General features: G+C 56.8%; 52 protein-coding genes (2 of these 52 running past the window's edge). 18 read left to right on the forward strand and 34 right to left on the reverse strand.

Features of this window, described 5'->3' with window-relative positions:
- The 4 genes from EK22_RS01575 to EK22_RS01590 form a co-directional block, all read left to right on the forward strand.
- On the forward strand, positions 1-205 hold the final stretch of the coding sequence (locus tag EK22_RS01575; RefSeq protein WP_152564982.1) for a hypothetical protein. Its footprint begins 215 nt before the window's first position; 205 of the gene's 420 nt are visible here — the last part of the coding sequence; its start codon lies off the left edge, out of view; it ends in the stop codon at positions 203-205.
- A gap of 124 nt (positions 206-329) precedes the next feature.
- Entirely contained in the window at positions 330-737 is a 408-nt protein-coding gene (locus EK22_RS22990; RefSeq protein WP_051961605.1) for a hypothetical protein, read from the forward strand.
- Positions 738-889: 152 nt separating this feature from the next.
- Positions 890-1519, forward strand: coding sequence for a hypothetical protein (locus EK22_RS01585; protein ID WP_152564983.1), 630 nt, complete (start codon positions 890-892; stop codon positions 1517-1519).
- A gap of 134 nt (positions 1520-1653) precedes the next feature.
- Positions 1654-2262, forward strand: a complete 609-nt coding sequence (locus EK22_RS01590) for a super-infection exclusion protein B (protein WP_036247382.1) — start codon at positions 1654-1656, stop codon at positions 2260-2262.
- Positions 2263-2570: 308 nt separating this feature from the next.
- Here the strand turns inward: EK22_RS01590 and EK22_RS01595 are convergent, their stop codons facing one another.
- The 12 genes from EK22_RS01595 to EK22_RS01650 form a co-directional block, all read right to left on the reverse strand.
- Positions 2571-2786, reverse strand: a complete 216-nt coding sequence (locus tag EK22_RS01595) for a hypothetical protein (protein ID WP_036247388.1) — start codon at positions 2784-2786, stop codon at positions 2571-2573.
- A gap of 14 nt (positions 2787-2800) precedes the next feature.
- Positions 2801-3256, reverse strand: a complete 456-nt coding sequence (locus EK22_RS01600; protein WP_036247390.1) for a tellurite resistance TerB family protein — start codon at positions 3254-3256, stop codon at positions 2801-2803.
- A 28-nt stretch (positions 3257-3284) separates the two neighbouring features.
- The gene (locus EK22_RS01605) at positions 3285-4484 is read right to left on the reverse strand and encodes a TerD family protein (protein ID WP_036247392.1); all 1200 of its coding nucleotides are present in this window, start codon (positions 4482-4484) and stop codon (positions 3285-3287) included.
- A gap of 25 nt (positions 4485-4509) precedes the next feature.
- Complete coding sequence (locus EK22_RS01610) at positions 4510-5478, reverse strand: HpcH/HpaI aldolase/citrate lyase family protein (RefSeq protein ID WP_036247395.1); 969 nt, start codon at positions 5476-5478, stop codon at positions 4510-4512.
- Complete coding sequence (locus tag EK22_RS01615; RefSeq protein ID WP_036247397.1) at positions 5475-6587, reverse strand: cysteine protease StiP family protein; 1113 nt, start codon at positions 6585-6587, stop codon at positions 5475-5477. Before EK22_RS01615 ends, EK22_RS01610 begins: the two co-directional genes overlap by 4 nt.
- Positions 6580-7335, reverse strand: a complete 756-nt coding sequence (locus EK22_RS01620; RefSeq protein WP_036247400.1) for a hydrolase — start codon at positions 7333-7335, stop codon at positions 6580-6582. The genes EK22_RS01615 and EK22_RS01620 overlap by 8 nt, the downstream gene beginning before the upstream one ends.
- Positions 7307-8608, reverse strand: coding sequence for a phosphoribosyltransferase domain-containing protein (locus EK22_RS01625; RefSeq protein WP_036247403.1), 1302 nt, complete (start codon positions 8606-8608; stop codon positions 7307-7309). Before EK22_RS01625 ends, EK22_RS01620 begins: the two co-directional genes overlap by 29 nt.
- Positions 8609-8699: 91 nt before the next feature.
- Positions 8700-9287, reverse strand: a complete 588-nt coding sequence (locus EK22_RS01630) for a TerD family protein (protein ID WP_020158542.1) — start codon at positions 9285-9287, stop codon at positions 8700-8702.
- A gap of 25 nt (positions 9288-9312) precedes the next feature.
- Positions 9313-10578, reverse strand: coding sequence for a VWA domain-containing protein (locus EK22_RS01635; RefSeq protein WP_036247404.1), 1266 nt, complete (start codon positions 10576-10578; stop codon positions 9313-9315).
- Positions 10579-10596: 18 nt separating this feature from the next.
- Complete coding sequence (locus tag EK22_RS01640; protein ID WP_020158544.1) at positions 10597-11172, reverse strand: TerD family protein; 576 nt, start codon at positions 11170-11172, stop codon at positions 10597-10599.
- A gap of 61 nt (positions 11173-11233) precedes the next feature.
- A complete protein-coding gene (locus EK22_RS01645) occupies positions 11234-11809 on the reverse strand; it encodes a TerD family protein (RefSeq protein ID WP_036247407.1) in 576 nt (191 codons plus the stop codon).
- Between the two features lie 21 nt (positions 11810-11830).
- Positions 11831-12856 carry a DUF475 domain-containing protein gene (locus tag EK22_RS01650; RefSeq protein WP_020158546.1) on the reverse strand — a complete coding sequence of 342 codons (1026 nt, stop codon included), beginning with the start codon at positions 12854-12856 and terminating at the stop codon, positions 11831-11833.
- A gap of 1288 nt (positions 12857-14144) precedes the next feature.
- Between EK22_RS01650 and EK22_RS01660 the strand changes: the two genes are divergently transcribed.
- On the forward strand, positions 14145-15161 hold the full coding sequence (locus tag EK22_RS01660; RefSeq protein WP_036247410.1) for a hypothetical protein: 1017 nt from the start codon (positions 14145-14147) through the stop codon (positions 15159-15161).
- A gap of 218 nt (positions 15162-15379) precedes the next feature.
- Here the strand turns inward: EK22_RS01660 and EK22_RS01665 are convergent, their stop codons facing one another.
- From EK22_RS01665 to EK22_RS25495, 3 genes are all read right to left on the reverse strand, one after another.
- Positions 15380-16468: an alkene reductase gene (locus tag EK22_RS01665; protein WP_036247413.1), complete on the reverse strand. Its 1089-nt coding sequence runs from the start codon at positions 16466-16468 to the stop codon at positions 15380-15382.
- 461 nt (positions 16469-16929) lie between these two features.
- A complete protein-coding gene (locus tag EK22_RS01670; protein ID WP_020158551.1) occupies positions 16930-17400 on the reverse strand; it encodes a hypothetical protein in 471 nt (156 codons plus the stop codon).
- A gap of 208 nt (positions 17401-17608) precedes the next feature.
- Positions 17609-18115: a septal ring lytic transglycosylase RlpA family protein gene (locus EK22_RS25495; protein WP_036247416.1), complete on the reverse strand. Its 507-nt coding sequence runs from the start codon at positions 18113-18115 to the stop codon at positions 17609-17611.
- Positions 18116-18357: 242 nt separating this feature from the next.
- Here EK22_RS25495 and EK22_RS01680 point away from each other — a divergent pair, with 242 nt between their 5' ends.
- Both EK22_RS01680 and EK22_RS01685 read left to right on the forward strand, forming a co-directional pair.
- On the forward strand, positions 18358-19032 hold the full coding sequence (locus EK22_RS01680) for a fructose-6-phosphate aldolase (protein WP_036247419.1): 675 nt from the start codon (positions 18358-18360) through the stop codon (positions 19030-19032).
- A 132-nt stretch (positions 19033-19164) separates the two neighbouring features.
- A complete protein-coding gene (locus EK22_RS01685; protein ID WP_020158554.1) occupies positions 19165-20031 on the forward strand; it encodes an aldo/keto reductase family protein in 867 nt (288 codons plus the stop codon).
- A gap of 66 nt (positions 20032-20097) precedes the next feature.
- Here EK22_RS01685 and EK22_RS01690 read toward each other — a convergent pair whose 3' ends face one another.
- Positions 20098-20385, reverse strand: coding sequence for a Rho-binding antiterminator (locus EK22_RS01690; RefSeq protein WP_036247422.1), 288 nt, complete (start codon positions 20383-20385; stop codon positions 20098-20100).
- Between the two features lie 296 nt (positions 20386-20681).
- Here EK22_RS01690 and EK22_RS01695 point away from each other — a divergent pair, with 296 nt between their 5' ends.
- The 3 genes from EK22_RS01695 to EK22_RS01705 are packed head-to-tail and all read left to right on the forward strand — an operon-like array spanning position 20682 to position 26186.
- Positions 20682-24344, forward strand: coding sequence for an ATP-binding protein (locus tag EK22_RS01695; RefSeq protein ID WP_036247425.1), 3663 nt, complete (start codon positions 20682-20684; stop codon positions 24342-24344).
- The gene (locus EK22_RS01700; protein ID WP_036247427.1) at positions 24337-24963 is read left to right on the forward strand and encodes a condensin complex protein MksE; all 627 of its coding nucleotides are present in this window, start codon (positions 24337-24339) and stop codon (positions 24961-24963) included. The genes EK22_RS01695 and EK22_RS01700 overlap by 8 nt, the downstream gene beginning before the upstream one ends.
- Positions 24960-26186, forward strand: a complete 1227-nt coding sequence (locus tag EK22_RS01705) for a hypothetical protein (RefSeq protein ID WP_036247429.1) — start codon at positions 24960-24962, stop codon at positions 26184-26186. Before EK22_RS01700 ends, EK22_RS01705 begins: the two co-directional genes overlap by 4 nt.
- 263 nt (positions 26187-26449) lie before the next feature.
- Here the strand turns inward: EK22_RS01705 and EK22_RS01710 are convergent, their stop codons facing one another.
- Complete coding sequence (locus tag EK22_RS01710; protein WP_020158560.1) at positions 26450-27349, reverse strand: LysR substrate-binding domain-containing protein; 900 nt, start codon at positions 27347-27349, stop codon at positions 26450-26452.
- Between the two features lie 266 nt (positions 27350-27615).
- On the opposite strand from EK22_RS01710, the gene EK22_RS01715 reads away from it, so the two are divergent.
- On the forward strand, positions 27616-28506 hold the full coding sequence (locus tag EK22_RS01715; protein ID WP_036247624.1) for an EAL domain-containing protein: 891 nt from the start codon (positions 27616-27618) through the stop codon (positions 28504-28506).
- A 103-nt stretch (positions 28507-28609) separates the two neighbouring features.
- Positions 28610-29392 (forward strand): class II glutamine amidotransferase, encoded by a 783-nt coding sequence (locus tag EK22_RS01720; RefSeq protein WP_036247431.1) that lies wholly within the window; start codon positions 28610-28612, stop codon positions 29390-29392.
- A 324-nt stretch (positions 29393-29716) separates the two neighbouring features.
- On the opposite strand, the gene EK22_RS01725 is transcribed toward EK22_RS01720, so the two are convergent.
- Together EK22_RS01725 and EK22_RS01730 are read right to left on the reverse strand one after the other, a co-directional pair.
- Entirely contained in the window at positions 29717-30256 is a 540-nt protein-coding gene (locus tag EK22_RS01725) for a hypothetical protein (protein WP_020158563.1), read from the reverse strand.
- Positions 30257-30494: 238 nt separating this feature from the next.
- On the reverse strand, positions 30495-31973 hold the full coding sequence (locus EK22_RS01730) for an efflux transporter outer membrane subunit (protein ID WP_036247433.1): 1479 nt from the start codon (positions 31971-31973) through the stop codon (positions 30495-30497).
- Between the two features lie 332 nt (positions 31974-32305).
- Here EK22_RS01730 and EK22_RS01735 point away from each other — a divergent pair, with 332 nt between their 5' ends.
- Positions 32306-35005, forward strand: coding sequence for a cation-transporting P-type ATPase (locus EK22_RS01735; RefSeq protein WP_036247435.1), 2700 nt, complete (start codon positions 32306-32308; stop codon positions 35003-35005).
- A gap of 120 nt (positions 35006-35125) precedes the next feature.
- On the opposite strand, the gene EK22_RS01740 is transcribed toward EK22_RS01735, so the two are convergent.
- The 9 genes from EK22_RS01740 to EK22_RS01780 form a co-directional block, all read right to left on the reverse strand.
- Complete coding sequence (locus EK22_RS01740) at positions 35126-35752, reverse strand: transposase (protein ID WP_036247438.1); 627 nt, start codon at positions 35750-35752, stop codon at positions 35126-35128.
- A 2-nt stretch (positions 35753-35754) separates the two neighbouring features.
- A complete protein-coding gene (locus EK22_RS01745; protein ID WP_036247440.1) occupies positions 35755-36846 on the reverse strand; it encodes an efflux RND transporter periplasmic adaptor subunit in 1092 nt (363 codons plus the stop codon).
- Entirely contained in the window at positions 36843-40118 is a 3276-nt protein-coding gene (locus tag EK22_RS01750) for an efflux RND transporter permease subunit (RefSeq protein ID WP_235209202.1), read from the reverse strand. Before EK22_RS01750 ends, EK22_RS01745 begins: the two co-directional genes overlap by 4 nt.
- A 383-nt stretch (positions 40119-40501) precedes the next feature.
- Positions 40502-41275 (reverse strand): symmetrical bis(5'-nucleosyl)-tetraphosphatase, encoded by a 774-nt coding sequence (locus EK22_RS01755; protein ID WP_036247442.1) that lies wholly within the window; start codon positions 41273-41275, stop codon positions 40502-40504.
- A gap of 307 nt (positions 41276-41582) precedes the next feature.
- Complete coding sequence (locus tag EK22_RS01760; RefSeq protein WP_152564985.1) at positions 41583-43271, reverse strand: tetratricopeptide repeat protein; 1689 nt, start codon at positions 43269-43271, stop codon at positions 41583-41585.
- A gap of 194 nt (positions 43272-43465) precedes the next feature.
- A complete protein-coding gene (locus EK22_RS24840; RefSeq protein ID WP_036247443.1) occupies positions 43466-44296 on the reverse strand; it encodes a YsnF/AvaK domain-containing protein in 831 nt (276 codons plus the stop codon).
- A gap of 39 nt (positions 44297-44335) precedes the next feature.
- Positions 44336-44803 carry a YsnF/AvaK domain-containing protein gene (locus tag EK22_RS01770; RefSeq protein WP_020158573.1) on the reverse strand — a complete coding sequence of 156 codons (468 nt, stop codon included), beginning with the start codon at positions 44801-44803 and terminating at the stop codon, positions 44336-44338.
- Positions 44804-45340: 537 nt separating this feature from the next.
- Positions 45341-45790, reverse strand: coding sequence for an SRPBCC domain-containing protein (locus EK22_RS01775; RefSeq protein ID WP_036247445.1), 450 nt, complete (start codon positions 45788-45790; stop codon positions 45341-45343).
- A gap of 125 nt (positions 45791-45915) precedes the next feature.
- Positions 45916-46254 carry a DUF2956 domain-containing protein gene (locus tag EK22_RS01780; protein WP_036247448.1) on the reverse strand — a complete coding sequence of 113 codons (339 nt, stop codon included), beginning with the start codon at positions 46252-46254 and terminating at the stop codon, positions 45916-45918.
- A 346-nt stretch (positions 46255-46600) separates the two neighbouring features.
- Between EK22_RS01780 and EK22_RS01785 the strand changes: the two genes are divergently transcribed.
- A complete protein-coding gene (locus EK22_RS01785) occupies positions 46601-47113 on the forward strand; it encodes a hypothetical protein (protein ID WP_235209203.1) in 513 nt (170 codons plus the stop codon).
- Between the two features lie 229 nt (positions 47114-47342).
- Here the strand turns inward: EK22_RS01785 and EK22_RS01790 are convergent, their stop codons facing one another.
- From EK22_RS01790 to EK22_RS01815, 6 genes are all read right to left on the reverse strand, one after another.
- Complete coding sequence (locus EK22_RS01790) at positions 47343-48356, reverse strand: sulfate/molybdate ABC transporter ATP-binding protein (protein WP_036247454.1); 1014 nt, start codon at positions 48354-48356, stop codon at positions 47343-47345.
- 69 nt (positions 48357-48425) lie between these two features.
- Positions 48426-49289 carry a sulfate ABC transporter permease subunit CysW gene (gene cysW / locus EK22_RS01795; RefSeq protein ID WP_036247457.1) on the reverse strand — a complete coding sequence of 288 codons (864 nt, stop codon included), beginning with the start codon at positions 49287-49289 and terminating at the stop codon, positions 48426-48428.
- 12 nt (positions 49290-49301) lie between these two features.
- Entirely contained in the window at positions 49302-50129 is an 828-nt protein-coding gene (gene cysT / locus EK22_RS01800) for a sulfate ABC transporter permease subunit CysT (RefSeq protein ID WP_036247460.1), read from the reverse strand.
- A 361-nt stretch (positions 50130-50490) separates the two neighbouring features.
- On the reverse strand, positions 50491-51495 hold the full coding sequence (locus EK22_RS01805) for a sulfate ABC transporter substrate-binding protein (RefSeq protein WP_036247463.1): 1005 nt from the start codon (positions 51493-51495) through the stop codon (positions 50491-50493).
- A 192-nt stretch (positions 51496-51687) separates the two neighbouring features.
- Positions 51688-53160, reverse strand: coding sequence for an alginate export family protein (locus tag EK22_RS01810; protein ID WP_036247466.1), 1473 nt, complete (start codon positions 53158-53160; stop codon positions 51688-51690).
- Between the two features lie 101 nt (positions 53161-53261).
- Entirely contained in the window at positions 53262-53441 is a 180-nt protein-coding gene (locus tag EK22_RS01815) for a YezD family protein (RefSeq protein WP_020158582.1), read from the reverse strand.
- A gap of 197 nt (positions 53442-53638) precedes the next feature.
- On the opposite strand from EK22_RS01815, the gene EK22_RS01820 reads away from it, so the two are divergent.
- From EK22_RS01820 to EK22_RS01835, 4 genes are all read left to right on the forward strand, one after another.
- Positions 53639-54292, forward strand: coding sequence for a potassium channel family protein (locus tag EK22_RS01820; RefSeq protein WP_020158583.1), 654 nt, complete (start codon positions 53639-53641; stop codon positions 54290-54292).
- Positions 54293-54296: 4 nt separating this feature from the next.
- A complete protein-coding gene (locus EK22_RS01825) occupies positions 54297-55664 on the forward strand; it encodes a TrkH family potassium uptake protein (protein ID WP_020158584.1) in 1368 nt (455 codons plus the stop codon).
- A gap of 205 nt (positions 55665-55869) precedes the next feature.
- The gene (locus tag EK22_RS01830; RefSeq protein WP_020158585.1) at positions 55870-56307 is read left to right on the forward strand and encodes a MarR family winged helix-turn-helix transcriptional regulator; all 438 of its coding nucleotides are present in this window, start codon (positions 55870-55872) and stop codon (positions 56305-56307) included.
- 5 nt (positions 56308-56312) lie between these two features.
- On the forward strand, positions 56313-57671 hold the 5' portion of the coding sequence (locus EK22_RS01835) for an MMPL family transporter (RefSeq protein WP_036247468.1). The gene runs 1257 nt beyond the window's last position; only the first 1359 of its 2616 coding nucleotides appear in the window; its start codon is at positions 56313-56315; its stop codon lies off the right edge, out of view.

Consider the following 57671-nt stretch of genomic DNA (forward strand, 5'->3'; position numbering starts at 1 on the left):
ATTTAATTCAATAGAGTCTATTTTTCTTGAAGTAAAAGCAGAACTAGAAAGTTTGGGAGAAATTGGTGTATTTGATTATAGTTCTTCAAAGATAAGTAAAATACCTAGCTTGGGTGAAATGGTTGATCATATGGCTAAGAACAATGCTTATCTCTTTGAAGTAATTGATGAGGTTGAACAAAAGATAAGTGAAGTCTTTAAATAACGCAGCTAACGTTCAAATTCACTTGACCTACAAAGCGTCATAACTTTTGCTATCGCAAAACTTCTGCCCTTTTTTTCGTCAAGTGATTTGGGCGTTAAACTCTCCTGAAAGATAGGTTTACACAATGAAAATGGATTATTTAAAAAATATAGAATTAGCACTTTCTCTTGGATTTGAAGAGGTGCTTGATGAGAATGCATACAATGGAATTTATTACATAAAAGACGACAAAATTTGGATTCATGATATAGAAGCATTAAAGGCGAAATTACACTTCAAATCTGACAAAGAACTAAAAGATTTAAATTACGACGTTGATAGTTATTACAAATATGTCAATTACACAAATGAGATGGTTGACCACAAAATAGAATTTATCAAAGCCTCAGTATTGAGTAATGACTCTGTTCTTTCTGGCCGTTATGATTTGTTGCATGACTCAGAAACTCTAAACGCTATGGGTAGACTAGCAGCAGAAGGTTTTAGTGAGGAAATCCTAGCTGACTTTGCACATCAAATGTCAAAGAGCTAGTAATTAAGTACTCGCGTATTGAAAAGCCGGCAAAATCTGCTGAACGAGATACCGTAAGAACTACGCAACACGAGACAATCTCTGGTTCGCGCACAAGACATTGTTCTGAGTCTTGGTTGAAAATGCCGGATTTTTTATAAAAGAGAAACATTTTGAAAACAAAAACATTAACATTGATAGCAATAATTTTAGCAATACCAACATTTGGCGCATCGATATTGATATGGATATTTATTAAATATAAATATGATAAATTTGTTGCTCACAGAGTATTAATGAATGCAGTAGTAATGTCATATGAACATGGAGGTCAAGAAGAAATAAGACATGGAGTTAATGATGCAGCATTAATTATGTTTTTCGACTTGTTTAATGGTTGTTTAATACATGATGGAAAAGGAGGAGATATATCAATACGAGGCGTGGTAAAGCACCCTTTGAAGGATATAATATTAGTGGTGGCCATGACCCAACAAGAAGGAAATAAACTAAAAATAACAGCTGAAGAGTCTGTAGGTGAAACTATAAATGTCCGTGTAGATGAATTTATGAGTACTAAATATACTGTGCCTGATATTTCAAGTATGCCGAGGCAATTAAAACAAATAAAACATGACATAGAAAATAGTATGATTTTAATTGATAAGCTCAAAGAAGAACTTAATAATTGCTCCTCTACAGAATATTTTAAAGCCAGAGATAATTTACATAATGAAATGTCAAAATTAGAGTCGTTAAATCTTGAGTTAGCGAATGCATTATCAGTAGATAATCAAAAATAAACGAGGCTTCTGGAAGTCGTGCTTTGTAAGTCCTGTTTATTGCATGGTCTTGTTAGTTAAATTTAACCTGGCGGGTTTATTCGGCCAGCCGGTTATTTGGGCGTTAGGCGAATGCCATCATAGGAAAGGGGGTAGTGTTGTTAGATGCAAATTGGCTTAATGCCTTAAAGCTTCCTACCAAGGTGATTTCTGGTTTATTTATGGCCAGTATTATTCTGTTACTCCTTGAAGGAACGGAAATACTAGATCTTTCCATTTTTGGCGGTTTAGCTAATCCGATTGTTATTCTAATCTGTGTAGTAAGCGGTGCCCTTTCGTTTACAGCGGCTGTTACCTTCGTAATTGATTTAGTTAGTGCTGGAAGAAAACAAACCTTACTCCAGCAGAGAAGTAGCTTAAGAAAAGCCGAACAAGACGAGGAACAAGAAACAAGGAAGCAGAAGGTTTTAGAAAGGATCGAACATTTATCTAAAGAAGAACTGAGCTTGCTAGCAGGTTGTCTTAGAGAAAATAGCCAATCATTTACCACATGGGTTCATAGTCCTTATGCGGCAACACTTGGCTCAAAAGGTTTAATTTATACTCCCGGTGGAACTCACCACCAAGACTACTATCCATTTGTTGTAAATGACTTCGTATGGCAGCATTTGCTCGAAAATAAAGATGGCATCATCGCTAAAGATGATGAAAATACGAGAATTGAAGAAGAGAAAAAGCGGAATGCTCGTCATCGTAGATATTGAGTCGGTGCTAAAATTCTCGCCTAACAAGGCAAATTCAGCCGACCCATTTCCGCGGTGCTGCGGTTATGGCAAATGCCACAGTCCTCGCCCCGCTACAATGGTCAGCTGATTTGCAGCGTTGAACGACAGCTTTCTGTAATGCAGCCGCCATTTGGCTGAAATTCTTGAATGTCTCTGATTGGCACATAACAACCCTTCATTTTTCAACCTTCAAAAAATGCCAACATCAGTCTGAATTTGATTTCATTGATGGCAAATCAAATCCAGACTTTTACACATGCAATCGTTCGTGGTGTTTTTGGCTTGCGTTACTTTTTCGGCTTCGAGCCGGTCATCGAGATAAACAGCAGCCTTAAGCCTTCGAGAAGCGCTTCTTTTTTGCTGCCGTTGAATAGTTGAAAGACTTGGGTAGCCAGATGATTTTCTTCCTCATTGAGCCTGGCCGCAGGCAGCCGGGGCTGATGTTTGCGCTTTAAATCATAGCGCTTCTCAGCGGCTACCTGCCGGGCAGACCTTTTTTTCATGGCCACTCAGGCGGCTACAGCAATTCAAATTCAACGGGATCGAGTGACAGTTCTTTCGCTATCCTGACGGCCATCCGTTTCTCATAGTCGTCAAAATCGCCATCCGATCCGGCGATGCTGATCACCATTCTCATAATCAGTCGCGCCGCCGCGGCGTTGCTTTCCATTTTTTTCAGCGCTTCGAAGGCCTTGGCTTCCCCGATATCCTTGTCGAACTGCAGCTGGCCGACATAGGTCTGGAAGGCGTTGACAACGTCCATCGTGGTAAAGACCGAAAGCGCGTCATGCGCTTCGATGAATTTGATCATTTTCTGCTTTTCATCGGGACTGATCACACCGTCCGCCATGGCGATCAAAGCGGAGCCGGCCATGGTGGCGTTCAAAAAGTCCTTGTTTTTGAATTTCAGCGCCTCGGTTTTCAGTTCCGAGGCTTTGTTTTTGAGTGAGGTTAAGAAACTTTCAAAGCTCATACTATTTTTCCTTCTGTTAAAAAATGGGTTATTTGGATCCGGGTTTATAATTCAATCCCCAGCCGTAAGCGACATCCATGGGCTGGTGGCCGTTGAAATAGTCGACCAGCTTGGTGATCACCACCTGGTTGTCGATATTCTCCAGCATGGCGATGGCGCACATCATCTGGTCGTTGCGATGGCTGTCCAGCCTGACTTCGATATCGGCCTGCCCGCTGTTTTTTATGGTAATCACGGCATCGGCATGCGACCAGTTCGGGATGCCTTCGTAGATGAAGGCAAACACCAGCACGCGCCGGAACAGGTGCCAGTAATCGCCATTGATGGCAAGGTTTTCGCCGGCTATCGAGGCGCCGCTGCGGTCATCCTGATCCAGCTCGATATACGGCAGCCGGTGAAAATTTCCAAAGCTGTCGCCCAAGGCCTGGATGCCGCCGATCGAGCCGTCCTGAAGCTCGAACAGGCAGCCCAGGTCGAGGTCGATGCCGCCTTTGGCGCGGGAGAAAAATCCGGGGGATTTGACCGGCACGGCATTCCAGTTCAGATTGACGTGGATTTTTCCCAGCTGGCCCTGCGGTTTTTTATCCAGGGAAATAGACTGGCCTTTTTTCTCCAGCGTCACCTTGCTCAGGTTGATCGGCCTGGGCGGCGGCTCGGATGGAACCGGCGGCACGGCCGGCGCGGCACTCTCGCCTTCCCCGACATCGACGCCATAGTGTCTGGCCAAAGGCTCCAGTCCGCCCACAAAGCCCGCGCCTATGGCCCGGAATTTCCAGTTGCCCTGGTGCCGGTACAGTTCCGCGAAGATCAGCGCCGTTTCCGAAAAGGCCGAGGTATCCAACGCGAACGAGATCAGTTCGATGCCGGACAGAAAATCCTTGACCAGCACGGTGATTTTTTTCACGTCCTTGAACGCCAGGCCTTTGAGGTTGCCCTGGAAAATCGTCGAGGTAAAGACGATTTTATGGATCTGCGGTCCCACGCGGTCCAGGTGCAGCGTCAGCTTATGGTTGCCGCAGTCCAGCTCGACGCCCTGATCCAACCGGGAGGGCTGGTTGAAAAACACGAAATCGTTGTCCGAGCTCACCTTTTCCTTGTCGTTCAACAGAAAGGCGCTGGTGTCCAGCGCCAGGTCGGGAGGCATTTGCGCGGGGATAATCATGACATGCAGGTCATGATGCGCCAGGGTGATATTTTGTCCGGAGACGAGGTCTTTGCGCGCGTTCATGGCTAATCCATCGATGTTTTAGAAATCAGGCATAAGAGGAAGTGGGCGACAGGTAGCTGACATCCGTGGCGCTCTGATCCTGCCCATAACAATGATAGCGCTGCAGAATCTGCCGCGCCCAGTTTGAATGGGTGGAGACCTCGCACATGGCATCATGCATCCTGAACACCGCCGGCATATCGCGGTTCAGGATGGACAAGGCCATTTCATGGTCCTGGCGGGACACCGCGTAATGCCTTTCTATCATCGGTATCTGCTCGGGATGAATCGCGGTTTTGCCGACCAGGCCATGGGCCATGTCCAGGCGGATCTCCCGCTCCAGCGTCGCGTTATCGTCCAGGTATTCGTACACGGGTGCCGAGAGCGAAAAGCCCAGCGGCTTGTAGGTCGTTACCAGCTGGGAGATGACGCCGGACAGCGGCGTTTCGTACAGGGTCATGCCCCGGGGACGGCGCAGTCCCAACAGATTCAGCAAATCGTTGCCGCCGATCCGGATCAGGATTATCCGGGCTTTCATGGCATCCTCGGACAGCGACACGGCCAGCTCGCGCATGGCATAGGGGTCGAAAACGTCCGCCGTTTCCAGGGTCGGCATGATCAGGAACCGGGTCCCCCGCAACGCCTCCAGGTACTGGTCGCGGTTGGCCCGGTTAAACTTCGGCAGCACAAAGCCATCGATTTTATCGATGCCCGGCAAATCCAGAATGCGTTTCAGTACCTGCGGATTTCTGGGCCGGATAAACCGGCGTTTACTGGCAATCGAACTGATCAGCGGCAAAAAATTGCCCAGCTGCCGAAGCGACAGCTCGACATCCTTCTCGGCGACCGCATCCTCGGTGCAGATAATCATGGTTCTGATAAACGCAATCTTCTCCGCGTTGGCGATTTTCAGCAGATCGGGATGCATGGCCGGCACGTATAAAGGCGCCCCCAGCGCCCAGCCCGAAGGCTTTTCCGTCAAATGCGGCTGAAAGGACCGTCTTGTTATTGTCATGTCAGTTCCTTAATTAAAGCGACCGACCGATAAGGCAGATCCGGGCAGATCCTGATCGCTATGTTTTTTGTCTCGGCAAGATAAAGCAGGTGTTTGACGGCGGGATCCTCGCGCTTTCTCACCAGCAATAAATCCGCTTCCCGCCTCAGGAGCACCCGGGTCGACTCGCCGATGCCGGGTTTAATCAGATTCTGGTCGGCAATGCCGAAGCTGTCGCGGACCCAGGCCAGAAACTGCCGGGACCGTTCCCGCAGCACCTGTTTGGGCAGCCTCTCGCCGGACAGGCGCAACTCGGGATCGTAATGCGGCGAGGCCGGCTGCGTCATGATGTCGTCGGCAACGCGCATGATCGAGTCGACGAATCCCTTGGAAATATCGGCGTCGGAATAATCCCGGTAGAAATGACAGCCGTGATAGTCCGTCTCGCGCAATTGCTTTTTATCGATCACCGACCGGCTGACCAGTCCCGACACGGTCGCGTTAAGAATGCTGGACGGAATCAGATAGTCTTCCGTCGATGCCGATACCGAGGCGGTGCCGGCCAGATCGGACAGCACATAAAGCTCGGCCGGAATCTCAATCCGGTATTTTTCCTTGAAACGCCGCAGGCTGGTTTCCAGCTGGCTTGAAATAACGCCCTTGCCGGTCCAGCCGTCGATAAACACGATGGACTCCGGGGCATGATGCTCAAGAATATGATGCAGCGCATTTTCGTCAATGCCGATGTCGCGGATGATCGAAATCGAATAATGCTCGGCATCGACATCGAAATACCGCGCGAGCACGCGCTTCAATAACACCCCGACCGGAGTGCCCGCGCGCACCAGGGACACCAGGGTGACGCCGTTGCCGCGCGTCTCGATGATCCGTTTGGCCAGGATCAGCGTGTGTTTGGCGACCCGCGCCTGATTGTCGGCGAGCGCGCGCCGGAACAGGTCCAGATAGTCCCGGGAAGGCCGTTTTTCATGGGTAAGCATCTGCGAATAATGCTTTTTGCCGGCCTGAATCAGGGCTTCCTTGACATGAACCGGCGTGTTTTCGACATGGATCGGCTTGAGCAAAAAGCGCACATCCTTGGACGGATAGCTGCCCGAGAAATAATCAGACATGGTGAAAAAGCCCTCCTAACTGTGATGTTTTGGGAATCATGGCGTAATCACAAAGTGACATGAACGGTATATCGGTTTTGCTGTCGCCCATGCCGATCGTCAATATCGGCCCATGCAGGCGCGCATACCGTTCCTTCAGAAAACTGACCGCGTTGGCCTTCCCTATCACGTCGGGAATGACGGCCAGGTTGTTGCCGTTGAAATGGTAGTAAAGCCGGCCCGACAAAACCGCTTCATGCGGCCTGATCACCGCGTTCAGCAGCTTGTCCAGCGCGTCCTCGTCCGCCGCCGCGTGCTTGACGACGCCATACCAGGTGACGCCGAAATCCTCGATCAATCGCGGCTTCAGCGCCGGCTCGTGGCGCGCATGGCATTGCACCTGCTCCCACAGATCCAGCAGATCGCGGTGATAGGGCGGCAGCACATCGGCCATGCGGCTTTGCCACTCCGGGTCGAGACGGCGGTTTTTGTCCAGGATGACGGCGCCATGGTTCAGCACCGCTTCCTCGGTAAACGGCAGGTCGACCCTGGAAAAGGCGTCGAAATTTCGCGCCGTGACCGGAATCATGCGGCCGCCGCCGGAAAGCCACTGCCACAGCCGTTGCTGCTTGGGCGTGGCGTACGAGATCACCGAGCCGTCCTTGAGATAAGCGCGCGGTTTTAGCATGCGCGGGTCAATCGACTGCCCGCACTTGCGCAGCGATTGAAACAGCGTATCGTCAAGGTCGATAAAAATGAAACTCTGCATTATGGTTATTGTCCTGACAGGAAAATTGCACGCTGACGGCATTCAGCTGTTTGATGAGGCCGACAAAATCAAGGCCGTCAGGCGTATTGCCCGGCACCAGCGGGGTTTCGTGGCAAAACACGATCAGGCGAAAATCGCCCGGATTAACGTTGTAAAGGAAATTATCGATATCATCCTGATAGTTGTCGGTAAACCGCAGTCTTGACTTGATGGCGCCTTCCGGAAAAATGGGCGAGCGCGTCGTGGCCTGAACCGTCACGCGATAACCGAGTCGCTCAAGCGCACGCCCCAGCAGATAGGCCGGCGGATTGCACTCGCCCGTGCCGAGCACGAGAATCGGCCGGCTGTCCGCGCCGTCGGGCAAAAAAGCCAGCAAGCCGGCAATATTCAAATCGGAAAACCGCACCGGCCGGTCCATGCCCAGCCGGCCGGGCCAGGCCAGCAGATCGCGCTTGCACAAGCCGTTGCCGGCGACATTGATGGTTTGATCGCGAAATTGCTCCGGGTTTGCATCGACAGGCTCGAAACGCAATTGCCCGGCCAGCAGGTTGACCCATTGCACCGGGATGCCGGCCGACGCTTCAAGGCGGTGCCGGTGCTCGGGCGAGGCGAAATTGACCAGACTGACGATGATGACTTTTTCCAGGCGCGGATTGACAGCATGGTAGGCCGTTATCAGGCGGGCAAACGTCGCGCCGGTGCTGATCTCGTCATCGATCAGCACCAGTTGCCGGGCGCCCAGAAACTTCGTTCGGTCTTTTTCATGCCCTGGATAATAAAGGAAAAAATCGGTGGCATGGCTGTGATCCTCGGTAAATTCAAGCCGGTCGCCGCCGGCCAGGTGATAGCGCGTCGTCTGCATGAACAACGCATCGCGCACGCCCAGTGCGTAAGCCGCCTCGAACACGCCATAGCCCAGGCCGGTCGCCGTTTCGGCCATGCCTATCCAAAGCGAGGGCGCCGAAAAATCGTTGCCGGCAAGCAGGCTTCTGGCCAGGGCGCGATAAGACCAGGCCATGGTTCGCGGCGATACGGGATAATGCTTGCCCAGGACTTTGCTGACCAGTAAAAAGCCGCGTTTGCTGTTAATGCGCGAGGCAAACCCCAGCAACCGGTGCAGCGGCACCCGGCCGGGTTCGGCCGTGATATGCAGCTGGCCGGTTCTGAGCTCGACGAGCCGGTGCCGGACTGCGCCGGCCGCATCCGCTGGCGTCGCCCCGGTTGCCGCATTCGCCTGCACGCTGTCCGGGGCATGCGCGAAAGCCGACGTCATGCCGGCCTCCAGGAGGCCGGACGGAGATTTTCTAACGCGGCATGAAAGGACGAAAAGACTTTATGAAACCGACTGCGCATGAATAAGCCGCTTACAGGTAGGGAATAATGGCCGGAACCAGTTGTTCAAACGTGCGGCCGTTGGACGCTTCGCCGATGGCGTGCATTTTCCATTCATTATTGTGCCGGTAGACTTTAGCCATGATCTGCGCCGTGTGCGCGCCCTGGGTCGTCAGTGTATAGCGGGCGATTTCGCTTTGGTTGGCGGCATTGACCATGCGGCAGTAGGCATTTTCAACCGCGTCAAAGGTCTGGCCGGTAAAGGAGTTGACGGTAAAGACCAGGGATTTGATGTTGGCCGGCACTTTCGACAAGTCAACGATGATCTGCTCGTCATCGCCATCGCCGGCGCCGGTGGTATTGTCGCCGGTATGCACGATGCTGCCGTCACGGCTTTTCAGCTGCCGGAACCAGACCGTATCGGCAACCTTGTTATCCTCGCCGAACAGGATGCACGAGGCATCGAGATCGACTGAACCGCCACCGCCGCCGAAAAGACCGCCCAACATGCCGCCTTTTTTCGCCGCATCCCAGCCCAGCCCCATGATCACTTTGGTGAGCGCCTGCCCGGATTCCTTGTCCAGGGATATTTTTTGACCTTTTTGTAACGAAATTGCCATTGGTAAATCCTGTATGAATTGATAATTAATTGATGATGCCTTTACTTTTCGCCTCGGCGAACCATGCGGGAAGCTCCTGAAGCAGACGGTCGTAGAGTTCCTGTTCCGATAGGCTGTCAAGATCATCCAGGGCGAAAAATCCGCAATTGTCGACCGTCCGGCCGGACATCGTATCGAGTTTTTCAAGAATGCCGTAATTGCGCCCGCCAATGCCGACAAACTGCCAGAAAATCGGCTGCGCTGAAGCCTCGGTCAGCAGTTTTTTGATTTTCGCATTCTGGTCCACGCCGCCGTCACTGATAAAAATGATGAACACCGGCATGGCCGTATCCTTGTAATGCGCCAGCACCTCCTTGATCACTTCGGGCTCATTGTTGTACGAAAGCATCCGCCATTTGCGCCAGCCGCCGTTTACCGTGTCGATGTAATCGGCGTAATTGCTCAGCGTGGCGGCGGGCAAAGCCAGCGGTTTTGCCGAAAAAGCCCATACGTCGAGTTCGCCGTCGTCGTCGAAATGGACGGCCAGCGGCAATATCCGGTTGACCACCTCCTGAACGCGGCCGCGCCGGTATTGGCCGGTCATCGATCCGGATGCATCGAGCACCAACCCGACCCGGGCGACGACATCCGTCAGGCGTTTTTTCTCAAGCGAAATCGAGGCTTTTTTGGCAAGGTCGACAAGCTGAGGCGCGACCTCGGCCACTTTTTTTTCCAGCGATAATCTGGCAGAGGCGGCATCGGTTTCGGTTGGCAACTCATCGGCGACTTCGCCGCCGAAATGCCTGACCAGCGCCGGCAGGCCGCCGTCGAAGCCCTGGCCGGTCGCGCAAAACCGCCAGGCGCCGTCCTTTCGGTAGAACTCGCCCAGAATCAGCGCTTTTTCATTGTGGAAATCCTTGCCCTCGAAAGCGAATTCCGCCACCGGGCGGTCTGCCGCGACCAGTCTCAGAAAACCTGACTGCACGCGGCTCATGGTCTCCGAGCCGTCGATAGTGGCGGTAATCACGAGCCGGTCTATCGAATCCGGCAAGGACGACAACGTGCAGTAAAAACCGTTTATCCGGTTGTTCATGAGGGAAATCGAGACAGATCCGCAAGGCGTTTTCGGCTGGTTGAAAAAGGTCATGTAGCGGTCATCGGATAATTTCTGATCGCCATCGACGCCGAAGCAGGAAAAATCGACTTCGGCTGTCAACCCGGTCATGCCTACCTGAATCTGAAATGATCCGCCGGGCAGGCTTTCGGGCAATAGCTGCGCCAGAGGCAGCCTTTGGCCTTTACGGATCTGCATGAGCTTTCCCCGGCAGTATTAGACGTTGACGCCGAACGATGAAGCCAGAGGGCCCAGGCCGCCCGCGAATCCCTGGCCTACGGCCTTGAACTTCCAGTCCGTGCCATGGCGGTAGATTTCGCCGAAGATCATCGCGGTTTCGATGGAGGCGTCCTCGCTCAAGTCGAAACGGGCGATTTCAGTGCCGTTTTCTTCATTGACGATGCGAATATAGGCCTTGGAAACCTGGCCGAAGTTTTGATTGCGCGTGTCGGCTTCGTGAATCGTGACCGAAAACACCACTTTGTCGACGTCCGCCGGTACTTTTGAAAGCTCGACCTTGACGGTTTCGTCATCGCCTTCCGCGTCGCCAGTCTGGTTGTCGCCCATGTGAACCACGGCGCCGTCGGCCACGTTTTTATTGTTGTAGAAACAGAAGTCGGCATCGCTTCTGACTTTGCCGTCGGCTTTTACCAGAAAGCAGCTGGCGTCGAGATCGAACGCCGCGCCGTCGGTTACGCGCGCGTCCCAGCCCAGGCCTACCTGTATTTTATTGAGCCCGGGGGCTTCCTTGCTCAGATTGACGTTGCCGCCCTTGGATAATGATACAGCCATGATTGTCTCCTTATTACGTTGTTGTCGTTATATGCTCTTTGGAACACTTTGAAATTAAGATTTACAGCTGAATACCGTGCTGGATGGCCAGCGCCTTCAAGCCGCCGGAATAGCCCTGGCCGACGGCCCTGAACTTCCACTCGTTGTTATGCCGGTAGATTTCGCCGAAGATCATCGCGGTTTCGATGGAAGCGTCCTCGCTCAAATCATAGCGGGTCACCTCATTATTGGTATCCTGGTTGACCAGCCGGATCGCGGCATTATGCACCTGCCCGAAATTCTGTCGCCTGGCTTCGGCATCATGGATAGTCACCGCCACGACGATTTTGGTAATGTCTTGCGGCACCTTATCCAGGACCACTTTGATCACCTCGTCATCGCCGTCGCCCTCGCCGGTGCGGTTGTCGCCGGTATGCTCGACGGAACCGCAGGTCGACTTGAGCTGATTGTAAAAAATGAAGTCGTGATCGCCGCGGACCTTGTTGTCGTCCTTGACCATGAACACACTGGCATCGAGATCGAAATCCAATCCATCGGTCGATCTGGCATCCCAGCTCAAACCGACCAGCATGTTCTTCAACTGCGGATCGGTTTTACTTAAGCTGATGTTGCCGCCTTTACTCAATGAAATAGCCATCGCGTAATCTCCTGTAGTACTTTATGAAGAGGAATTCGCCGCTTCTTTTTTCTTAAAGCGAATCGAGGATAAAACAGACAGGGCAATGAATGCCGCGCCGATCAAGCCGGTAAACACTTCCGGAATCGGCGTGTGGGTGCTGATCAACATTATCAGCGCCAAAGCCCCTATCGCGTAATGGGCGCCATGCTCCAGGAACACATACTCGTCCAGCGTGCCCTTGTTGACCAGAAACACGGTCAGCGAACGGACGAACATGGCGCCGATACCCAGACCCAGCATGATGATCACGATGTCGCGGGTAATCGCGAAGGCGCCGATCACGCCGTCAAAGGAAAAAGAGGCATCCAGCAGTTCGAGGTACAAAAACGCCATGACGCCGCCCTGTTTGATGGTATCCGCGACAGCCGCATCCTCGTCTTCGGTCTCGACCTGGAAAAACCGGTCCAGACTGCTGACCAGCCCGTACAGGAAAATGCCCCAGACGCCGCCGAACAGCACATCATGCTGATGCGGTTCTTCAACAATCGCATAAGTCACCAGTAATAACAGCAACGATAATGTAGAGGCCACGGCATCGATTTTGCCAAGCTCCTGGACTTTTTTCTCCAGCCGGCCCAGCCAGTAAGTTTCGCGCGCCTCGTCAAACAGAAAAGAGAACGACACCAGCAGCAGGAAAGTCCCGCCGAAGGCGGCGATAAAGGCATGCGCGTCCTGTAAGTATTTAGCGTATTGATCGGGCTCGCTAAGCGCCATATCGGTGACCGAGGACAAGCTCAGGCCGGTCGCGAACGCGACGATCAGAATCGGAAACAGCAACCGCATACCGAACACGGCGACGATAATCCCCCAGGTCAGAAAACGCTGCTGCCAGACAGGCGACATGCGTTTTAAAACAGAGGCGTTAACGACGGCATTATCGAAAGACAGGCTGACTTCCAGCACCCCCAGAATCAACGCCAGAACCGCGCCCTCGATACCGCCGAAAATAAAGGCCGCGATCAGGCAGACGATGGTGAAAAAAATAGAAAGTTGAAAATAACGCATAGGTGGCAAATTTTTAAGGTCAATGGAAAGAATTGTTGATAAAAACTAAGCAGGATACAGCATGGACGCGGCCTGAAACTCATCATACATATCGCCGGATCCATTTTTTAACGTTTGATCAAAATAGCGGATGGACCGAAGCTTAAAAACACCAAAGCATTGAATCGGCAAAAAAGCCACTTGGAACGGAGTAAGTGTAACCGGTATGAAAAAAAGGCGAAACAGCATTACCACGATTTCACTCCAAACGGGAATGATCCTGAATCCCGGCGTACGCGCCCAGGAGGGGTCGGTGTAAGAAGCGCCCGAAACACGGGCATGGCGACGGGTATTTTAATCGTGCCTGGCGCTTTGGAAGCGGGCCCGGAACCGCGACAGGCCATCAAGTAACCGGGCGCGGCGCAGGCAGCAGCACAATTAATGTTCCTAACATTCAATTTTTTTGACCTTCAACTAAAATTATCAGGTGAGCTGTTAGACTTTTCCGGATACTACCTAGGGTGTCCCATATTGTCAATGAAAAATGCCCGCCCCTGGCGCCAGCCCTCCGCAACAAATCCGACAACTATTAAGGCCCTATCTCAGGCCCGGTTTGGGCGGAAAATGCCGGTCCCGACCGGTTCGATATTCCGCGGGGTTATACCGCAATCGGGTACCGCGCGGCTTTCAGACGGCGCCAGTGACGCATCTTGATGCCGGAAAAATCCGGCTGCATATTTTTATTGTCAACCGGCCGCGTCTGGCCTATAAACGGTACAGTACCAGTACTTAGCCAATTTAATTATGACGGTTAAACTGTAGGTGCGAATTTATTCGCACTGTGCGGATACCCTCTAGGGCACAAGTACCCATAGGGCATAAATAAATCCGCACCTACCTAAGTACTAGAATCAATTGCCAGGCACTCAGGAAAGCCATTGATCCGGCGGGATTCAAGCGATCCTCGCATGTGGTTGTGCTCTTGCGCCGCTCTTGCCTGGCTTATAACCTGACGTTACGCACAGGCAGAGGCTCATGCCGTCCGCAGCTTCGAACATGGGCTGACCGGCCGGGTTTTTAAATGGGGGCAACCGCAGTAGTGGGAGCGATGCCTACATCGCGATTCAATACCACCCGGCAAGTCGCGATGTATACCCGAAGGGCATAAAGGCATCGCTCCCACAAGGACGGCCTTAGCCTGAAGGAATGGCGGAGGAAGTTTTTAACCGAGTCCGCCCCTGCCGGCGCCTGAGTCAATTGTCTGCGTAGCATCAGTTATAACTATAAATTTTTGTGGGGGGATATAGAAATGAATGAAGAATTAAAGACTGCCTTTAAAAAGCTGTCCGCGGTCGCGAGATGGCTGTTTATCGGCATATGGGGGCCGTCGATATTCAGCTACCGCAGCAGCAAGTTCAGGCATCTCCTGTCCGAGTATTACGTCAGCGGCGGGACCGAAAATGAGAATTCGCCATCGGAAATCGGCAGGATGATCAAAGCCTATAAGGCCAATGAATATATCGGCTGGGACGATCTGTGCCTGCTCGAGATTGCCATCATCAAACAACTCAAAAAGCCCAATCTGGTCTTGAAGGAACAGCATTTGCGCGTCCAGTTCAGATCAATCACGGACACCGACCGTTATCTTGCCTACGAGCAAGCGGTGGCGGAGCTTGGCGACAACAATCCGGGCGATGATGTGTTGCGTGAGCAAGCTATTTATCTGACCCATCAGCTTTACTGGACCTATGCGGTAGCGACTAAAGGTCACAAGATCAGATCGCGGGCCAGCCTGCTGGTAACCTATGTGTTTGTCGCGATTCTGGCCCATCTGCTGGCGATCTCCGGCCCCGGCGCCAATAATCCCGACCCGGCCAATCCGTATAGCGCCTATTTTTTAGTGTTTTCCGTCATCTGCTTCGGCGCCTTCGGCGCCTATATCAGCTTTCAGCGGCGCATGGCGGTGCTGCGCATTCAAAGCGAAATGTATATGGCGTTCCTGCAGCTTCGCAGCAGCTATTTCGACGGCCTCGCCGCGCTTTTTTCCGGCGCGCTTTTTGCCCTGCTGTTTGTGGTCTTATGGGAATCCGAAACGCTAAAACTCCTCTTTAACGCCCAGATTCTCGATAGTGTGCTGCCCAAGGTCACAAAGGACCCTGAACGCGAATGCACCCATAACATCACCGGTTTTTTTGCCTGTCTGCAAATGGACAGCCTTCAGGATTTTTCCAAATTGCTGGTCATGTCGTTTTTTGCCGGGTTCGCGGAAAAACTTGTCCCTGACGCCATCGACCGTTTTGTGGGAAAAGCGAAAACCAAGGCCTGATGCCGATCGATTTTGAATAATGGCGGAGATATATTCATCTTTTTTCGACTCCCTGACGGTGCCGGGTTCGCCAAAGCCGATGCGGGGACCCGGGAACTGCTTGCCCAGCCGCTCGAAGATCTGCGGCCAATGCCCTGGATTTGATGCCTCCGGCTTGATTACTGTTCAGTGCCGCGCCATCGGGGCAGGAACTGTCGGGCTCGGTTCCATCCTGTATTTCAGTCGGACAAGAAAGGATAGTCGGTATAGCCTTGCGTCCCGCCCTGGTAAAACGTGTCGGCATCGGGCTCGTTCAGCGGCGCGTTTCTGGCGAAGCGCTCGGGCAGATCCGGATTGGCGATGAACAGCTTGCCGAAAGCGACCAGGTCGGCACGGTTTTCGGCAATCGCCGCCGTCGCCGTTTCAGCCGTGTAACCGGCGTTGGTGATATAGGTGCCGTTATATAACGGTCTCAATTCATCGAGGTTAAACGCGGGGCCTGCCGCACCGGGCGCCTCCTTGCCCATCTCCGTGATATGCAGGTAGGCCAGGTTGAAGCGATTCAGCTGTTCGGCCACATAGCCGAAAGTGGCCTGGGGGTCGCTGTCGCGAATATCGTTGAACGGCTGCAGCGGCGACAGCCGCACGCCGACCTTATCGGAACCCCAGACCGACGCGACGGCTTCGACAACCTCAAGCAGCAGGCGCGCACGGTTGGCGGTGGCGCCGCCGTAGGCATCGGCGCGCCGGTTCGTGCCGTCGCGCAGGAACTGGTCGAGCAGATAGCCGTTGGCGCCGTGGATTTCCACGCCGTCGAATCCGGCCTGACGGGCGCAATCGGCGGCATGGCGGAACTGCTCGATGATCATCGGTATTTCCGCCAGTTCCAGCGCGCGCGGCGTGACAAAATCGAACAGTCCCTGCTCGGTCAATACCTGCCCGGCCGGCTTCAGCGCCGACGGCGCGACCGGCAGCGCGCCATCCGGCTGCAGCGCCGGGTGGGAAATGCGCCCGACATGCCACAATTGCAGGAAAATACGGCCGCCGCGTTCATGCACGGCCGAAGTAATGGCCTGCCAGCCCTGAATCTGGGCATCGTTATAAATGCCGGGCGTGTACGGATAGCCCTTGCCTTGCGGCGAAACCGGCGCGCCTTCGCTGATGATCAGGCCGGCACCGGCACGCTGCCGGTAATATTCCACCATCAACGCGTTGGGAACGCCGCCGCTGTCGGCACGGCAACGCGTCAATGGCGCCATGACCAGCCGATTAGGCAAGTCGTAAGGGCCAAGCTTGACAGGAGACAGAATCGTTAAGGCTTCAGACATGGCAATAACCTCGTGGGATGGCAAGAGGGGCTATTCTAGCCCAAATGGACATGACGATGATATGCGCAATAGGCCAGGTCGGATAGAGGGAGGGGCGGCTTAGCATTAAGCGATTATTTACCCTGAGATGGAATCGGCCTAGAACAAAATCAAAAATTACAGCCAGGAATATGCGGATTTCAAAGATCGGCGCGTTTTTAATCCGGTATTGAATTTCCGGCTCAACGTAGCGTTGCGCTCCTTAATGCCTGGATTGGTTGGGCTGCACCGCAGTTTCAGCCTAACCCGCGCGTTGCACCCTGTAGCCATTATTAAAGCTTCGGAGTTCATTTTTTACCGATCTGACGGTTAGCTGTCCATGATTTACAGGCAATATCTATTTCTTGAACTCCGAAGCTTTAAGTTAAAGAAATATCAAAAGACATCAAGACCAAGTCTGGCCTTGAGCTTTAAAGGCATCCTTATAACAGCGATTTATACAACTCTAACGCCTTATTTAATTCGTCAGCTGCTTTTTTGACATTACCGCGTTTGGATTGTATTTGTCCTTGAATAACGCTTCCATTGGCCTTTTTTACGACGGCGTCATCCCCGACAATATTATCGGAAGAGGCACGCGCTGATTTTAAATGTAAATGGGCGGCAGCAAAATCGCTTGCGTTTACCGCTTCTAACGCTTTTTCAACATGCGCAATAGTTTCATTGATGCTCGCCGCTGAACTACTGGTTGCTTCTTCCGTTGTCACTTCTTCCGTCGCCGCTTCTTCGGCGAAAACGGTAACGCTGCTTGTACCGAGGAAAATCGCGACAATAAAAGTCAGTGCTGTTTTTTTGATGATATTCATAATATTTAAAACCTTTGATGTAATTGCCGGATAGAGGTCCGGAAATAAATATTTGAAAAGCAGATACTTTCCAAGTTTCATCATCATACAGGTTTAATCGGTGTTTTACACGGACCTTATAACGCTTGCGAACGAAGAAGTCATCGCCAGGCTGGATCATACGGGTGCTGCAGCGTGCTCAGATATTTTTAATTTTCGTGTTACGCGATTGGTATTAAAACTCATAATCAGGTTATGAGGCGGGTACAAACACCGCCCCCTCCGGTCGGCCACATCTTTAAACTTTGATCACAATCTAACCGCGCTTATCCGCCTTGCCGCCATGGCGCATTTCCGCCAAGGCTTGATCGCGGCTTATCGGCGTGATGACCACAGAGCCGATGCCTTGATTGTGAATGCCGAGTTTTTTGGCGGCCGCATAGGACAAATCCATCTCCCTTTTGCCGGGGAAAGCGCCTCTGTCATTGATGCGCACAATAACGCTGCGGTTATTCTTGGGGTTGGTGACTTTGGCGTAGGATAACAGGGGCAATGTTTTATGCGCGGCGGTCATGGCATACATGTCGAATTTTTGGCCGCTGGCGGTTCTTTTGCCGTGAAAATCGGCGCCGTACCATGAAACCATGCTGCGCCTGGCTTCTCTTGCCGATGGAGTGATGTGGCCGGCTTTACGGTTTTTTACCGCCTTGTGTTTGGAAACGGCGGTCGCCGCGCGGCGTTCAATGGCTTCAGCCGTCGAAAATGGCTGAGCGAAAAAAGCGCATAGAACAAAAAAAGAAACGACTCGAATGAGTTTATTCATAAAACAATGATTTTTGTGAAGATGGGCGAATTCTAGCCCGGCTAACCTTAAATTAATCTTAAAGACAGTTCAAGACCGGCCCTGTTCAGGCCGGCGGCAGGCGAAAACGGCCATCAGAAAATCTGTTGGAAAGCCAACATTACGCAATTGCCTGGCAATTTGCCTCGCGTTAGCCCGATTATTTTCCCTTCCCGGAAAACCTCCGTTAGAATTCCCATTCGAACCAAGCAGGATGAAAAAAAATGATTGAATTATATCTCGATACGGCCGATGTCGGGCAAGTGGCGCGGTTTAGCGCCTGCCTGCCCGTGAAAGGCATAACCACAAATCCGTCGATACTGGCCCAGGCAGATACAGGGCTGAGTCAACTGTTACCCGCCGTGTCGATGATCATCGGCCCTTATACCCGGTTTCATGTCCAGGTGGTCAGCCAGACGGTCGACGACATGGTTGCGGAAGCCGCGCAAATTCGTGCGCTGCCTTATGATATCGTCGTCAAGGTTCCGGCAACGGAGATCGGACTTGCCGCGATCCGGAAAATGAAAGCCGACAACATCCCCGTGCTGGCGACGGCCATTTACAGCGCGCAGCAAGGCTTTCTGGCGGCCTTGTGCGGTGCCGACTACCTCGCGCCGTACGTCAACCGCATCGATGCCATGGGTGCCGATGGCGCCGGCGCCGTGGCCGATCTGCAGTTGCTGCTCGACCGGCATGGCCTGGACAGCAAGATCCTGCCGGCCAGTTTCAAGAACACCCAACAGGTCGTGGAGGTGTTGAAGTCGGGCGTCGCCGCGATCACGCTGCCGGTTGACGTCGCGGCGCAGATGTTTGCCCATCCGGCAGTCCAGCCGGCCGTGGACCGGTTTACCCAGGACTGGCAGGGCGTGTTCGGCAACAAGCTGTCATTCGAGAGCTGAATCCGGACTTGCCCCCACAGGCCTGCCCGAGTCCCGCAAGTTTTAAGGCGCCGCAGGAACTCCTTGCCCGGTCCGCGCTCTTTAGTTACTATCCAATCCACGAACCAGTGCGCAGAGCATCAGGAGGCCGGCATGTCAGACAGTTCCCGCAAGATCAACCGTTATGTCACGCATAGAGGCGTCAGGGTTCCGACGCTTCTGTACGGAACGGCCTGGAAGGAGGCTCAGACCGAAACCTTGACGCAACAGGCAATCATTGCCGGCTTTCGCGGCATCGACACCGCCAACCAGCGCATGCACTATTACGAAGCCGGCGTCGGCGAAGGCGCCCGGCATGCCTTGATCGAAACAGGCCTGGAGCGCGGCGATCTGTTCCTGCAATCGAAATTCACCTACTTGAACAGCCAGGATCATCGCCTGCCCTATGATCCGAAAGCGGACTACACCACGCAGGTCATGCAATCATTCGAAAGCTCGCTGACGCATCTGGACACAACCTATCTGGACTCGTACCTGCTGCACGGCCCGTCCGTGAATCACGGCCTGAACGCGGCCGACTGGGAAGTGTGGCGGGCCCTGCAGACACTGCAGAAAGCCGGTTCAGTGAAGCTGATCGGCGTTTCCAATGTCGGTTTCGACCAATTGAAGCTGCTCATCGACAAAACCGAGATCATGCCCGCCTTCGTACAGAACCGGTGCTTCGCGCGCACCCAATGGGATGTCAGGATCCGCGAACTCTGCCAGGCCCATGACATACGCTATCAGGGCTTCTCGCTGCTGACGGCCAACGCGACCGAGCTAAGCCGGCCGGAAGTTCATCGGATTGCGGAAAGGCTGAGCTGCTCCGTGCCGCAGGTCGTGTTCCGGTTCGCGATGCAGCGGGGCATGATCCCGCTGACCGGAACGACCAGCCAGCGTCACATGGAAGAGGACCTGGAAGTTTATGACTTCGAGCTCAATGATGCCGATATGGAAATGATTGAGAACATCGCGTTTTAAACCGCTGCCCGCGTAGCCTGAGCCCTCTCACACCCCACATTCTGGCTCATTGATGCTAAAACCGGATCAATGGGCCGTAAACTGGCCGTTTTTCGGCATATCCACGAATGAGATATCCTGGAATTTGGCGTTTGGCGTCAACACATGCAGGTACTCCAGCTGAGCCAGATCCACCTGCAGCTTCTGTCCGTTATCGATAATCAGATATTCGTGCTTGTCCTCGGATGTCACCACATTGATCGCCTTGCCGGTCAGGACCTGGTCGTCCTTCAGTTTCAGCTTGACTTCATAGCCGTACAGGCAAGCCACTTCGATATAGTCATGCAGATCGCAGGGGATTATGTTTTCGCTCATGGTGAACTCCTTCAATAAAACAACACAATTTTGAGCGGCTCACAAACTAACGGAAGCCGCCTGTTTTTATAGAGTTGGCACATCAAAGACCCACACCGGCTCTTGCAGTTCCTCCCAACCCAATAACCGCCGCGCTTAAATCCGAGGTTCATGCAGGCATCGGAAATGCTAAAATAGCACGATTTTCAGACTATACCCGCTACCGGCCGAAGCCGGACGACTGGATTCTCCCCATACGCATTGTTCATTTCCCGATTGTTATCAGCCAGTTACGCTTCAATAATTCAAGGACACCCATGTCGACAACCTATCAACTAAAAAGCATTGTCCTGATCGACAGCTTTTGGGCCGGGCAGACCATGCTGCTGAACGTGGACGGCCACACCAACCTGAGCGGCACCAACGGCGCCGGCAAGACTACCTTTCTGCGCCTGATGCAGCTGTTCTGGGGCGAGCGGCCCAGCAACATCGTCGCCGGCACGGGCAGCAAAAAAAGCTTCGTCGACCATTACCTGCCGCGCGCCAGCAGCTATCTGGTCTATGAATACCAGCGCCCGTTCGGGCAGGTCTGCCACGTCATGGTGCAGAGCGACGGGCGCACCGCGCGCTACAAGTTCATCGACGCGCCTTACGACCGCGACTGCTATGTCGACGAGAACCAGCTGCCGCGCGACAGCGCCGCCGTCGAACGGCAGTACAAACGCAACGGGCCGGTCGAGACGTCCCGCGTCATGGGCGTCGACGACTACTGCAGCGTCATCCAGCATCACCATAACTCGGGCAAGAAATGGATTCGCACGCTGCAGCGGCGGTTTTCGATGGCGTCCTCGCCGGTCACGCACATGGAAAAGGTCATCGGCGCCGTGATCGAGAAAATCGGCGATTTCGAAGTCATCAAGCAGATGCTGGTCGACATCTCGCGCGACAGGCTCAGCCAGAACCTGCTCGATCAGGAACAGCGCCGCAACCCGTTCCAGCTCAGCAAAAGCCACATCGATGCCTGGCTGGCCGACATCAACGCCGCGCGAGCGCTGGAAGCCAGGCGCGATTATTTCGACGCACTGCTGCAGGCTGCGGAAAAGCTGAAAGATACCAATAATGAGCTGTCGCACATCCATTTTCTGGCGCGCAACAGCCAGAAATCGGCTCAAGCCGAACAGGAAAAAGGCATTGAGCGGATCAATGAAGCCAAAGCCCAGCTCCAGCAGCTGAAACTGGATTTTGACCGACATCTGGAACCCAAAAACGAGGCCTCGCGGCAGCTGAATGGACAGATCAAGGATCTTGATTACCAGATCAATGCGCTGGAAGACAAAAAGCAGCAGTACGAACAGCAGGATGCCGAAACCTTCGCGATCAAGGGCGCGCTGCTCGGTCAGTACCTCGAACAGCAAACGCTGAAAAATGAGGAAATCGAGGCGCTGGAAAGCAAAACCAAAGACATCAAGGCGATTTACGAACACCAGCTGACGGAACTGAAGCACCAACATACCCATCAGCTGCAAGCATTCGAAAACCAGCGCGCCACGGAAGCGCTGGACAGAGAGAAAAAACTGACGGAAGCCGAAGCCCAGTACCAGCAGCGCAAGGAGCAGTTAGTCAAGGACAGCGAGGCCCGCACACAGCCGCTCAAAGAGCAAAAGTCGCAATTGACGACGGATTGCGCCGTCAAGCAGAGCGAGCGCCAGCACGTGCCCATGCCCGAAGCGCTGGCCCAGCAGATCGAAAAAACCCGGCAGGAACTGGCCGAGATACGCCAGGCCATCCGGCAGGCCGTGGACGGGCAGCAGGCCGCCGACAAGGCCTATTACGCCGCGCGCGAAGCCTTTCACGACATCGAAACCCGGTTAAAGAACAAAAAAGCGCAGCTGCGGCAGTACCAGCAGCAGCATGAAACCTGTCTGAAGCGGCTGCAGCCGGCCGAAGGCTCGCTGCAGCATTTTCTGGAACAGGAAGTCGAGGGCTGGCAGCAGACCATCGGCCGCGTCATCGCGCCCGACTTGCTGGAGCACAAGGGCCTGAACCCAACCGTCATGCCCGGCGTCGAGCCCAGCTTTTACGGACTCAGCCTGGATCTTGAAGCGCTGGCCGGCCGCGAGCTGGAAACCACCAAGGCAGCCCTGCAGGCCGAAGAGCAGGCCCTGTTTAAAAAGATCGAGGAGGCCCAAGCTGACATCGAGCGCACGGAAGCCAACCTGAACGCGGCATCCGCGACACTGGAACAAAGCCGGCAGGACCAGCAGAAAGCCGAACACCATACGCAACGCGCGCGCCAGCAGGAGGAAACGCTGAACGAGCAGGAGCAGGGGCTGAATCATCAGGCCAAGGCCGAAATCGAAAAAGCGCGCGCCCATATACAGCACACCATCGACGTTCTGCAGGCCGAAATCAAGCGCTGCGACAGAGATCTTCAAACCATCGCCGAAGAAAGCCGCGCCGGTCAAACCCAGCTGCATCAGGAGCATCTGGCCCGACGGGCCATCATCGAATCCGATGCCCAAAACAGGCTTCAGGCCATACAGGCCCTGATCAAACAGGAAAAAGACGGCTATCAGACCGAGCAAAAGCGCATCCAGGCCCGCCTGCAGGCCGATCTCAAGGAAAGCGGCGCCGACGACACGATCATTGACCTGAGCCGCCAGCTGGAAGAATTGAAAACCAAAGAGAAACAGGCCAGAAAGTTTCAGGAACAGGCCGAACATTACCAACTGTGGCTGGACAAGCAATGGCAGCAGCATGCCGGATTGTGCCGGCAACGCGGCGAGTGCCAACAGCAACTGGCCTTGCTGCAGGATGAAATCGCGCAAATGGAGCGTGATTTCAAAGCCGGCAGGGAGCGGCTCAACAGCCTGATCCACCAGCAGGAGCAGGCGCTGCAGAAAACACAGAGCCTGCTGGCGCAACTCGACAACACCATCAGCCAGCTCGAAAACCACCCGCCGGTCATCGACGAAGCGCTGCCCGATTACGCGCCCGATAGCTTGCAGAAACTGGCCCAAGGCTTAATCCAGCAACGCCGGAGCCTGGAAAAGACGCTGCTGAACGGCCGACAGGCTATCGTCCATCTGTTCAATACGCATCAGCGCAGCCAGCTGGCCGAAGCCTGGAATCAGGCGCTGGAAGCCGCGGCAGAGCATGCCCGCGACGGCTTGGAGATCGAGCAGCCGCTGAAGGACGTGCTGAAAATGGTCGCCAACGTCAAGCAGGCGACCAGCCAGCAGATCGAGTTGCATGCCATAGACGTCGATGCCTTCTACCGGCATCTGCGCAATTTTGAAAGCATCATCAAATCGACCGGCGCCCTGCTGTCAAAACACGTCAGCCAGGAAAAGCATTTTGCGGCCCTAGGCGAGATCACCGTGACCGTGCGCTCGAAAATGAGCGATCTGGACTACTGGCATGCCCTGAAACAGTTCGGTGACCATTACGGCCACTACCGTGAGCAGGCAGAGCTGACCGGCGACAGAGAAATACCGGTCTCCCTGATCGAGGCCATGACGGCGCTGACTACGCTGCTGCCCGCCGATGGCATCAAGATCCGGCATCTGTCGCTGTTCGACATCGAATTCACGATCTCCGAAAACGGCCATACCAAGCAGGCCCGCAACGCCAGGGAGCTGAAAGACGTCAGCTCCACGGGCCTGTCCTATCTGGCGCTGATCACGTTCTTCACCGGCGTCACGTCCATGCTGCGCAGGGAGAGCCAGACCGTGGTCTGCTGGCCGATCGACGAGCTGGGCGATCTGGCGCCCGAGAATATCGAAGCCATGATGGCCATGCTGAGCCGGCAGAACATCCGCATCATCTCGGCCAGCCCGACGGCCGACCGCAACGTGCTGAGCCTGTTCGACCGGCGCTACCTGATCGACCGACAGAAACTGCACGAAGTCGCGATACCGGCCAGCAGGCTCGACGCGCTGCTGGCGCCCATTACCCACAGGGAGACCGCCCATGTTTAAGCCCGTAGTAGAAGCGCTGTTGCGCGGCGAATTCATCTGCCCGACGGCTTATGCCGATGAATACGGCTACCTGCGCAACCCGGACCATTTTCAAAAAATCGCCGATTACCTCGCGCCGCTGGACCGGGCGCTGTGCACGCTGGACGGCGGCGAGGCGTTCTATGCCGGCTACACCGTCATCGACGAAACCAATCGCGGCCAGATCCGCGAAGCCTTCTCGGACATCCGCTCGCAACTGCGCCCGGTCGTCGAATGGATGGACCTGGTCATGACTGCCATGGGTTCTGACCGGCCGGTCCGCGCCCGCGACGAAATCCGCCTGCATCAGATGCTCAGGACGATCGAGCCCGAGCCGTCGCTGTGCGAGCAGATGGCGCGCCTGACCCAGATGCCGTTCTTCCGCACGGCCAAGACCAACGTTGCCGAACAGCTGCTATGGGTGCTGCAAAAGCTGGAGCAAAGCGGCTACCTGGTCAAGCCCAACCCGCAGGGCGCGACCTATCTGGTGACCGGCAAGATGGATTACCTGCATCAGGTCATCGCGTTTCTGAACGACGCCGAGGATCTGGAACTGGATGAATCCGAAGACCGCGGCGAACAGGCGGAGCTGTTTCAATGAGTTTCGATCATGAACAGGTCGCGGCGCTGATCAGAAAGCTCGGCAGTTCCGATGAGCTGCTGGCCGAGGCCTATATCCAGGGCGCCGTGTTTGTCGACGACGAGAACGCCGGCGCCATCGAAAGCCTGAAAAAATCCGGCATCCTGCGCCTGTCCGAGCAGGCCGACGAATACCGGCTCACCACCGACGTCAAGCGCCTGATCGACCGGTTGCTGCTGCGCAACGCGCGCTACCGGCAGAATACCGACATCGCGCGCATGATCCGCAGCATCGAGGAAGACATCGCCGCCTACCGCTTCGCGCTGGACAGTAACGAACAGGACGAGGCCCGCTATCATCTGGAACAGATCGACGACACGCTCTACGAATCGCTGGAACTGCTGGAAAACAGCATCAGCGTCATGTTCTCGGCCATCACCAGCCAGTTCGGCTTCGTCAACTCGCTGGCCAGCAAGATCCGCGAAAACGAGCGGGCGCTGGCCTATGCGCAGCAGCTGGTCGAGGAACTCAACCGCATCAATCTGGAAGCCTGCTACGAGTGGCTAAACTGGGCCGCGCCGGCTGAGCTGTCGCGCAAAATCATCCGTTTCGTCGACCAGTACAAAAGCATCGTCGGGCGCCTGGCCAGCATCGTCGACCGCATGAAGACGCTGCTGTTCACATTGCGGCAGCAGGAGCAGACCGCGAACCGGACCCGCGCCATGGCGCGCTTCCTGAAACAGCATCCCGAATGGAGCCCGTTGGACTGGGCCGATGAACCGGCCGTGCCGGCCATCCTGAACCGCAGCCCCGGCCTGGAATTGCAAGCCGGCCTCGATACGACCCGCGTCACCCTGCAGGCCGGGTTCGTCGATATCGTCCACGAACTGAAGCGGCAAACCCGGCCTACGCCCTTGGCCGACATGAACCGCACCGCAGTGCCGGTCAGCCAGGCCGAGACGGGGCATATCGACTACCTGCGCGATCTTTATGAGGAACACACCGAAACGCTGTTCGCGCAGGCCTTGCAGGAACAGGGACGCAATGTGTCGGCCCTGCACTACTGGCAGCGGCACGACCTGGCCATCGAACCGGACTTGTGGCTGAACATCGTATTCGCGCACTATTGCAGCCTGCCCCAGCGCCTGCGCACGGCCATTGCGATTGAAATGCTGGGCGAGGCGCTGTCGGGCTTTAGCGGCAACCAGCTGATCTCGGAAATCCGCCTGCGCAGGTTGCGCTGATATGAACAAGGAATTGTACCGCTGGATACGCGATCTGGTGCGCCAAAACCCGGCTGAAACGACAATACGATCCGACAGCATGATCAGTCGCAAAGTCTTGTAGGGTATGCATTGCATACCTTTTCAAGCCTGTTGATTCATCGTGGCTTCGAAAAGGTACGCGATGCGTACCCTACAATGCTGAAGCCGCTGTAGGTGCGAATTCATTCGCACTGCCTGTATATCCCGAGTGTCCCGGGTCGAATAAATTCGACCCTACCTCATTAACGCCTTACCTCCCCTGCCGCCTGCAACAACTCGGCAATGAAATGCTGCGTATAAACCGGCAGATAATTCTGCTTCAAATAGGCGATCTTGGTCGTCGAATGCGGGATCAGGTGCGATAAATCCCGGGCCATGAGGTCCTTGTCCGCCTGCGCATCATAGGCCATGCCCGCTATCAGGCCTATGCCCAGTCCCTGGCGCACATAGGTCTTGATCACGTCCGTGTCGGCCGCGGCCAGGATGATATCCAGCGTCAGTCCCTCGCCCGCGAAGGCGTGCTCGATGTTCGAACGGCCCGTGAAACCGAAACTGTAGGTCAGGATCGGAAAGGACGCCAGCCGCTCCAGCGTCAGCGCCCCCTCGCTCAGCGCATGGTCTTGCGGCATGACCACGGCATGGTGCCATTCGTAGCATTTTTTCAGCACCAGTTCGGCGTCTTCATCGACTTTTTCCGTGCACACCGCGACATCGGCCTTATGCGCATGCAGCTGATCGATCAGCTGTTCGGGCGAGGCCTGGATCATGTAGATTCTGACGCCGGGGTATTTTTCACGGAACCGGCGGATCGGATTGGGCAGGAAATATTTCGCCTGCGTGTGCGTGGTGGCGATGCGCAACGTGCCGGTGTTGCTGTCCAGGAAATCGGCCGCAAGCGCGCGGATGTTCCGTTTTGACTGGTGAATCGTCAAGACTTCCCGCATCACCTGATGGCCGAGCGGCGTCAGACCGATCAGTTTTTTGCCCCTGCGTTCGAACAGGGGCGAGCCCAGCTCGCTTTCGAAAAGCTGCAATTGCCGGCTGACGGCCGACTGCACGACATGCATCTTTTCCGCCGCCTTGGACAGGTTTAAATCGGTTTCCTGCAGAACCTGCAGCAATTCAATCTGACTTAAATTCATGGCTTCTGAATCCGTAAGAGCAAAAATAGGGAGCAGTTTATCACTTTATTAGATAAATCAATCTAATCTTATCGTTTTATTAAAAATAAGCGCCGCATTAAGATAGCCTCCAACAGCAGACAAACGGTTTTTTCCGTTTACTGCATGCCAAGCGCTTATGACTTGATATGAAGGAACATAAAGTCGCTCCTCCTCTTGCCATGGATGTTATTTGGGCGGGCCGCGGCCCGCCTTTTTTTTGGACTGCTTTATTTAGAGATAAATTTATGCCGTTACAACAGTTAGTGGAATATTTCAATGACCGGTTCGAATACGAGCATCAGTCCCGTGTCCGGACTTTTATTCTCGAGGACGGCAAGGTCAGCGGTCTTTTCGGACCGATCCGGATCGGCAGTCTTTTCGCGCCGATACGCCATGCGGACCACCCGGAACGGATTGCCGGCCATGCGGCGCTGCTCTCCGTCTCGACTTATGAAAGCCGGCACCGGCACACCTACGAGATTGAAAATCTGTTGACCGACGCGGTCAGACAGCCGGTTGACTTCGAGTCCATAATCAATCTCGACCGACTGTGCCGCACCGTGCACATGCTGAACTATCTACCCGTCACGCATTTCGACGGCGTACTGTTGCTGGAAGTGGACCCGCGCCATATCTTCGGCATCAAGCGCGATCACGGCGCCTATTTCGAGGAAGTCATCGTCAAATGCGGACTGGCCACGCGCAATATCGTGATTTCAATGACCGTCAACAACTTCTATTCGCTGCACCCCGCCCAGCTGCTTGAAGGCCTGAGCAATTACCGCAAGCGCGGATATTGCATAGCGCTCAACATCGCCTCGCTCCATGCCGCCCGCAATGTGCGAGACCTGGTCTCCAGACTGGCACCGGATTACCTGCGCGTTAACGCGCCGAAACTGGAGCGCGCCGTTACTGACGGCAACGCGCTCCCGGCACTGGAAAACCTGAAAGCATTGGCCGATTCAGTGGCCGGTCAAGCCATCGTGCAACAGGTCGAGCGGAAAAAGCAGGCTGACCTGATCACTCAGGCAGGGATTGCTCTGGTTCAGGGCGACTTTTATGAAGCGGCTCCGGACGGACAATTGTCTATAACCCGTCCGGCCGGGAGGGCTCTGGCGTATGACCGTCTCTACTGAAAAAGATGCCTCCCGGCTGCGGGCTTTTTGAAAAACCGTTCACCTGTCAATATAAGGCAACGGCCTGAAAACGGCGGCCATCGTAATCTTATGAGAAGTCGACATTTGTGAATTATTGGGTATGAGCGCGAATGTCCCCACCGACATCTGCTTCAGTTTCACCGGCCTCATGCATCGCGACGGGCGCACCGGCCCGCATCGCGACGGCTGGGGCATCACGTTTTACGAGGACAGGGGCTTTCGCACGTTCAAGGACCCCATGCCCTGCCACCAATCGCCGATAGCGCGGCTGGTGCAGGATGTCCCGATCAAGAGCCGCGCCGTCATCGGCCATATCCGGCAGGCCAACCGCGGCCATGTAGCGCTGGAAAACACGCATCCGTTCACGCGCGAGCAGTGGGGCAGTTTTTGGACCTTCGCCCACAACGGCCAGTTGTCGGGCTATGAAGAACGGCTGATGCCGGGCAAGCACCGGCCGGTCGGCGACACGGACAGTGAAGCCGCCTTTTGCTGGCTGCTCAATGAACTGGACCAAAAATACCCGCGCAAACCGGCCAATATGAAAGCCATGTTCCAGTACGCCGGCGAACTCTGCAGCCGGTTAAACGATTTCGGCATTTGCAATATGCTGCTGTCGGACGGGCGCTATCTGCTGGCCTATTGCAGCACGAGCCTGCACTGGATCACGCGGCGCGCGCCATTCGGCAAGGCGCGGCTGATCGATGAGGACATCGTGATCGATTTCCATCAGGAGACCACGCCGCATGACATCGTCACCGTCATCACCACGCTGCCGTTAACCCGCGACGAACAATGGCGCGCAATAAGCCCACGCCATTACCGGCTGTTTCATTATGGCGAGTGCATTGCCGAACAGGACATTTAGCTAACTCCATTGCCAGGCCATACCGAGGTCAATCTTCCTTATCACAATATGAGGCAGGCTCACCTAATAATATTGTTTTATTGAACATAAAGATTTCACTAAGTAATGAACATGGAATAAATCAGGCAATTGTAGGTGCGAATTCATTTATGCCCTATGGGTACTTGTGCCCTTCAGGGTATTCGCACTGCGCGGATAAATCCGCGCTTGCACCGGAAAATCCTTCGACTACTTGAGGAAGTTATTTTATGCCCATTCCTTAATAGTGAAATATTCAGGTTAACCTTGTCTCCGGCAGCGTATTCCATAACGCTGCCCTTAGCTTTACGGCACATGCCTGTAAAGATTGCTGAACAGCTGAACCACGATGAAGATCATGGTCTGGGTCACCCGAATGGCCGGCGCCCTGTCGGGGCTTTCCGCCGCGAAGTCCTCGACGGCTTGATTGAGAAATCTGACCAGGCCCGGCTGCGGACTGCCCTGGGCCGAACGTTGCAGGAAACGCTCCCGCAGGCGGCTCCTGATCTTCTCGTTCATGTCCCGCTCCTTGACCAGAGCCTGCAATTCAGCCTCCAGCAGTATGGCCTGCTTCTCCAGCCACTCGAAGTCCATGCCTTCCCTGGAAGGCATGGCACCGAAAGCTTGCTGAAAGACACACAGGACATCAAAGCACAAGACCATGAACAGGCCCGACATCTCCTCATTCTGCCCGGCGATAACGGCCGGAAAGATGTTGAACACAGCCTGCCACAGGGCCGGCTGCTCAAGCCGAAACCGGTTTATGATTTCGCCGGCCTCTTCCTCGTCCAGTCTTCTGGCGTATTCAAGTGCGTGATAGAGTTCGGAACCGTCCAATTCGTGCATAGCGCTGCTTCCGGCCTAAAAATAGAGTGTCAATAGCTTACCGTAACGCCACCTTTATAGTGCATATTTGGCGCCTGAGGAATAATGCAAAATGCGTATACAGCGCCGCCCCCATGAGATACGCAGCGGCGCGGGGCGCATCGCTTGCGATTGATGCGCTTCACCGCGCCGCCAAAAGCACTCGCTCTGGCCGGTACAGTCTGTCGTTTTCTATTGCTCGCCAGCGCTTCAGCAGCCCTCAATTCACAGGCACCGGCAAGAACTGCGACCACTCCGTCTCGCCGCCGGCCTCGTCGCGGCTTGGCAGCCGCGCGGTGCTCCAGCCGCCGCCCAGGGCCTTGACCAGCAGCACGGCGGCGATCAGGCGCTGGCTTTGCAGATCAACCGCCGTGATTTCATTGTCGAGGGAGACGGTCTGGGCGGTCATGACCTCCAGGTAGCTGACGGTGCCGGCCCGGTATTGGTTGGTCGTCAGCTCGACGGCCTTGCGCGCGGCCGCGACGGCTTTCTCCTGCACCTTGATTTCCTGCTCGAGCAGGCGCAACGAAGACAGCTGGTCCTCCACCTCCTGAAACCCGAGCAGCACGGTCTGGCGATAGGCCGCCACGCTCGCGTCATAGCTGTGAATGGTCTCGCCCAGGGTGGCGCCGCGCGCGCCGCCGTCAAACAGCGGCAGGGCCAGCGCCGCGGGGCCCAGTGCCCAATAGCGGGCGGCGTTGCTAAGCAGGCTCGAAAACGTGCTGGCCTGGTAGCCGTTGGTCGCGGCCAGATTGAGACTGGGGAAATACGCGGCCTTGGCCACGCCGATCCGGGCATTGGCGGCCGCGGCCAGACGCTCGGCCTCGGCGATATCGGGCCGGCGCTCCAGCAGTTGCGACGGGATATTGACCGGAATGGCCGGAATCTTCGCCGCCAAAGCCGCCTCCGGAATGGTCAGTTCCGCCGGCGTTTTGCCCATCAATACAGCGATGGCGTGCTCCAGCTGCGCCCTCAGCACGCCGACATCGATGGCCTGCGCCCTGGCCGACTCCAGCTGTGTTTCGGCCTGAATCACGTCGGCCCTGGCGGCGACGCCGGCGGCATAGCGGTTCCGGGTGATGGTCAGCGTCCGGTCATAGGTGTCGACGGTGTCGTTCAAGCGCCGGGCCTGCTCATCCAGTGCGCGCAGCTGGAAGTAATTCTGCGCCAGCGTGGCCTGCATCAGCAGCCGCACGGCCTGCAGGCTGGCCGCACTGGCCTGGGCGCTGGCCTCGTCGGCTTCCACCTGCCGGCGGACCTTGCCCCAGATATCGGGTTCCCAGGCGAGGCTGATGACGCCGTTGAACAGGCTCCTGACCCCGGACACGGCCACGTTCTGGCCGCTGGCCGCGCGAAAGCGATTGGCCGACAGAGTGCCCGAAACGACTGGAAAATAGGCGGATTTCGCGCCCTGCACCAGCGATTGCGCCTGCCTGAACTGGGCTTCGGCCTGGGCGATGGACTGGTTGGCAACGTCGACTTGCCGCTCCAGGGCGTTCAGGTAAGGATCGTCGAAGATTTGCCACCAGTCGCCGGCAATTTCATGGTCGCGCGGCCGCGCCTGCGTCCAGCCCTGTAGCTCCTTGAATTCAGCCGGCACCGGCATGGCGGGGCGTTTATAGTCGGGCCCGACCGTACAGGCCGCGAGCGGCAGGCCAACGCTAACAGTCAACAGCCGCCATTTCAGCCAGTTCCGCATGATTTTCTCCCGGCATATTCGGGGACCTGACTGCCGCGCGCCCGGCCCTGCGCGCGCCTGCTGGAAAAGTCCCGGATGGAATAAAGTTAATGACAATCATTGTATACAAGGTCAGGCTATGACTGAATACTGAACCATAACCGAACGCTCGCTTATGACTGCCGTGCATTCGAGCGCCAGCACAATGCCCGGCAAGTCATCGCTTTCATGATCCATAAAATGTACATGTAGAATCAGCAACCTGGAGCAACCCTGCCGCACTCTCTGCCATATCCGGCCGGGGCTCGTTCGGGGTTTTTCACGAGACACAACACAACAGCGACGAGGTCGATATGGGTAAAAACGCCAAAACAGTTGAACGGATTAACTGGCACAGCCTGCCGGCTCAACAGGTTATCGAGCGGCTGGAAACCGCTCAGGACGGCCTGTCCGATCATGACGCGCAAATGCGCCTGCTGAAGTTCGGCGCCAATCGCCTGCCGCAGCCGAAAACGCGCGGCCCTCTCAGGCGCTTTCTGGCCCAGTTTCATAACCTGTTGATTTATGTGCTGATCGCGGCCGGCGTCGTCACGGCGCTGCTGGATCACTGGGTCGATACCTACGTCATCGCCGCCGTGGTGGTGCTCAATGCCATCATCGGCTTCGTGCAGGAAGGCAAGGCCGAAAAGGCGCTGGATGCGATCCGGCACATGCTGGCGCCGCGCGCGACGGTCATCCGCAACGGCCATCGCAGCGGCATTCCGGCCGAGGATCTGGTGCCGGGCGATATCGTGATGATCGAACCGGGCGACAAAGTCCCGGCCGACCTGCGCCTGATCACGGCCAAGGGCCTGCAGATACAGGAGGCCGTGCTGACCGGCGAATCGGTCGCGGTGGAAAAATCGGTGAATCCGGTTCAGGAAGAGGCCGATCTCGGCGACCGCTTTTCCATGGCCTATTCGGGCACCCTGGTCGCGGCCGGGCACGGCAAGGCCGTCGTGGTCGGAACCGGCGCCGATACCGAGATCGGCCGCATCAGCGGCATGCTGTCGGGCATCGAGGAACTGACCACGCCGCTGCTGAAACAGATGGCGGTGTTTTCGCGCTGGCTGACCCTGGCGATCCTGCTGATCGCGGGCGGCGTCTTCGCGTTCGGCCTGCAGGTCCAGGGCGAGGACCCGTCCGCGATGTTCATGACCGTGGTCGGTCTGGCGGTCGCGGCCATTCCCGAAGGCCTGCCCGCCATCCTGACCGTCACGCTGGCCATCGGCGTGCAGCGCATGGCCTCGCGCAACGCCATCATCCGCCGCCTGCCCGCGGTCGAAACGCTGGGCGCCGTCTCGATTATCTGTTCGGACAAGACCGGCACGCTGACCCGAAACGAGATGACGTTGCGCTCGGTCGTGACCTCGACCGAACGGTACGAGACCAGCGGCGTAGGCTACGACCCGTCCGGCGAATTTCTGTCGGGCGGCGACCGCGTTGCGTCGGCGCAGCGTCCGATTCTCGCCAGGATCCTGCAAACGGGCGCCTTGTGCAACGACTCGGCATTGCGCCGGAAAAACGGCCTGTGGGTGGCCGACGGCGATCCGATGGAAAGCGCGCTGCTGGCGGCCGCGATCAAAGGCGATATCGATCCGGTCGAAGCACAGCGTCATTATCCGCGCACCGACGTGATTCCGTTCGACGCCCAGCACCGGTTCATGGCGACCCTGAATCATGACCATGAAGGTCACGGCTTTATCAGCGTCAAAGGCGCGCCCGAACGCCTGATCGAACTGTGCCAATTGCAGCGCGAAAACGACGCGGACGTGCCAGTCAATCCTAACTACTGGACCGCCTCGATCGAGGAGATCGCCTCGCAGGGACAGCGCGTGCTGGGTATCGCCTACAAACCGGTCGACCCGGACAAGATCGAGCTGAATTTCTCGGATCTCGACGACGGCCTGATCCTGCTGGGCCTGGTCGGCCTGATCGACCCGCCTCGCGAGGAAGCGATCGAAGCCGTCAAGGCTTGCCGGGCCGCCGGCATCCGCGTCAAGATGATCACGGGCGACCATGCGGCCACGGCCCGCGCGATTGCCGCGCAGCTGCATCTGGCCAACGCCGAGGACGTCATGACCGGCCATGAACTGACCCAGATAGACGACACGGCCTTGATCGACGTGGCCGCACGCGTCGACGTGTTCGCGCGCACGTCGCCGGAGCACAAGCTGCGCCTGGTGACGGCACTGCAGGCCGGCGGCAGCGTCGTGGCCATGACCGGCGACGGCGTTAACGACGCGCCGGCGCTGAAGCGGGCCGACGTCGGCATCGCCATGGGCCGGACCGGCACCGAGGCCGCCAAGGAAGCCTCGGAAATGGTGCTGGCCGACGACAATTTCGCCTCGATCGCGCAGGCCGTGCGCGAAGGCCGGAACGTCTACGACAACCTGAAAAAAGCCATTCTGTTCCTGCTGCCGGTCAACGGCGGCGAATCGCTCAGCATCATCGCGACGGTGCTGGCCGGCCTGACGCTGCCGATCACGCCGCTGCAGATCCTCTGGGTGAACATGGTCAGTTCCGTGGCGCTGGCCATGGCGCTGGCGTTCGAGCCGGCTGAGCCCAACGTCATGCGCCGCCCGCCCCGGCGCCGGAATGAAGCCATGCTGTCGGTATTCCTGGTCTGGCGCATCATGTTCGTGTCCGTGCTTTTCCTGATCGGCATCTACGGCATGTTCCTGTGGACCCAGCAGCACGGCTCGACGCTGGAGGAAGCGCGCACCTATGCCGTCAACACGCTGGTCATGCTGGAAGTGTTCTACCTGCTGAACGTGCGCTATCTGAGCGGGTCGTCGCTGTCGTTCAGGCGGCTGTTCAGCTCCCGGGCGATATGGATCGCGATTCTGGCGGTCATCACGCTCCAGGCCATCTTCACCTACGCGCCGTTCATGGAGCGGTTTTTCGACACGCGGCCGGTCGATTTCGTGCATGGGCTGGAGATATTCGGCGTCAGCCTGGCGTTGTTTTTGATTCTGGAATTGGAAAAATGGGTCAGGCGGTTGTTTGGTTAAACAGGGCGGATATGTAGGGGCGAACCTGTGTGTTCGCCCTGCCCAACGGTTCACCCTTGGCCAACGGTTCGTCGATAACCCATCGTGCACCCGAAACAGGGCGGACACGCAGGTCCGCCCCTACGATGCATCCGCCCGGTACAGGCGATCCGATTCCCATTGCGCCGGATTGTTGTGAATATATTCACGGATAAGGTTCAATTCCTCTTCATTGCGGATGACGCGTTCCCAATAATTGCGTTGCCATAATTTGCCGGCAAACGGCGTCCATCCGTTGTGTTTGACCCCGCGAATATAGGCATTGGTCGTCATGGTCTTGAACCATTGCACCACGGCCGGTAGGGGCGAACCTGTGTGTTCGCCCCTGCCCAACGGTTCACCCTCGGCCAATGGTTCTCCGGTAACCCGTCGTGCACCGGAAACAGGGCGGACACGCAGGTCCGCCCCTACAATACGTTCACCATCGGCCAACGGTTCACCCGTGTTGACGACGACAAAATGCAGATGATTCGGCATGCAGACCCATGCATCGCATTGCATGTCCGGATATTTGTTCTGCAATTCCAGATACCAGTGTTCCATCATCCGTCCTGCCTCATTCAATCCCATTTCCCCGTCCGCGATCGCCCCGAACAGGCATTCCCGGTTCTGCGTACACAGGGTGACGAAATAAGCCCCCGCCCGGGAATAATCGTACCCCTGCACGCGGATGGAACGGCGATGATGGATGGCGGCATCAAATGCCATTTTTAATCCGGCTGACGCCCCACCGCCGACATTGCCTTATCTGGCGGCACGAGCTGCTCGCCGCCCGCCAGGCCCGAGACGATCCTGATGCGTCCGTCGGGCAGCGGCCTGCCGGTGCGCACAAAGCGGCGCTCGATCTGACCGTTGTGCAGCACCCAGACGACATCGAGCTGGCCGACCCTGTGCACGTAGCTCCGCGGGATCGCCAACACCTGCTCCTCGCCCTGCGGAATCCGCAAGCGGATGAACATACCCGGATACAGGCCGGGCCGATTCTCGATGCGCATCTTGACCAGGAACGTGCGCGCATCGGGATTGGCGGCCGGCACGATCTCCTCGATGGTCGCGGGCACGGTCAGCTTCAGCGCCTCGACATCGGCTTCCAGCGACTGGCCTGCCTGCAGGCCCACCGCGACCGATTCGCGGATATAAGCCTCGATGCGCAGCGCGGCGGGATCGTACAGGGTCAGCAGCTTCCGGCCCGGATAGGCGATCTCGCCCGGTTCGGCATGACGGTCGATGACGCGGGCCGGGAATGTAGCGCGGATGCGGCCGTAGTCCTGCGTAGAGCTGGCTTCGGTCAGTTGCGACCGGGCCGCGGCTTTCTGCGCTTTCAGGCTTTCGTACTCGCTCCGGGCCGCGTCGAGGTCGGCGCGCGTGGCGCTTTCCTTGGCGTATAAGTATTGCGTCCGCCGGTAATGCGCCTCGGCGCCGGCCAGGCGGGCGTTCAGGGCGTTGATGTTGGCCCGCGCCTGGGCCGTGCGCGCGGCGATGGTCTCGTCATCGAGCGTGACCAGCAGATCGCCGGGCTTGACCGTATCGCCGGCCTTGACATGGATGGCCTTGATGCGGGCCTGGATCTGGGCGCTGATGTCGCCGGCCTGCGTCGCTTCCAGCGTGCCGGTGGCTTTCTCGTAAGCCGGCAGCGTCACGCGCTCGACGGTCAGCGTCGGGCCCTGGTAGGCCGAACGCTCCGGCAGGGTTTGCGGCTCGATCTTGCTGTGGAAGGCGCCGGCCATCCACAGAATCATCAGCAGAAGGATCAGCAGGGTCACGGCGGACAGCGCCAGCGTTTTCAGATTGGATGTGGTCATGAGGTGGACAGCTCGCTTTTCGAGTAGATCAGGTAATAAACGGCCGGTATCACGAACAGCGTGAACACCGTCGAAGCCAGGATGCCGAAAATGATCGCGATGGCCAGACCGCTGAACACCGGATCGAGCACGATCACGATGTTGCCGAGCAGCGTCGTGCCGGCCGTGAGCATGACCGGGCGCATGCGGATCGTGCCGGCCTGGCGCAGCGCGTCCTTCAGCGCCAGCCCTTCTTTTCTGGCCTGCGTGATGAATTCAATCAGGATCAGCGAGTTCCGGACCACGATGCCGGCCAGCGCGATCATGCCGATCATGGCTGTGGCCGTGAACAGCACCGGATCGGGGCTGCCGTTGATGACGCGCTCGCCGAACTGGTTGAGCAGCCAGAAGCCGGGCATGATGCCGATCACGGTCAGCGGGATAGCCGACATGATGATCAGCGACAGTGTCGTCGATTCGGTCTGCACGCGCAGCACGAAGAAGATGCCGACCAGCGCGAACGCGAACGCCAGGCCCATGTCGCGGAACACGTCGACGGTGATTTTCCATTCACCTTCGCCGCCCCATTCCAGCCTGATGTCGTCGGGCAGGTGCCAGGGCAGGCCGCCGCCCGAATTCAGGAACGTGCGGTTATCCCAGGCCGGCGCCGAATCGTCGCTGCTGTTCAGGTCGGCGCTGACGTCGGCGATCACCTCGGCCGGCGTGCGGCCTTCCAGTTCCGCCATGACATAAACGACCGGCTTCAGGTCCTTGTGGAAAATCGGCAGCTCGGTTTCGGATTCGACGAATTCACCTAATTCTGCCAGCGTCAGCGGCGGCGCGGCTGGATTCATGTCCGGCTTGACCGGCAGCGCGCCCAGATCGCGCTGGCTGCTGCGGGCGCGCTGCGGCAGCCGCAGCTTGATCGGCACGGGCCAGATTTCCCGTTCCAGGTTCAGAAAGCCCGGCACCTGGCCCTGATTGGCAAGGCCCAGGTTCAGCGCCAGGTTTTCGGTGGAGATGCCGGCCAGCGCGGCTTTTTCCTTGTCGGCCACAAAGCGCCAGCGCGGCTGCGGGTCTTCGGCGCTGGTATCGATATCGACCACGAAGGGCTCCAGCGCCAGCCGGGCCATGACGGCCTGGGCCGCCTCACGCTGCTTTTCGTACGGCGTCAGCGTGCCGCCGTAGATTTCCGCGACCAGCGTGCTGATGACCGGCGGCCCCGGCGGCACTTCGATCACCTTGACCGACACGCCCTCGGCGTTCAGCGGCGCCAGCAGGGCCCGAAGCCGCAGCAGCACGGCATGGGACTGGTGCTCGCGCACTTCCTTGGGTGCCAGGGTCAGGCGGATGTCGGCCAGGTGCGGGGCGATGCGGTAATCGTACTGCCGGACCAGGCCGTTGAAGTCGATCGGCGACGGCGTGCCGACGAAGGCCGCGATGGCGTTGACTTCAGGCAGGCGCGCCGCCAGCGTCGCGGCCGAGCGGGTGACGGCCGCGGTCTGCTCCAGCGTGCTGCCTTCGGGCATGTCGACCAGGATCTGCAGTTCGTTCTTGTTGTCGAACGGCAGCAGTTTCAGCGGCACCAGGCGCAGCACCGGCAGGATCGCGGTCAGCACGAACAGCACCAGCATCGCGATGATCAGCAGCCAGGCCGCCTTCCGGCTGGCGATGCAGGGCTCGATCATGCGCGCGTAGAAACTCTGGCCGGGCGCGGCCGCCGCGCTCTCGCCGGCCGGCTTCAGCGCCTTGCCCGACATCCAGGGCGTCACGATGAAGGCCGTGACCGTCGACAAGGTCACGGCCACGGGTACGTTGAACGCCATCGGCGCCATGTACGGGCCCATCATGCCGGTGATGAAGGCCAGCGGGATGAAGGCCAGGATGATGGTGACGGTCGACATCAGCAAGGCCGTGCGGATTTCGGCCATGGCGGCGATGATGCGCTCGTTCAGGCTGCCCTGGCCGGTGCGCATGAAGCGCTCGATGTTGTCGATGCCGGTGATCGGGTCGTCGACCAGCAGGCCCAGCGCCAGAATCAGCGCGAACAGCGTAACGCGGTTGATCGTGTAGCCGAAAAACATGTCCAGCGCCAGGGTGGCGCCGTAACAGACCGGGATCGCCAGCCCGACCACCAGCGCCGGCCGCCAGCCCAGAAAGATGCCGATGAACAGCACCACCGTGACGATCGCGAACCCTAGGCTGGTAGTCAGGTTGTTGACCTTGTCGTCGGCGGTCTGGCCGTAATCGCGCAGGACTTCGAGCTGCACTTCGGGCGGCAGCAGTTCCCGCTGCAGTTGGGCCAGGCGCGCGTGCACGTTCTCGGCCACCGAGACGGCATTCGAGCCGCGTTTTTTCGCGACCGCGATCGTGACCATCGGGTAGTCGCCCTTATATTTATCAGCCAGCGCGTGCCCTTCGGCGAAATTGAGCCAGGTGTAGTTTTCTGGCTCCTCGGGGCCGTCAGTGATGTCGGCCACATCGCGCAGATAGACCGGTATGCCGTCTACGACATTGACGACCAGCGCCCGCAATTGCTCGGCCGAGCGCACGAAGTCGCCGGCCTCCAGCCGGATCGCGCGGTTGTCGGCCGAGACGATGCCGGCGTTGTGCAACTGGTTGGCTTTCTGCACGGCCCGCGCGATGTCCAGGGCCGTGGTCCTGCGCGCGGCCATGCTCTGCGGATTGAGCAGCACGTTGACGCTGCGCTTGCGGCCGCCGACGACGGTGATCTGGTTGGTGTCGGCGATCTGCTGCAGGTGCTCGGTGATCTCGTCCGCGAACCGGCGCAGCTCGAAATCGCTGTACAGCTCCGGCGCGCGGCTCCACAGCGCCGCCAGCACGATCGGCACGTCGTCGACCTCGGCCGGCTTGACCTGCCAGGCCGTGACGCCGGCCGGAATCTGGTCCTGGTTCGAGTACAGCTTGTTGTAGGTGTTGAGCAGCGCATCCTCGCGGTCTTCGCCGACGAAAAAGCGCAGTGTGACGATGGCCTGGCCGTTGGACGAGCGCGAATAGACGTGTTCAACGCCGGTGATCTGGGTCAGCAGTTTTTCCAGGCGCAGGGTGATCTGCTTCTCGATCTGCGGCGCCGGCAGGCCCGGCGCCGAGACGATGACGTTCGCCATCGGCACGACGATCTGCGGCTCTTCCTCGCGCGGCGTGAACAGCAGCGCGATAACGCCCAGAGCCAGGGCCAGGGTAAAAAACAGGACCGGCAGGCCGCCTCTCAGGGCATAGGCGACCAGGCGGTCGAGCGGGTGGTTTGATCGAGTTGGGCTAGAGTTTGTCAAATTAAAAATATAGTGTTGTTTTTTTATGATTTTTAATGGCGCCGCCCGTCTGACGTTGCAAGCGACGGTTCTTGTCCAGCTACAGTTTGTCCGGATTATAACGGCAGATGATTATTCAGCGCACGCTAATACCTTTATGGATGATAGTAACTGATATTGCGCAGTCAATCGGCATATTGATCAAATTGTGCGGCGGGATCGGGTATGTGGGGCGTACGGGGGCAATGGGCCGGCGGTTGTTTCGGCAATGCCGTAAGGGCGAATCGGTGTGTTCGCCCTTGCCCAACGGCTCACCATCGACCAATGGTTCTTCGATAATTCATCGTGCACCGGAAACAGGGCGGACACGCAGGTCCGCCCATACGGGGGAAATGGGGCGGCAGTTATTTCGGCGGTGCCGTCAATTTCAACACGGATAAACCGCCTTGCGAGGATAAAGGGTATATGCCGGGAAAGGCGCTGTCTTCAAAACAGGCTTCATCGGCAAAAACGATATTCAGGTGAGCCGTCGGGCGGTCGGGCAGCCGATACCAGGGCATCAGGTCTTCGGCTTGCGCATCTGCCGGACCTTTGGCGTTGAAATCCAGTTTTCCCTGCGCATCGCAATATTTCATCAGGGTATAGGCGTTAACGATAAAATTCAGCCGTTTCCAGCCTCTGAGCTTGGCATGCCAGCGCGACTGGCCTTGCCCCCGGTTTTCCAGCAAAGCCGCGTAATTGTCCTGGCTGAGCGCCGATTCGACTTCGTAGGCGAAAGTCAGCGCCTGGCTGAAACTCCATTCGGCGGGAATGCCGGCATGCACCAGGGTAAAGTTGAGTTTGGAATCATGATGAACCAGGGGCCGGCGGCGCAGCCACTTTAACAGTTCGTCCCGGTCCGGCGCCTTCAGGATGTCATCCAGCCTATCGTCGGCTGTCGGCCGTTCAAGCCCTTCCGCCAGGGCCAGCAAACGCAGTTCCTGATCGCCCAGCACCGTAACGGCTTTTTTGCCCAGGCTTTTGACAAACCTCAGTACGGCCAGCGACTCGGGCCCTTCATTCACCAGATTGCCGGCAAACCATACGTTGTCGTTGTCCGGGTCAAACTGAATTTTTTCCAGTAATTTCAGTAGCGATTGATAATCGCCTTTTACACTGCCGATGGCGTAAGTCGTCATGGTTTAAGCGTCTCCGTTATCCGTGCTGTTCTCTTATCCCTGGCGTATCAATTATGATGCCATGCCGGAGCGCATGGGCCGATAAAGCGTCAATAGAGGCAAAAATCAAGTTGCCTGTTGAATAAGTGATTGATAATTAAAGGCATATCAGGCGCGGGGCAGCGATCGGCCCGTGCCTGACTGAATAGGTATCACGCGCGTGACGGCGCGGCTTTGTAACAAAACCGCCGGCTTTGGGCTTTTTTGTTATCAATCCGACCAGCGGCGGGCCGGGTTATCACCCTGTCATTCCTTGAATTCGCGTTCCTTATAAGACGGATGCACTGTCCTGCTGTAAGTAGTTCCGTGCCTTTTGCAGTTCCGGCAAGTCTTTGTCGGCCTGCCGCCATTGCCGCAGTAACCTGGCATACTTGTCCCCGGCATCCTCGCGATCGCCTTGCCGGGCCGCGGCGCGGGCGGCTCCCAGCAATGAACGGGCCCGGCTTGTTTGCCGCAGCAGCGCGGTTCTGAACTGTTTTTCGGCCTCTGCCGGACGCTCGGCCTGCAAGAGGATTTCACCGAACAATTCGTGCGTGGGCTTGATCAGCGGTGGCGGCCCCGGCAAAGGCGGCACCGAATCCTCCATGGCGGTGGCTTTTTCCATGCTCTGAATGGCCTCGTCCAGTTCGCCTTTGGCCGCGCTCGCCACGGCCGCGATCTCCAGTCGCTGGATGGCCAAGACCTTGGGCAGAGGCAATCCGACGCCGGGCAGTTCTTCCGAAACGGCCGGCCGTTCCATGGCCTGCAGCGCGTCAATGCTGTCTTGGACGGGCGCGCTTTTCCGCGCCGCCGCCATGCCCTGCGTGAAGGTCCAGAGCGACTGAACATACCGGGCCAGTGCCTGATACGGACCGGGACTGTTCCCGACGGCCGAGATGAAATGCCCGGCGTTGCGCTGCAGCGGATCAATCAACTGTGTCGCCAGATCCCAGCGTTCGGTTTCAAAAATGAACGCCGCGGTCATGCCGGAGAGCACAAAGGTGGCATAGCCCTGGAAGTCTCTGTCGTCTTCAGGCCCCTCGGCCAGGCTTTTCCGCATCAGGCTAAGCAAGTGTTCCGCCGAGCGGTAGCGGCCCTGTTGCAGATAGACGTAAAACAGCCAATAAAGATTATGGTAGTCGCGCTCGCCAATGGGACTGTTTTTCTGCTGCTCCCATAACGCTTCCTGCGTCGAGGCGGCTTCCGGCCACATGCCCAGTTGCAGGAAAATGTGCGATGGCATGTGCAGCGCGTGCGGCGCCTCGGCCGCGATGTCGGCATAGCGCCGCGCGGCCGGCAGCGCCAGGATGGCGTGGTCGGGGTCATCAAAGGCATGGAGAATATAGTGCGTCGCGCCGGGATGATCGGGTTCCTTTCGGGTCACCTCCAGCGCGATGGCGCCCGCCCTGATCCGGGTCCTCAAGCTGCCGGGGTCGTCGGGCCGGACGCTTCCCAGCAGGGCCAGGGCATAAAAGGACGCGGCTTCCAGGTCTTCCGGATAGTCCCGATGGACTTTTTCCATGGCCGTTGCGTAGGCCTGATCGCGCGCGGCCTTGTCGCCTTCGCCATATAATCGTTTCACCGCCTGCAGGTAAGCCCGCTCCCTGGGACTCAGCTTCGGAACGTCCTTGATATCAACCAACACTTTCCGCGCGGCTTCCGTGTCCTGTTTTCCCCAGAGCGGCTGATTGAAAGCCAGCGCCTCACCCCAATGGCCCATCATGAAATCGGGTTCGATTTCCGTGGCTTTGCGGAATGCCTCGAGCGCCAGATCGTACGAGAAGGAATGCAACGCAGCGACGCCGCGCAAAAAATGGGCTTGCGCCTTTTCCGACCGGGCCGAGGTCGGGAAATGAATCTCGCCGAGCCGACGGGCCCCGGATCGTTCCTGACAGGCGTGGGCGCTGACGGCGAGCATCACGACCGCGAACACGATCAGCAACAGTAATGTGCGGTATAAGGAGCGGGTCAATGGCATAACGTCCCTCGCGATGAACAGCGCCGCGGACGGGCGGCCCAATGGCTGGCATGGCCGACGGGCCTTTCAAATCATCGCCTTACGTTCAGTGTCTACGAATGAAACCCGGCTGCTACCGGATAATGAAAAGCGGCGAGTCACTCTCCGCCGCTTTTCAGCCGTTCTCAAAAATGCTCATTGCATCAGGCCGATGATCAGGGTCTTTTTTCCTCTACATCGATTTGGGTTTTTCTTATCTTATCCTTGACGATTTCATCGTGCTCTTCTATGTCCTTGCCGAACTCCACTTCCTCGACGACGCGGGCTTCCTTGGTCACCAAAGGCACTTCCGCGTGCTCGGTCAGTTCTATTTCACTGTCCCTGAAGCTTTCCATATCGGCTTCGGTCGCGGGCCGGTTGACGGCGTGTCTTTCAACATGCACATGCTCCTCGCGCAGCCTGAGGTGTTCTTCCACGGGGCGTTCAATGATCCGGCTGCGAAGCCTGGCCCGGCCGGTTTCCACTTCCCGTTTCCCTACCTTTAACTGTTCCTCGATCACCGGAATGACGGTCTCTTCCCTGGCCGCTTCAGCCCCATGCCTTTCCTGACCGGCGATGCCGGCCTCGTATTCGGGACTGCCGGGCTGAAACGCAGCGGCTCCGGCCTGATATTCGGGCGTGCCGGGCTGGAACTCTGTGGTTTCGGCCTGATATCCGGGCGGTTCGACGCCATATTCGATGGCCCGCTCGTCCATATCCAGGGCGCCCGCTTCATCAAGAATTTCCGTGGCGCGTATTGCTTCATCCTGCGTGTCAACATGAACAGTGACGATGGCGCCGCTTTGGCGCGCGACTTCGGCATAGGATTTTCCCACGTTGGCGCCGAATAAAGAGCTGAAAAAATTACTGAACTTGTCCCCGCCTTGTACGGACTCCGGTAATGAAAGATCGATGTCGGCGCGTGAAAAACCATCAATGAGAAGCTGTTGTACGGCCTCTTGCGCTTCTGAAGGATCGTCGAATATACCTACGATTGTCTGGCTCATGATTGTTACCTATCAACGTTTATTGTTAAAAAAAGATTCTCAGCTTCCATTTTCTTCAGTGGCATGGTCAGAGCGGCCGGCGTTGGTTTGTTCAACGCTCACCTCCTCTTTCCTTAAATTCACTGTCTGGGTTTCCTGCCTTGGGCTCTGGCGTTTAATAACATGCAGTTCCTCAACCAGCATCAGGCGTTTTTCCACCACGGCCACTTCCTGGATGACCGGAATGATCATGGTGTCGCCTTCATATCGGATCGCGGGAGGCGGTGCATCGATGAATTGGTTGATAGCCACCCGTTCCACCTGTATATCCTCATGAACCAGCGGCACGTTTACCGTTTCCTCACGCTCTGTAACGCGTTTTGAAATGCGTACCGTGCCGGTTTTCACGCGTTTTTTATCAACGCGGAACTGTTCCTCGATAACAGGGATTACAGCCGCATGATTGACTTCCCGCCGATTCCCCGACTGGTGTTTTGCGTGTTGTACAGCGTCATCGTTTTGGTTCATGGCTATTAACCGCCTGAAAGGCCGCGGCTTGACAAGCAGTCACCGAAGCGGGCACCGCCGGCATCGGCTTGATCCTGGCCTGTTTTGGTTGAGTCACGCTGTTCTCCTCAATAGTTTGAATTAAACGATGAGCGGATTCCTTCCGGAAACCAACCCAGTTTTAAGCTATTTCCTCTTGGTAAAATTCAAGTTACAGAAAAAATCAGCAGACGTATGTACGCCACTACACAGACGCAAAGAATTATTGTCCGCCCAGCAGTGGCGCGGGTTGGGCTTGGTTGCAGGATAGGCAAGCGTTGCGTGCAGGGTTTGGCTAAAAATGGATTTATGAAATTAGCATCCCGCATAGGATGTGCCGGCCAAAAGCAGGCGCGCCAGGCGGCGCAGTGAAGCGCATCGCTCGCGAATGATACCCTAAAGGGCACAAGTGCGCCTCCTGGCGTCGGCACATCCTCTGTTTAAACATCGAAGCGTTAATGAGATGTCATGGTGGAAGGGATACGCCGGCGGCATTGACAGCCGCGCATGCCGTGTTCGTCAGCCCGGCCCATGCGCCTCGGCGCGCGCCTTCAGCGCCCGGTTCAGCTCTTCGAAGCCTCGCTTCGTATCCCGCTCAAGACTATTTCTAAATATCGGCACGAGCAGGCCGCTGAATTGCTCGCTTTGCCGGAACAGCACGTTCCCGGCGGCAAGGGGCTCGATCTCAAAGCGGTGCTCGCCATCAAACACGCCGGGCAACAGCAGGTGGCCCAGCCAGCGGAGCTCGCGGCCGGGCTCAGCCGCCAGCACCGAAGGCCGAAAAGTCATGCCTCTGGCGCCGCTGGGTTGAATACGCACTTCAAGCCGGGCGCCCGGTCGCGGAATGCCATGAACGTATTTGATAAAAGGATTCCACGCCGGATAGGACGCGAAATCGGTCAGAATGGCCCAGACCCGGTCGGGCGCCGCATCAATTTCAATTTCAGTTTGTAGCTGATGGCTGCTCATTGGTTTCCTTATATATTGTTAGCTGATATTACGAAGACAATTGACTCAGGCACCGGCGGGTAGGCGGGGCGTCCGTCACATGATCGCGTTCCCATGCGACGGGTTCAGGCCATGGCTGTTCATTGTCACCCGGAAGCGACAAAATGAACGCCCCATCCCAGCCAGCTTAAAGCCAGCAGCAACCAGGGCAGCCAGTGTTGCCGGTAAACAATCCGCTCCACGACTTCCTGATCCTCCGGCTCGGCGGTGGGCCGCGGCTGGCTTGCGACACGCTTGAGTTTCCGGTTCAACTCCCTGGCTTTTTCCCTTTGCTGCTTCTTATAAAGAGCAATGCCTTTTTCAATACCCTGGGCGATCAGCTTGGTTTGTTCCTTGGTTTGCGCGGGGCGCTGCGTTGCCTTGGCGATTTTAACCGCTTCCGCCTGGATTTCCGGCGACGGCTTCTGGTAAACATTTTTAGCCATGGGATAGGTTCCTGTTGAGTTCTTTAGGATTCGCATTTGGCCGATGACCGGCTCAGCGCAAGCGCACGGCCTGCCACTAACCGCGCCCCCCGCGTGAGTCTGTTGCTGTTGCCGATACGGACCCGTTTGTTCAAATCATGATTGTTCGATAAGCGGCAACATTAACCGCTAAAAATGCTGCCGCGTCAAATCGACTGGGACTTTAAAAACCGGTCATTTGCCTGTGCGGCGGGTTGCTCGGACGGTGCTCATCGGTTCTTACCGCGCCTTATGTCACTAAAATGCACCCAAAACCGCAATTTTTATTTATCATTCGCGCTGCAGAATCAATTAACTCTTTTTTACCATGAATTTATTACTCAAATACCTTTCCCTTTGCTGGTTCAGAAACGATCCAAGCGAGTTATATCCCTCCAAGTCGTTCATGTGGAAAGCCATAGGCTTCTACCTTGCCTCCGGCATTATTGTTGAAAGCCTGATTGCCGATCCCGCCGATGGCACGCTGGAAGTCTTGCTGAGAACCATTATGGCTTTTTCGTCCATCAGCGTGTTATTGCTGGCCATGAGAAAATGGCAGCATTTCGGCCAGTTGTTCACCGCTATTTTTATCTGTGAAAACTTCATCATGACGCTGGCCATTGGCACCGAAGCCTTGTATTTCTATATGGTGATGCAGCATTACGAATACCGGGAAGAGGTCTCGGGCATTTTGGCCACCTTGCTGGTCGGCTGGTATATCGCCATCGTCAGTTACATTCTCCGGCAATTTTTCTCGTACCGAACAAGCATCAGTGTTATCACTGCGTTCAGCTATTTTGTCCTGACTTACGGCATTCCGATGCTGTTCATGGATATCTAAAACCGCCATCCGTAAATATGGCCGTCATGACAGGGCGGATACGATTGGGGGGAATTTGTGTGTTTGTCCCTTGGCCAACGATTCACCTTCGGCCGATGGCTCTCCGGTAACCCGTCGTGCACCGGAAACAGGGCGGACACGCAGGTCCGCCCCTACGATACCCGGAATCGGGAAAACGGGGTCAATGGTTGTTCCGGTAACGCCGGGGCGGCATTTGCGTTCCATCGTTCTAAAACCAATGCGCCTGACGTATGCGCAGGGATACCTTGTCGCCTTTATCGAGCTGCAGGCGCTTGAAGTACTCGTTGGGCATTTCGGCGTAAAACCGGTCGTTCGAGCCGTTCTTGACCAGTTCGACGCGGATCAGCGCGCCCAGATGCTGCCAGTCTTTCAAGATGGCTTGCGCATCCTGCTCGCTCGATTTCTCGATATCGATGTCATGGGGACGCACGTGCGCGGTTTTGCCCGGCTGTAGCCCGAACGTGGCCAGCCAGGCGTCGTCCTGCTCCGGCGTGAACACATTGGTCTGGCCGATGAAGCGCGAGACGAAGGCGTTGGCCGGATGGTCGTAAATGTCGCTGGGCGAGCCCTGCTGCTCGATGCGGCCCTGGTTGAGCACGACCACGCGGCTGGCGACTTCCATGGCTTCTTCCTGGTCGTGGGTCACGAAAATGCTGGTAACGTTCAGCTCGTGATGGAGATTGCGCAGCCACTGGCGCAAATCCTTGCGCACGCTGGCGTCGAGCGCGCCGAACGGCTCGTCCAGCAGCAGCACCGACGGCTCCACGGCCAGGGCGCGCGCCAGGGCGATGCGCTGGCGCTGGCCGCCGGACAATTGATCCGGATAGCGATCGTGCAGCCAGTCCAGTTGCACCAACTCCAGCAGGCCATGGACTTTTTTGACGATCTCGTTTTCACCCGGCCGCTCGCGGCGCGGCTTGACCCGCAGGCCGAAGGCCACGTTGTCGAAGACCGTCATATGCCTAAACAGCGCGTAATGCTGAAACACGAAGCCGATGCCGCGATGGCTGACGTGTTGCTCGGTCTTGTCCTCACCGTTCAGCAATACGCGGCCCTGATCGGGCCGTTCGAGGCCCGCGATGATGCGCAGCAGCGTGGTCTTGCCGCAGCCCGAGGGCCCGAGCAGCGCGACCAACTCGCCTTCGGGAATTTCCAGGTTGATGTTGTTCAGCGCCGAAAACCGGCCGAATTTTTTGCTTATGTTGGAAAGCAGAATACTCATAAGTCGTCTCAAAAATTTATTGAAGCTGTTGTAGGCTGGGTTTATCAACCCAGCCTACCAACGTCGGATTTATCGTCTGGCTTGTCGCCATTCCAGCGCACTTTTCAGGATCAACGTCACGATGGCCAGCCCTGCCAGTATCGAGGCGCTGGCGAAGGCGCCGACGAAGTCGTATTCGTTATAGCTGACTTCGACATGCAGCGGCAGCGTGTTGGTCAGGCCGCGGATGTGGCCCGATACGACCGACACGGCGCCGAATTCGCCCATCGCGCGGGCATTGCACAACAATACGCCGTACAGCAGCGCCCATTTGATGTTCGGCAGGGTCACCCAAAAGAAGGTCCGCCAGCCGCTCGCACCCAGCGACAGCGCCGCCTCTTCCTCCTCGCTGCCCATTTCCTGCATCAGGAGAATCAATTCGCGCGCCACGAACGGGAAGGTGATGAACAAGGTGGCCAGGATAATGCCCGGCACCGCGAACAAGACTTTCACGTCATGCGCCGACAGCCACTCGCCGAACCAGCCCTGGGCGCCGAACAGCAGCACGAAGATCAGGCCGGAGATCACGGGCGACACCGAAAACGGCAGGTCGATCAAGGTCGTCAGCAGACTTTTGCCGCGAAACTCGAAGCGCGTGATCGCCCAGGCCGCGGCCACGCCGAACACGGTGTTGAGCGGCACGGTCACCAGGGCCGTCAACAGCGTCAGTTGCATGGCAGCCTGGGCGTCGGGCTGAGTCAACGCCGACCAGTAGGTCTGCCAGCCTTTCGAGAAAGCCTCGATAATGACGATGCCCAAAGGCAGGCATAAAAACAGAACGATAAAGCCGACGGCCACAGCGGTCAGGCTCCATCTGACCCAGTCGGGATCACGCAGCGCCTGCGGTCGCTCAACGGCTTTGGCTTCATTGATAGGGTAAGCGATAGCACTCATGTCGTTATTCTCCTAGAGTTGTCCGGAGCGCTTGCGCACCCACAATTGCAGCAGGTTGATCACCAGCAACAGCAGAAATGAGATGACCAGCATGGTCAGGGCGATCGCCGTGGCGCCGGCATATTCGTACTGCTCCAGTTTGGTGATGATCATCAACGGCACGATTTCGGAGACATAGGGCAGATTGCCGGCGATAAAAATAACCGAGCCGTATTCGCCGACGCTGCGCGCGAAGGCCAGCGCAAAGCCGGTCAGCGAAGCGGGCAGCAGATTGGGCAGGATAATCCGGACAAACACCTGCCGCCGGGTGGCGCCGAGACTGGATGCCGCCTCTTCCATGGTGGAGTCGAATTCCTGCAGCACCGGTTCGACCGTGCGCACGACGAACGGCAGGCTGATGAAGATCAGCGCCACGACGATGCCTAAGGGCTTATAGGCGACCTGCAAGCCGAACATATCCGTCAATAATGTGCCGATGTAGCCATTGGGCTGGTATATCGCCGCCAGCACGATGCCCGCGACCGCCGTCGGCAAGGCGAACGGCAAATCGATCAGCGCATCGAACAGGCGCTTGCCCGGAAACGGATAGCGCACCAAGACCCAGGCAATAATAAAGCCGAACAGGCTGGCGACGGCGGCGGCCGCCAGCGAGGTCACGAAGCTGACGCGGAAGGAGGCGACCACGCGGTCGTTGGTGATGACGGACAGATAGTCCTCCCAGCTCAGCTGGAAACTTTTGAACACCAGCGTGCTTAGGGGGATTAAAACGACCAGCCCCAGATAGAACAGGGTGAAGGCTAGGGTCGGGCGAAAGCCCGGCATGATATTGCTTTGGCTCATGGATTTTTACGCCTTTAGTGGTGGTGAGCATAAACACGGGTATCGTTCCAAATGATGACTAACCACGAAGTTCACGAGGCCTTGTAGGGTACGCACCGCGTACCTTTCTAAATCTTTTTATGTGCTCGAAATGGTACGAGACTGTGAAAGTATTCAATTTAAAGGATTTAACCACGAAGGACACGAAGAGCACGAAGTTTTAAGCTATTGATTAACTTAATTTTTACTTCGTGTCCTTCGTGATCTTCGTGGTGAATTAAGCTTTTTTATGACGTTTTTCACTAATTCTTTCACAGCCTCGTACGCAATGCGTACCCTACAATATGCCGTCGTTCGTGTTCTTCGTGATTAATCAATGCCTTCAGGGCGCATAGATCTGATCGAAGATGGCCTTGTCATCGAAATGCTCTTTTTGTACGTTCGCCCAGCCGCCGAATGCCTGGTCCACGGTCACGCGTTCCAGTTCAGGAAAATTGGCCAGGTCCGCGGCATCGACGACTTTCGGATCGATCGGACGGTAAAAATGCCTGGCCGCCAGTTTCTGGCCGGTCGGCGAGTAAAGGAAATTCAAATAAGCTTCGGCCAGATCGCGTGTGCCGTTTTTATCGACGACCTTGTCGACGACCGTAACCGGCGTTTCGGCCAGAATGCTGACCGGCGGCACGACGATTTCCACTTCGCCCTGGCCCAGTTCCTTAAGCGCCAGATAGGCCTCGTTTTCCCAGGTCAGCAGCACATCGCCGATGCCGCGCTGCAAAAAGGTGGTGGTGGAGCCTCTAGCCCCGGAATCCAGCACCGGCACGTTCTTATACAGTTTCCTGACGAAATCCTTGGCGGCATCCTTCCCGCCGTAGGTTTTCTCGGCGAATGCCCAAGCCGCCAGATAGTTATAACGGGCGCCGCCGGAGGTCTTGGGGTTGGGCGTGATGACCGAGACGCCTTCCTTCACCAGGTCATCCCAGTTCCTGATGCCTTTCGGATTGCCTTTGCGCACCAGGAAAACCATGGTTGAGGTGTACGGAATGCTGTTATTGGGCAGACGCTTTTGCCAGTCCTTGGTCAGCAGTTTGGCGTTCGCGGCGATCTTGTCGATGTCATAAGTAATGGCCAGCGTCAGCACGTCGGCTTCCAGGCCGTCGATCACGGCCCGCGCCTGTTTGCCCGCGCCGCCGTGGGATTGCTGGATATGCACGTCTTCGCCGGTTTTTTCCTTCCAATGCTGGATAAATGCCTGGTTGAATTCCTTGTAGAGTTCCCTGGTCGGGTCGTAGGAAACATTCAGCAGAGTCCGGTCGGCGAGGGCCGCGCCGCTGATCAGGAGGCTCGCCGCCAGCAAACCGGTTTTCAGTCCTGTTTTTGTGCTCATGGTAGATCCTTGTAGGTAAAGAGATAGTAAAAGGTTTTTGAGACGGCTTTTCGGGGCACTTGCCCATTGGCGCAAATGGTACGAAAGCCGGGTTAATAATAGAAACGATATAATTCGAATTTATTATCTAATTTTTAGATAAATCTGCCGGGGAGGCGATCTCGACGGGTTCATCGTGCTTAGCCCCGTGTGTCATTTAAAAATATCGAAGGCATTGAAGCTCAGTTCGACATAGACAAAATCCGAATCATCCGAACTGCTGCCGTTGGCCGCTTCCTGCCGGGCGCGAGTGAAATCGCCGAACGTGTAATGGGTGTAGCCGACGTTGGCGGCGATAAAACGCGTCAGGTGGCAGCGGGCGCGGATATCGAGGCCGTGGCCTAAAAAGTCGCCGCTTTGGCCGGTCCGGTCGCGGTTGAAACTTGAACCGTCCAACAAATTCCTGAAACGGTCGGTCTTGCTGTCCAGCCAGAAGGCGCTGTAACCACTGTCTATTTTTAGCCCCTTGATCGGTTCGAATTCGATTCTGATCTTAGGCGCGATCAGGTTTTCCGGCACCATGTAATCATCCGATGACCAGGGTCTGGCGAAGCCGAAAAAACGTTCGAACCGGTTGTTCTTGTTGTCGTTGGGATCCCGGTCGCCGCTGACATGGCCATAAAAGGCGCTGATTCTGGGTTTCCAGGGGTGCGCCTTGAAGGTATAGCCGACTTCCGAGGTCACCAGGTAGGCGTCATGCTGCCGTCCACTGTCGCGGCCGAATTGATACATGCCGCTGAAGTCGTAATTGATGCCGGTGTCGCCGACCCAGCCGTACAGGCGCAAACCCGTGCCATGAATATCGCGGGCCTGGTTGTTGTTCGCGGCACTAGCGTCTTGCCTGAGCGCCATGTAATAAGGTTCGATCGTGACGATATCGGACCAGCCGCGCCAGTGGCCGATGATAGACGAGAACCATTGGTCCTGGTTCGGCTTGTCGAAATCGGTCATCAGCCGGGTCAAAGGCTGCAGCGCCAGCAAATCGACCGCCCAGTCATTGGCGTCCTGTCCGATACTGGCGCGAAAGCCCTGGAAATTGTTGGTGGTGTTGCGCCAGCGGTTGAGCCCGATCAGACGCCGATCCAGAAATTCGAACGCCATCCGACCGGCCCTGATAAAGGCAGGCCGGGCATTGCCCCGGTCATCGTAGCCCAGCGCGTCTTTGAAATGGAGTTCCCCATAGCCCTGGATCAGTTCGAATTCGTTGACTTCCCGGTTAGAGCGAGGAAATCGGCTGTTATAAACGCGCGCATCCTCGAATTCGGCCACGAACCGGAGCGGGTCCAGAATATCCTTGACGCCCAGATAAGCGCGGGTACGCAGCAAAACCGGCTCGTCCAGGCCGCTGCTGACCGGGCGGCGCAGGTCGTCGTCGCGGCGCTCGTAGCGCATCCGGTAATCCAGGCCGACATTCAGCCAGGTCATGTCTTCGGTGCCCTTGATGCCGGTTTTACTCAAATTGCGCACATACTCAGGCGGATCGGTTTCCCGCCTGGTGCCGTAGCTGCCGGGTTCCACGTAATAACTGGAAGCCTCCTGGTCCGACTTCTCGGCGGCATGCTGAGCCGGACTGATCAACCAACCGCCGACCGCCAGCGCCCAGGCGGTTTTTCTGAAAATAGCCATATTTTGTTCCCCCTTGAATACACAGCCATTTCCGGTTGTCCGGTCCCTCGCTGTTTTTTGTTTTTTAATTGATCTCCGGTGGTCCGGTAGCGGTTGCCGGGCTAGTTGTCCAACACGCCGGGCCTGAGTTTTTCCCGGCGCTCGATCTGCACGACCTTGCCGTCGTGAATGACGATTTCAATCGAGCCGAAGCGGATATCCTCCAGCATGTGCCTGATCCGGCTTGAGATTTCCGCCGCACGCTGTTTTTTCAGATTACTGTTCTCGCTGTTGGCCGCCATGTCCGTGCCTCTTATGGTGTTTGCGGTTTGAATGAATGATTGAACGGTGTGTCTGAGTTAATAGTAATAGACGCCTTTGTTTCTTAAAAACGATAAGATTAGATTTCTATATCTGTTTTTTAGAATTTAAAGCTATAGACCGGGTCGTCCTTCGTCTCTCGGCGATAAATAGACTTTAATAACTAACGGGATTATTTATGGCGCAATACGCAGTGATAGGCCTGGGGCGGTTCGGCACGACCCTGGCGCTTCAGTTGGTAAAGATGGGGCATGATGTCGTCGGCATCGACAGCGACAGGCGCGTCATCGAGATGCTGTCGGATTCGCTGACTTACACCGCCATTGCCGATGTGACGGATGACCATGCCTTAAGGGAGCTAAACCCGATCGATTACGATGCCGTTATCGTGGCGATCGGCGAAAACATGCAGGCGAGCCTGATCTGCGTTGTGCATCTGAAAAACATGGGCATCGAGAACATCTGGGTCAAGGCGACGACCCAGGCGCATCACCTGATCCTAAGCCGGCTGGGCGTCAACCGCATCATTCATCCGGAAGAGGAAATGGGCACACGCACTGCCCAGGCGCTGGCTTATCCGATGATCCGCGAATACATGGCGCTGGGCAACAGGCAATATGTCGTCGAGGTCAAGGTGACCGCCGGATTGGCCGGCACTGCGCTGGCCGAGCTGCTGGAAAGCGTCAAGGACGACGTGTTCGGCATACTGGTGAAACGGCGCGAGCAGTTGATTCCGTGTCCCGCCGCGCAGTTCGTGATCGAAGCGAACGACACCGTGGTTCTGGCCGGTAACAGAACGTCGCTGATGAAGCTCGCGGCCAGATTCGTATAGCGCAATGGTGGACCAGCTCGTCAGCCGCTTCGAAAAAGGCCAATCCTCGTTCAAAAGCCGGGTCCTGAAAGTCAGCCCCCCGGCCCTTCTGACGTCCGGCTATCTGTTGCTGATCGTGCTCGGCGCAAGCCTGCTCAAACTGCCGTTCTCCTCGACCGAACCTGTCACCTGGCTGGAAGCGCTGTTCACATCCACCTCGGCCGTGACGGTGACCGGCCTGGTCGTGGTCGATACCGGCACACGTTATACGGTATTCGGGCAAACCGTCATCGCGCTGCTGATTCAGGCCGGCGGCCTGGGCTTCATGACTTTTTCGGTGCTGACCATCCTGAGCATAGGCAAAAAAATCGGCGTCAGGCATCAATTGCTGGCGCTGGAGGCGTTCAACCAGACCAGCCTGGACAAGATCCGCGAAGTGGCGCGCGCCGTGATTTATTTCGCGCTCACGGTCGAGAGTACCGCCATTGTACTGCTGACCTTGATCTGGAGCGGCGAGCTGGGATGGGCGCGCGCCGCTTATCATGCCTTTTTCTATGCGCTTTCGGCTTTCAATAACGCCGGCTTTGCGCTGTCCGCCGACAATTTAATGCCCTACGCCGGGCATTTGCAGGTCAACCTGATCATCACATTTCTGTTCATCATCGGCGGACTCGGGTTTGTCGTGCTGCAGGACCTGTGGCACACCCGCCGCGGCTGGAAACGATGGCAGCCGTATACGAAACTGATACTGGGCTCCACGGTGATCATCAACCTGGCCGCCTGGCTGCTGATCTGGCTTTTCGAGCGCCATAACCCCGGCACGATCGCAAACCTGCCGCTGGCCGATCAATTGACTGCGGCCTGGTTTCAGGCCGTCACGCCGCGCACGGCCGGCTTCAATACCGTGCCCGTCGAGTCGCTGACCGATCCGACGGCGCTGCTGACGATCCTGCTGATGTTCATCGGCGGCGGCTCGATGAGCACGGCCGGCGGCATCAAGCTGGGCACGTTTATCGTCATGTTCATGACCACCTACGCGTTTCTGGGCCGAAGCGACGATGTCACGATGCTGCGCCGGTCGGTGCCGCGCAATGTGGTCATGAAAGCATTCTCGGTCAGCGTCATCTCGCTGATGCTGGTGTTTGTCGGCACGCTGACGCTGTCGGCGCTGGAAGGCGCTCCGCTGCTCGACATCCTGTTCGAGGTCGTGTCGGCGCTCAGCACGGTCGGCCTGTCGCGAGGCCTGACCGGCGAACTGTCGGCGGCCGGCCAGTGGCTGGTCATGAGTTTGATGTTTCTCGGACGCCTGGGGCCGTTGACGGTGACCTATGTCATCGCCACGCCCCAAAAACGGCGGGTCCGCTATCCGAGCGTGGATATTCAGGTGGGCTGAAAAGTCAGGGCCGGCAAAGCCGGTATGCCTTTACCCTGTCCGCGACGGGAGCGAGGATCCGGGTAGCATCAACTATTTCATAGCGCATGCCATGACATGGATTGCCGGAACTCGTGAGTTTTGATATAGTACCCGCCCCTTATTATACTTACCGCTTTCTATGTCTCGGATCTGGCCTGGTAAGTTTGTTCTTAGCTTTCTATTTATGCATTCAAAATTTGGATTTCTGAGTTACGAAATCAGTCACGTTATCCGTCAACGTTTTAACAAAGCCGCCGAACCGATCGGTTTCACCCACGCCCAATGGCGAGCCCTGGTGCATTTGTCCGAAAATGAAAACTGCCGGCAAATCGACCTGGCGGAAACCCTGGAAATCAAGCCCATTACCCTGGCCCGGCAGATCGACCTGCTCGAGGACTCGGGCCTGGTCCGTCGCAACAAGGACAACGAAGACCGGCGCGCCTACCGCCTGGAACTCATGCCCAAAGCACAACCCATTATGCAGAAACTGTGGAAAATCGCCGACGCCGTGGAAGCGGAAGTGCTTGGCACGCTGACCCGGCAAGAACAAAAACAGATGACCGCACTGCTTGAACGTATTAAGACCGGGCTGTCAACCAAGCCGGTCGATAAGAAGGATTAAATTTCATGGTTTCCTCTACCGCTCCATCGATAAACAATCGGCCGTTTCAATTTCTGGCCGCTCTGCCTCTGCGCTTTCCCTGGCTGATCCTGCTGCTGTGCATCATTCTCAGCGGCGCCAGCCTCACCTATACGGTCCGCAACCTGAGCATTAATACCAACACCTCGGAACTGTTGGCGCCGGATTTGCCGTTCGTGCAGGTCAGGATGAAACTGGAGCAGGCGTTTCCGCAGGATGCCGCGTCCATTATCGTGGTCGTCGAATCAACCACGCCGGAACAGACGGCCATGGCCGCCGAGGCTGTGAACAAGCGCCTGCAAACCCAGTCCGCGCTGTTCCAGTCGGCCTATATTCCGGAGGACAATCCCTTTTTCCGACGGCAGGGCTTTTTGTACCTGGGCCTCGATGCGCTGGAAAATCTGTCCGACAAACTCGTCGACGCCCAGCCTTTTATCGGCTATCTGTCCAAGAATTACCATGTGGCCGGCCTGACCGACATCCTGTCGCTGGCGCTGGAAGACAAACAGCAGGAGCAGTCCCTGCCGCTCGATCCGCTGCTGGGCGCGATCGACCGGGCGCTGGTCGCGGTCAAGGCGGGCCAGCCGCATTATGTTTCCTGGCAGCGACTGCTAACCGAGGAAAACTTTGGCCGCGATCAGACCCGGCGCCTGATCATCGCCAAGCCGCATATGGATTTTGACGAACTGTTGCCGGCCGGAAAGCCGATGAACTACCTGCGGGGACTGGCCGCCGAGATGGCCCATGAGCACCCGGGCGTCAGCCTGAGCTTCACCGGCGAAGTCGCCCTGGAGCATGAGGAAATGGAAAGCGTCAATCAGGGCATGATCGTATCAGGCGCCATCTCGCTGCTGCTGGTCTGTCTCATGCTTTGGCTGGGCCTGCGTTCTTTCCGGCTGTTGTTCGCGACCTTCGTGGCATTGATCGGCGGCCTGGTGCTGACGGCCGGCTTCGCGACCCTGACGGTCGGCCATCTCAATCTGATATCCGTGTCTTTTGCGGTGCTTTATATCGGCCTGGGCGTCGATTTCGCCACGCATTTATGCCTGCATTACCAGGAATGCCGCCGGCAGGGCCTGGCCGCCGATGAAGCCATCCTGGAAAGCATGCATACGGTGGGGCCGTCGCTATTCTTGTGTGCATTGACGACGGCCATCGGTTTTTTTGCGTTTATCCCCACCGATTTCAAGGGCGTATCGGAACTGGGCGTCATCGCCGGGGGCGGCATGTTCATCGGTCTGGCCGTTTCGCTGAGCCTGCTGCCGGCAATACTGAAAGTCATGCCGATCAAGGCATGGCCGGCAAAAGATGGCGCCACGCTGCCGGGCTGGGTCTATGGATTCCCG

The sequence above is a fragment of the Methylobacter sp. BBA5.1 genome (assembly GCF_000746145.1).
In the GTDB taxonomy this organism is placed as follows: Bacteria; Pseudomonadota; Gammaproteobacteria; order Methylococcales; family Methylomonadaceae; genus Methylobacter; species Methylobacter marinus.

Excerpts from the sequence above, each read along its gene's own strand:
- EK22_RS01715 (WP_036247624.1), top strand. The coding sequence starts at position 27,616 with ATGCCGTTACAACAGTTAGTGGAATATTTCAATGACCGGTTCGAATAC.
- EK22_RS01680 (WP_036247419.1), top strand. The coding sequence starts at position 18,358 with ATGATTGAATTATATCTCGATACGGCCGATGTCGGGCAAGTGGCGCGG.
- EK22_RS01785 (WP_235209203.1), top strand. The coding sequence starts at position 46,601 with ATGAATTTATTACTCAAATACCTTTCCCTTTGCTGGTTCAGAAACGAT.
- EK22_RS01805 (WP_036247463.1), bottom strand. The coding sequence starts at position 51,495 with ATGAGCACAAAAACAGGACTGAAAACCGGTTTGCTGGCGGCGAGCCTC.
- EK22_RS01815 (WP_020158582.1), bottom strand. The coding sequence starts at position 53,441 with ATGGCGGCCAACAGCGAGAACAGTAATCTGAAAAAACAGCGTGCGGCG.
- EK22_RS01605 (WP_036247392.1), bottom strand. The coding sequence starts at position 4,484 with ATGAACGCGCGCAAAGACCTCGTCTCCGGACAAAATATCACCCTGGCG.
- EK22_RS01825 (WP_020158584.1), top strand. The coding sequence starts at position 54,297 with ATGGTGGACCAGCTCGTCAGCCGCTTCGAAAAAGGCCAATCCTCGTTC.
- cysT (WP_036247460.1), bottom strand. The coding sequence starts at position 50,129 with ATGAGCCAAAGCAATATCATGCCGGGCTTTCGCCCGACCCTAGCCTTC.
- EK22_RS01635 (WP_036247404.1), bottom strand. The coding sequence starts at position 10,578 with ATGCAGATCCGTAAAGGCCAAAGGCTGCCTCTGGCGCAGCTATTGCCC.
- EK22_RS01775 (WP_036247445.1), bottom strand. The coding sequence starts at position 45,790 with ATGAGCAGCCATCAGCTACAAACTGAAATTGAAATTGATGCGGCGCCC.
- EK22_RS01645 (WP_036247407.1), bottom strand. The coding sequence starts at position 11,809 with ATGGCTATTTCATTGAGTAAAGGCGGCAACATCAGCTTAAGTAAAACC.
- EK22_RS01705 (WP_036247429.1), top strand. The coding sequence starts at position 24,960 with ATGAGTTTCGATCATGAACAGGTCGCGGCGCTGATCAGAAAGCTCGGC.
- EK22_RS01755 (WP_036247442.1), bottom strand. The coding sequence starts at position 41,275 with ATGACGACTTACGCCATCGGCAGTGTAAAAGGCGATTATCAATCGCTA.
- EK22_RS01820 (WP_020158583.1), top strand. The coding sequence starts at position 53,639 with ATGGCGCAATACGCAGTGATAGGCCTGGGGCGGTTCGGCACGACCCTG.
- EK22_RS25495 (WP_036247416.1), bottom strand. The coding sequence starts at position 18,115 with ATGAATAAACTCATTCGAGTCGTTTCTTTTTTTGTTCTATGCGCTTTT.
- EK22_RS01640 (WP_020158544.1), bottom strand. The coding sequence starts at position 11,172 with ATGGCTGTATCATTATCCAAGGGCGGCAACGTCAATCTGAGCAAGGAA.
- EK22_RS01700 (WP_036247427.1), top strand. The coding sequence starts at position 24,337 with ATGTTTAAGCCCGTAGTAGAAGCGCTGTTGCGCGGCGAATTCATCTGC.
- EK22_RS01830 (WP_020158585.1), top strand. The coding sequence starts at position 55,870 with ATGCATTCAAAATTTGGATTTCTGAGTTACGAAATCAGTCACGTTATC.
- EK22_RS01780 (WP_036247448.1), bottom strand. The coding sequence starts at position 46,254 with ATGGCTAAAAATGTTTACCAGAAGCCGTCGCCGGAAATCCAGGCGGAA.
- EK22_RS01790 (WP_036247454.1), bottom strand. The coding sequence starts at position 48,356 with ATGAGTATTCTGCTTTCCAACATAAGCAAAAAATTCGGCCGGTTTTCG.
- EK22_RS01735 (WP_036247435.1), top strand. The coding sequence starts at position 32,306 with ATGGGTAAAAACGCCAAAACAGTTGAACGGATTAACTGGCACAGCCTG.
- EK22_RS01760 (WP_152564985.1), bottom strand. The coding sequence starts at position 43,271 with ATGCCATTGACCCGCTCCTTATACCGCACATTACTGTTGCTGATCGTG.
- EK22_RS22990 (WP_051961605.1), top strand. The coding sequence starts at position 330 with ATGAAAATGGATTATTTAAAAAATATAGAATTAGCACTTTCTCTTGGA.
- EK22_RS01690 (WP_036247422.1), bottom strand. The coding sequence starts at position 20,385 with ATGAGCGAAAACATAATCCCCTGCGATCTGCATGACTATATCGAAGTG.
- EK22_RS01615 (WP_036247397.1), bottom strand. The coding sequence starts at position 6,587 with ATGTCTGATTATTTCTCGGGCAGCTATCCGTCCAAGGATGTGCGCTTT.
- EK22_RS01770 (WP_020158573.1), bottom strand. The coding sequence starts at position 44,803 with ATGAACCAAAACGATGACGCTGTACAACACGCAAAACACCAGTCGGGG.
- EK22_RS01745 (WP_036247440.1), bottom strand. The coding sequence starts at position 36,846 with ATGACCACATCCAATCTGAAAACGCTGGCGCTGTCCGCCGTGACCCTG.
- EK22_RS24840 (WP_036247443.1), bottom strand. The coding sequence starts at position 44,296 with ATGAGCCAGACAATCGTAGGTATATTCGACGATCCTTCAGAAGCGCAA.
- EK22_RS01730 (WP_036247433.1), bottom strand. The coding sequence starts at position 31,973 with ATGCGGAACTGGCTGAAATGGCGGCTGTTGACTGTTAGCGTTGGCCTG.
- EK22_RS01665 (WP_036247413.1), bottom strand. The coding sequence starts at position 16,468 with ATGTCTGAAGCCTTAACGATTCTGTCTCCTGTCAAGCTTGGCCCTTAC.
- EK22_RS01610 (WP_036247395.1), bottom strand. The coding sequence starts at position 5,478 with ATGACAATAACAAGACGGTCCTTTCAGCCGCATTTGACGGAAAAGCCT.
- EK22_RS01600 (WP_036247390.1), bottom strand. The coding sequence starts at position 3,256 with ATGAGCTTTGAAAGTTTCTTAACCTCACTCAAAAACAAAGCCTCGGAA.
- EK22_RS01725 (WP_020158563.1), bottom strand. The coding sequence starts at position 30,256 with ATGCACGAATTGGACGGTTCCGAACTCTATCACGCACTTGAATACGCC.
- EK22_RS01660 (WP_036247410.1), top strand. The coding sequence starts at position 14,145 with ATGAATGAAGAATTAAAGACTGCCTTTAAAAAGCTGTCCGCGGTCGCG.
- EK22_RS01695 (WP_036247425.1), top strand. The coding sequence starts at position 20,682 with ATGTCGACAACCTATCAACTAAAAAGCATTGTCCTGATCGACAGCTTT.
- cysW (WP_036247457.1), bottom strand. The coding sequence starts at position 49,289 with ATGAGTGCTATCGCTTACCCTATCAATGAAGCCAAAGCCGTTGAGCGA.
- EK22_RS01685 (WP_020158554.1), top strand. The coding sequence starts at position 19,165 with ATGTCAGACAGTTCCCGCAAGATCAACCGTTATGTCACGCATAGAGGC.
- EK22_RS01620 (WP_036247400.1), bottom strand. The coding sequence starts at position 7,335 with ATGCAGAGTTTCATTTTTATCGACCTTGACGATACGCTGTTTCAATCG.
- EK22_RS01595 (WP_036247388.1), bottom strand. The coding sequence starts at position 2,786 with ATGAAAAAAAGGTCTGCCCGGCAGGTAGCCGCTGAGAAGCGCTATGAT.
- EK22_RS01625 (WP_036247403.1), bottom strand. The coding sequence starts at position 8,608 with ATGACGTCGGCTTTCGCGCATGCCCCGGACAGCGTGCAGGCGAATGCG.
- EK22_RS01710 (WP_020158560.1), bottom strand. The coding sequence starts at position 27,349 with ATGAATTTAAGTCAGATTGAATTGCTGCAGGTTCTGCAGGAAACCGAT.
- EK22_RS01630 (WP_020158542.1), bottom strand. The coding sequence starts at position 9,287 with ATGGCAATTTCGTTACAAAAAGGTCAAAAAATATCCCTGGACAAGGAA.
- EK22_RS01670 (WP_020158551.1), bottom strand. The coding sequence starts at position 17,400 with ATGATGATGAAACTTGGAAAGTATCTGCTTTTCAAATATTTATTTCCG.
- EK22_RS01740 (WP_036247438.1), bottom strand. The coding sequence starts at position 35,752 with ATGGCATTTGATGCCGCCATCCATCATCGCCGTTCCATCCGCGTGCAG.
- EK22_RS01650 (WP_020158546.1), bottom strand. The coding sequence starts at position 12,856 with ATGCGTTATTTTCAACTTTCTATTTTTTTCACCATCGTCTGCCTGATC.
- EK22_RS01810 (WP_036247466.1), bottom strand. The coding sequence starts at position 53,160 with ATGGCTATTTTCAGAAAAACCGCCTGGGCGCTGGCGGTCGGCGGTTGG.